Origin of the sequence: Halobacillus sp. GSS1 (assembly GCF_017307035.1) — a bacterium.
In the GTDB taxonomy this organism is placed as follows: domain Bacteria; phylum Bacillota; class Bacilli; order Bacillales; family Halobacillaceae; genus Halobacillus; species Halobacillus litoralis.
In genome coordinates this window covers 744,794-802,464 of the sequence record NZ_JAFLHE010000001.1, presented here as the reverse complement: position 1 = coordinate 802,464, position 57,671 = coordinate 744,794, and the positions used below count along the sequence as shown (strand labels likewise).

The following is a 57,671-nucleotide window of genomic DNA, read 5'->3' as shown; positions in this document are numbered from 1 at the left end:
CAGATGTTCATCGGTGTCATGACTGTGTTCTTAGCAGGAACAATCATTGCAGCGTCGGCCTTTAATTTTCCGATGCTATTGACAGGACGAATGATTCAGGCGGTCGGGACGGGGCTATTGATCCCTGTCATTATGAATGCCTTATTACTGCTTTATGAACCGGAAGTCCGTGGCCGGATCATGGGGACATTCGGTCTTGTCATTATGTTTGCCCCAGCCATCGGGCCTACGCTCTCAGGCGTTATTGTAGACTTTCTGGGATGGAGATGGTTGTTTATCACCGTCATTCCGTTTGCCTTATTTTCAATATTATTTGCTGTGAAGTATTTGGAGAATGTTGGGGAAGTGACGCGTCCGAAGGCGGATCTATTCTCGATTGTCCTGTCATCCATCGGGATCGGGGGCATCGTCTATGGGTTCAGCAGCGCAGGGGAAAGTGGAGAAGGATTCTCTTCTCTCAACATCCTCATCATTTTAGGCGTCGCTTTTCTCAGTTTGACTCTTTTTGTCCTCCGGCAATTGAAATTGGAAGAACCTTTGTTGGATGTTCGTGTCTTTACGTATAAAAGTTATGCAAGAGGGATTACGATCTTCGTGATCGTCATCATGGCGATGTTCGCTTCAGAAATCGTCATGCCGATGTATCTGCAGGGACCTTTAGGTTTTTCAGCGAAGACAGCTGGGTTGCTGCTGCTTCCCGGTGCATTATTGAACGGTTTGATGTCTCCGGTGATGGGGACGCTCTTTGATAAATTCGGTCCAAGGAAATTAATCATCCCGGGTACACTAGTGCTGGTAGGAGTCATGATCTTCTTCAGCAACATCGGGCCGTCCATTCCTGTATGGTCCTTTATTCTGGCGTATGTGTTATTGATGCTGGCCGTTTCAGCGGTTCTCATGCCTTCTCAGACGAATGCGTTGAATGAACTGCCGAAGCATTTATACCCGCACGGAACGGCGATCGCAAATACTTTGCAGCCGATTGGTGGAGCCCTTGGTGTTTCCATTTTCGTAAGCATCATGACTCAGGGAGAGAGAAGCTATTTGAATGATGTATCAGGAGAAGTAACAGGCGAAGTCATGGGACAGGCGATGACAGCAGGGGTCCATCAGGCGTATTGGTTCGCTTTAGGCCTTGCCGTCCTCACCTTTGTTGTGGCTTTGTTCATCAGAAAAGCGGTCGCACCGGATTATTCAGCAGAACAGCTATAAAAAAAGAAGCAGGACCGTTCCAAGAAGGAATGATCCTGCTTCTTTTTATGCCTGCATCCGTTTGATGAAGGATTCAAGTGGTTGACGGGACTGGATGTTCTGATTGCATTTCTGGCTGTTATGGCAGATATAGTTCCCGCGGCTGATCGTTTCCTCCTTATTTTCCCCTTTGAAGGTAGCTGTGAACATGCCCACTTTTTCATGCTCATGGCAAAGCGAACAAATGCTTTTCTGTCTTAATGGTTTGTAATGACCGTACAACCCTGTAAGTGCACCGTCCACTGTAGTAATGATGTATTTTCTGTTTGCTGATACATCGTTCCATCCAATATAAGAAAGCTCGGTCCATTCTTCATTCGGAATTGCCGGCACCCTCAGCTTTTTCACTTTCGGGAACAATTTTTGAATATCAGCTTCTGACAGTTTTTGAAAAGGGACCACGTACTGCTTCAGGCGGGAAAAGTAAAGGATCGCATCGGTTTCGTCTTTGACGTCACTGGCTTGTGCAATCATTTGTTCCTGTTCTGATGAAAGCTCTGTAAACAAATCCAGCACCTTTTCCTGCGTGATCGATTGTAAGGCCTGAGTGACTGAGGCATCGTTCGTTGTCATATGACTGTTCAACAGGTTATGAGCCTGATTTTTTATAAAATGATACTGATCGGAGCGGATAAATCGTTCCATAAAGAAACCCCCGTTCATTGATTTTCTTCTTATTATTTCAGAGCGCGTCTTTTCAATCAAACGTTAAGCCTCCCAGGTTCATAAGGGAGCAGTAAACCTGACACCTGGATTCTTTGATTAGATATCAGTACCAAAAACTGAAATGATGAAACATTTACACGTGGGGAATCGTAAAGTACCTGTAAGACATGGGAGGGGGAGGAAGATGACTTGGAAACGAACGATGGTAGAAACCAGCCGCGGTACTTTCGAAGTTTTGGAAAAAGGACGAGGGCGCCCGCTTGCGGTCACCCATTTGTATTCAGAGTTCAACGAAACGGGGGACTATTTTGCAGAAGCTTTTGTAGAGAGCCATCGCGTTTATTTAATAAACTTGAAAGAGTGTGGAAGGTCTGACAAGGCTTCGGCCCCTCACGAACTGACAATGCTTGAAAGTGTCCTCGATCTTGAAGCCATCCGGAGTAAGTTAGGATATGAATCGTGGGACTTTGCTGGTCATTCTACGGGAGGCATGCTTGCTTGCGTTTACGGGATCTATTTTTCAGAAAGCCTGAGCACGCTCGTCATTGCTAATGCAGCAGCCCGGGAGTATATGACGTTTTCAAAAGATTGTATTTATAATGAATCCCACCCGGAATTCAATAAAATGCAGACACTCATTGAAGAGTTGAAAAATAAGGGCCTTTCTTCTGAAGCAAGAAAAGAATTAACCGTTGAACGAACAAAACTTTCCTTATGGAATCCTCAAAATTATGAACGCTATTTTAATCAAGAGATTGAAAAGAAGATGTCAGCCGTCCGAATGAACTTCTTTGCCCGGGAGCTTCACACGTTTGATGTGACAAGGAAGCTGAAACTCATAGCTGCCAAGGTGATGGTTGTATCGGGTGCGCATGATGTCCAGTGTCCGCCTTCTTATTCGGAGGAAATCGCCGAAGCTATTCCAGGTGCTGTCCATCATAGGTTTCTTGAGAGTAATCACTATCCTCATCTCGAAGAGGGAGAGAAGTTCAGGCAAATGATCACCGACTACTTTGACTAGCACAAACGGAGAATGGTAAAGTTACTCATGATGACAGCGTTTTAACAAGGAAGGAGATTACGGATGCAGCAGGATAAACAACAAAGAAGAAGTGACTTTGCGAAGTTCAAAGAGCTATGGTTTCTATTGTTCATGCTTTTGTTTACACTCTTTCATAACACAATGGTCATCCTTATCGGTGAGGGGTGGAGCTTCATCGGCTACAGCCTCTTGTTCCTAGTGATGTATGGCTTGTTCCGCTGGCTGCGGAAAGTCGTCGTGTTCATGAGAAAACCATTGTCCTGGGGGTCGCTGATCGGCTTTTACATTGCTGGTGTCTTCGTGCTTGGCGCGTTATTGATCCCATAAAGGAAAAGGGAGAGGGGATCATGGGGATGAAAAATTTTTTCCATTTTGACGGGGCACACATACATAGACGATGATTCGATTTGAATAAATGAAGTGATAGCACAGAGGGTTCAAAGGAACGGGAGCCATTAAGGGGAAGATTTTTAAATGGAGTATGTCAAAGAGCTTAGAAAAGAAGTAGGAACAAGACCGTTAATTCTACCCGGAGCTGTCGTAATCATTGTGAATGATCAGCAGGAGATTCTTCTCCAACATCGCAAAGATGGCGGGTGGGGCCTTCCGGGAGGTTTAATGGAGCTCGGGGAGAGTTTGGAGGAAACGGCGCACCGTGAAGTGAAAGAAGAAACCGGACTCCATGTAGGGGAGCTTGAACTACTGGATATCTTTTCAGGTGAGGACTACTTTTTTAAGATTTCCAATGGGGATGAACTATACTCGGTGACGGCGGTCTACAGGACGGACGAGTACAAAGGAAAGGTAGAGGTGGATGAGGAAGAATCCCATCAAATCACTTTCTTTTCTAAGAATCAACTCCCCGCCGGTCTAACCAGGGAATACCGTGATTATTTGCAACCATATTTGAAAAAACATGAATGACGGGGGATTCGATGCTTGAAATATTGATGCTGATCATAACCGTTGTATTAGTAGCGGGTTATATCTATTTGATTTATAAAAAGAGGAAAAATTTGAAGAAGGAATATGGCTGGAAGAGCTACGTGACGCCGGGGGCTTTTGTTATCGCACCATTAGTGGCCTTGTTTTCCTATCTATTTGAGTTCGGGGGCATTGCCACTTGGTTCATCCTTGGTGTTTGCTTTATTACCGGAGCATTTTTTACAAAATATTTGCCGGAGCCGAAAGAAGGCTGACGGAAACAGGGCAGTAACCATTCAAGGGTTGCTGTCTTTTTATTTTGAAATGTATCCCTTGAATTTTCCTGTTCAACATAATTGTGACGGGAAAATGAAATAATAAGAGAAGAGTAGGAGGACGCTTATGAATGAGTGGTTGGAATTCGTCGGAACGGGTATCATCGTTTTTATTATATTGTACGTTTTAGCGAGAATTCTAAGCAAGAAGCTGATCTCACAAATGACGCTTTTTGACTTCATCGCAGGCATTACGCTGGGATCTATGACTGCTACAACCTTTCTTGCTGATAATGTGACGCTCTCAAGAGGAGCGCTTGGATTACTGACCTTCGCAGCCCTTGTTCTTGTCATCGACTATCTCACACTTAAAAGTTTGACGATACGAAAGCTTGTGAACAGTCAACCTACGCTGCTGATGGACAATGGGAAAATTCTTATAAAGAATATGAAACAAGTGCGATTCAATGTCGACGAACTCATTGCTGAATTAAGAAAAGCGGGAGTGTTCCAGTTCAGTGATGTTCAGACAGCGATCTTGGAAACGGACGGTTCTGTAAGTGTTCTAAGAAAATCAGAGGCAACCCCTGTCACCTCTAGAGATATGAAGTTAGAAACAGCCCCTGCAAAATATTCACACGTGGTCATGGTCCAGGGGGAAATTCTCCGTCAACAATTGAATGCCAGTGGTTATAGTGAAGCCTGGCTGCAAGATCAATTGCAGACGCATGGAATCTCCGATAAGAAGGAAGTCCTGGTTGCGCAGGTCAATCCTGACGGAACAATCTTTGTTGAAACAGTAGATTAGGTCTATGTTTTCTTGGAAGAGCTTCATTGCTGTTAGGGAATTGTACACGTTCTCGGCAGAAGCAATGCTTGGCCAGAAGTAGTGCCTTCCATCCTTGAAGGTCCAGATGGAGAATAAAAATAAGCGAGCAGACAATACGAGCGATTGTCTGCTTTTTCATGTTCAACCTTCGTCAAAACCAGGATGGCAAATCTTTTGCAATAATTTGGAAAAATGTGTTTATTTTTGTGGGAGAAAGGATATAGGGAGTTAGGTGGAAAATAGTGGGATGTGGAAGTCAGCTTTTGTCATTACATAGATCAGCCTCTTTTTTTACCGAATAAAATTCGGGAGTGTTTGGATGTTAAAAAAGTGTAACCTGCTTTTGTTGAGTTTTCTGGTGCTGTTCCTGTTTCCTCTTCAGGTATTCGCTGCGGACATGTCAGCAGAAGACGTGTTGAAGAAATCGAATGAAGCGATGAAAAATCTGGACAGCTACTCTATGAAACAAGTCTCAAAGGCGAAAATGCCGGTGATGAATGAAGGAGAAGGAATGGAAACCACAACGATGTCCGATGTGACTATGGATCCTTTCGCCATCTATATGAAGACGGAATTGGCAGGAGAGACGACGGAGTCTTATTTTACAGAAGAAGGCTACTACAGTGAACTGCCAGGACAAGGGTGGGTCCAGCTCTCTGATGATTCCAGTCAGGAAATGATGCAGTCGATGCTTGCCGAAGGGCAGATGGCACAGGCGCTTCCGTTAGCAGAGGATATGAGTGTGGAAGAAAGTGACGGTTCCTATGTCCTCCATTATGAGGGTGACGGGGAGAAACTTTTGAAAATGTCGATGAAAATGCTTCAGCAGGGTATGGGTTCCAGTGAAGGTGAGCAGGGGTTAAAAGAACTGGGTGAAGAAATCCTTGATAAAATGACCATCAATGATGTGACCTATAAAATGACGATTGACAAAGAAAATCACTATTTAACCTCCAGCTACGTTCATTTGGAAATGGAAATCGAAACAGAAGAGGGCCAGCCGATGCCGATCACTCAGGAAACTGAAATGACACTGGAAAACTTTAATGGTGTCGGAGAAATCCAAATTCCACAAGAGGTGCTGGATGAGGCTAAACCGATTGAAGATGCCATCGGAGGCGAACTGCCTGATACCGCAAGCCCGGATTTGATGTATGCTCTACTTGGCGCGACCGTAGTTCTGCTCGCAGGTAGTGTTTTATTCGTGAGAAAGAGATCCTTGCAGTAAAAAAATAAGAGTCGGGCTCAGGCCTGGCTCTTTCAATCTTTCCATAGATGAGGAGGCCATCATGCTGAACAAAGTCCTTTACATGCTCGTCGTGATCGGTTTATCGTGCACCGCTTATTTCACCTTTCAATGGTGGGACTCTACGAAGGCTGTTGAAAAGGTGACCGAAGAGGAAATCAACGAATGGCAGTCCCAGGGACAGGCAGAGAAACCTGAACCTGTGGTTGTTAAAAAACAAGAGAAAACGAAAACCACCCGATATTCAAATGAACTACATACGTTTGACGATGGTGAAAAAGTGGGGCGACTGGTCATTCCTCATTTAAATAAAGGCTATGCCACCTATTGGGGCACGGATGAACAGTCGCTTCATCAAGGGGTGGGGATGTTCATAAGCAAGTGGACAACGACACCTGATGAGAAGCGCCATACCGTCCTGAGTGGGCACCGCGAGACCGTTTTCACAGAGCTTGGGGAAATTGAAAAAGGCGCCCCGCTTTTTTATGAATATGAAGGGAAAAGGTACAAGTATGAGGTGGAGAAAACATGGGTGACGGATGAAGACGACCGCTCTGTCATCGTTGATCATGAAGAACCAACGCTTACATTAACGACATGTTATCCTTTTGATTTCATAGGGAGTGCCCCGGAAAGGTTTATTGTACAGTCAAGGTTAGTCGAAGTGCAGGAAATTGACGAATCCGGCAGTAACTGAAGCCCATCATTGCTTGGCGCTATTTTATGGATCGCACCTTTTCCTGTGGGTCCAACGCGGGTTCTTTATAAACCTTAGTGATGATTAGTGAAGAAAGAGGGTTTGTGAATGTCTGCATTATTTCTTTTCATAGGTATCCTGGGGTTAATTGTTTACATTTATATCACAAGAAAAAGCTTTTTTTCTGATGGGCGGAATGTGAAGTTATGGATCATGCTTTTTGTATTCCTGCCTTTGTTAGTCATGGGGTTATGCCTCTCTTTATCTTTTTAAGGTTGTATCATGTCCCGGCCATCTTAATGGACGAATACGGATTTGTTTGTGAGAGGTGGACAAGCCAAACTCTTTTATCTACATAAGGGAAAGGCTTTTCGCACAAGCTAAAGGAAAACGGGGAGTAGGTGAGGTCATGACTTTATACCGGCTCGGTTATGTAGCAATGAGTGTTCATTTGCAAAACGCTTCGCCATCTCAAACGATGACCTATAAACGATTTTCAGAGATTCGTGATGTGGAAGCGGCCAGACGGAAGCTGGAACGGATTGCGAAATCCAACCTTCACAACTGTTTGCGTTTACTGAAACATAATAAAGCTCATGATATCCACTTTTTCAGATTGAGTTCACGGCTTGTGCCTCTTGCTACACACGAAGAGTTGCAGGGGTGGGATTATTTGAATCCGATTAAGGAGGATTTGAGGGAATTGGGATCTTATGCGGTGGAAAATGAGATGAGGCTGGATTTTCATCCCGATCACTTCGTCGTCATCAATTCACCGGATCAGGGAATTTTCAAAACTTCGATGGGCGTGCTGAAGTATCATTACCTGCTGCTTCATCATATGGGTCTCGACCCTACCCACCGTTGTGTTTTCCATCTCGGAGGCAGATACAAGGATAAGGAAAAATCGCTGGAGCGGTTCATTGAAAATTGGGCACTGGTCCCCTCCGGCATTCAAAAGACCGTCATGATTGAAAATGATGATACCTCTTACACGTTAGCGGATGGTCTTTATGTCTGTGAAAAATTGAACATCCCACTCGTCTTTGATCTCCACCATCATTATGCCAACCATGAAGGGGAGAAATGGGAGGATCATTGGTCGCGTGTCGTGGATACTTGGCGTCATTCACCCCTTCCTGTGAAAATGCATATTTCCAGTCCCAAGAGCGAAAAGGATTTCAAAAGTCATGCGGATTTCGTGGATGTGGAAATGTTCCTCGAGTTTGTAAAGAAAACGAATGGCTCCACAGACCAAATCGACTGCATGATTGAAGCAAAGCAGAAAGATGAAGCGTTGTTCCGGCTTGTGGAAGAGCTTAGACAGCATCCGGACGTTGAGATGCAGGATGATAGTTCGTTTATTTGGAAAGGGTAAATGGGCCAGACTCACATATGAGAATCCTGGTGTTTCGCACGTTCAAGGCCTCGTTTAATCAATTTTTTCAGACGACGTTTGATTCTTAGAAAAGGGATGAGCCGGTCTTCTTTCATCAGTTCATAAGTCAGGTGAGCGAATTCCTGCCTTTCTTCCGGTGTCAGAACGATGACTTCTGCAGGTTCTCTCTTAGGAAAAGGAATTAAATCTCCCACACGCATCGCCTCCTTCTTAAAGATTTATGCAGAAGGATACATAACATGCTCTAAATTAATGGTCTGCCTTCATGTAGGAAGGGAAGAAATGAAGATCATCCAAAAAGTCCGGTCTCAGTTGATGGAACGTTGAATAGAGAATAGCCCCTCTTCTACAAGCGCTAAGTAGGACGTGGGGCTTTTTTTATGGAAGTTAAAGAGCTGATTTATTGTGAACATACGTTTAAAGAGAGCTCGTTTCCAACCATGGTGTCGATGATGCAGCGTGATATAATAAGGGAAGAAATGGTTCATACACCAATGTTATCAACTAGAATCTTAGGGAGGTTGCGATGACAGATTTTAAGTTAACCATAGAGATCCGAAAGCCTTCTTATGCGCAGAATAAAACGGTAAGGGATTCCATTCCTCGTTCCTTGTGGAAGGCGGTGAGGCACAATGTTTTGAAGAAAAGTGGTTTTCAGTGCCGAATCTGTGGCTTTCATGATGAAGAGAAATTGCATGCGCATGAAGTCTGGCAATATGACGAGGAGAAGTACCTTTTAATCTTAAACGATATCCAGCCTTTGTGCCGGTCATGCCATGACTTGAAGCATATTCACCATGTCGGGCATCGAACGAAAGCCGGGAAGACGAGTGATTTTGTCATGAGGAATTTAAAGCGCCATTTTATCAAGGTCAATGATTGTAAGGAAAAAGACTTTATAAGACATTACCGAAATCAATTATCCAGGAGTACGATCGAACCTGTTAAAAGGTCTATGGAGGATTTAATAGAATGGCGGGAGTGGAGAGAGAAGGAAGTGTTCCTTATGGCACAGGATTGGAAATTCGTGATCGGTGACAATATTCCATTAGCGAGTGAGATTGAGTCGAATCTCGATGAAAACGGGTTGCTTTATGAGCGGAATCATAATGGCTCGTCTTCTTTGCTCTAATTTCTTAGTAAAATGTAAAAGTGGAACGATTCCCTTATAATTTTTCACCCGTTGATTTTATGTTAATGTTTTAAGGGATGTGCATAAGATGAGAGTCAAGGGGGAAGTCATATGAACAACCGTGCTTTAGGAGTTTTATTGGTAGGGCTATCTTTATTAACCGGAGTCATTGCGTACTCCATTGGTGAGCTGATCACAGCCATTAAAATGTCAGCTGCCCATGTATCGGCATCGATATCCGGAGCGGATGGACCAGGGATCGGTTGGGGAGGAAACCCGATTTTAACGACCGTTCCTATGCTGGCTATAGCCATTTGTATACTATTAGGTTTTGTTGTTCTTCTTAAACGCAATTAAATGTGAATTAAAAAGTCAGCGGAGAAAGCTGGCTTTTTATTATTTATCTTTGAAGAGCTTCCCAGGTCAGGAGGACTTTACATAAGGAAAAACGTGCGTGAACGTTTCACGCACGTTTTCTCTATCCAGCAAAGCCCTTCAACTTAGCCCTCCCAAGCCGGAAGCATCTGACTGAGCGGTTTGTCCTTCCGGTAACCAAGCACATATTCCGCCTGCATAATCGTATGGATTTCCCGCGTCCCTTCATAAATGACGGGAGCTTTGGAATTCCTTAAATAACGCTCGACGGGATATTCGTTAGAGTAACCGTATGCCCCGTGGATCTGCACGGCATCATCCGCTGCCTGATTGGCGAAATCACACGCCTGCCATTTGGCAAGAGACGTTTCTCTGGTGTTCCTCACGCCTTTGTTCTTCAATGCACCTGCACGATAGACGAGCAGGCGGCTCATGTGTAAACCGGCCTCCATCTTCGCGATCATCTGCTGGACGAGCTGGTGCTTTCCGATTTCTTTTCCAAACGTTTCCCTCTCATGGCAGTATTCTACACTCGCCTCAAGGCAAGCCATGATCTGCCCGCAGGCGCCAGCAGCAACCGTGAACCGGCCGCTGTCCAGGGCGGACATGGCGATTTTAAAGCCGTCCCCTTCGTTTCCCAGCAGGTTTTCTTTCGGTACTTTCATCTGATCAAAGAACAATTCGCCTGTATTGCCTGCCCGGATCCCGAGCTTTCCTTTCGTCGCTTTCGATGAGAATCCTTCATAGGTCCTTTCCACAATAAAACAGGAAATCCCGTGGTGTTTCTTATTTTTATCCGTATAAGCAAACACTAAAAAGTGATCGGCGACATCACAGAGGGAAATCCATGTTTTCTGCCCGTTCAGTACATAATGATCACCATCGAGGGTCGCGGTCGTCTGTAAGGCGGCAACGTCCGAACCTGCCGCCGGTTCCGTCAAACCGAAAGCGCCGATTTTTTCACCTTTCGCCTGTGGAACTAAGTACTTCTGTTTCTGGGATTCTGTCGCCCACTGCAGGAGTGTCATGCTGTTCAAGCCGGTATGAACAGACACGGCTGTGCGGAAGGCCGTGTCTCCACGCTCAAGTTCTTCACACACAATCGCGAGAGAATTGTAATCCATCCCGCTTCCGCCATAGGTCTCTGGAATGCACACACCCATCAGACCGAGCCCCGCCAGTTTTTTCAACGTCTGCTGATCGAAGTGTCCTTTCGCATCCCACTCTCCGATGTTGGGCATGATTTCATGGTCGACGAAACTTCGGACTGCTTTTCTTAACATCACTTGCTCATCACTGAAATCGAAGTTCATTTCGTTCACTCCTTAAACCTTGTGATCCTTTTTCCACTTGCGGATCGTATTTTTGTCGTACCCAAGTCCTGTAAGAATTTCTTCTGTATGTTCACCAGCATCCGGCGGGTGCTGCCTATAATTCACCGGCGTGCGGGATAGTTTCAGTGGACTGCCGATCATCTCCACATTACCTGCTGTCGGATGCTCAAGGTTGAGGAACATGTCACGGGCTTTCAACTGCTCATCGTTACGGACGTCTTCAAGCGTTTGAATCGGGCCGAAAGGGATGTGTTTCTCCTGACACCGGCCCTGCCAGTAAGACGTTTTTTCTTGTGAAAAAAGTTCCTGCAAAATCTTCGAGAGTGCTTCTCTGTTTTCCACCCTTTTTGCATTGGTAGAAAATAAAGGATCAGAAGCAAGCGAAGGTTGTCCGACGACGGCGCATAGGTGGGCGAATTGACGATCATTTCCTACAGCGATCACCATTTCACCATCAAGGGAACGGAATGTCTGGTAGGGCACGATGTTGGCATGGTGGTTTCCGAGCCGTTGAGGGATTTTTCCGGTCATTAAAAAATTGCTCCCGATGTTGATGAGGGAACTGACGGCAGAATCATATAGAGATAGATCGATTTTTTGACCATTTCCGGATCGTTCTCGTTCTAAGAGAGCCGTTTGAATACCGATGCACGCATAAAGACCGGTAAGGATGTCTGTGATGGCTACGCCTAATTTCTGTGGACCAGATTGGTCGTCCCCAGTGATGCTCATCAGTCCGCTCATCGCCTGGATGATGAAGTCATAGCCGGGCAGGTGCTGATAAGGGCCTGTCTCTCCAAAACCTGTAATCGAGCAGAAGACGATGCGCGGGTTGATTTCTTTTACATGGTCATACCCAAATCCAAGCCGCTCCATCGTTCCCGTTTTGAAATTATTGATGACAACGTCACTTTCCCTGACGAGCTTTTCCAACACTTCTTTTCCTTCAGGAGACTTTAAATCCAGCGTCAAACTCTTTTTATTCCGGTTGGCACATAAATAATAGGCACTCACCCCTTCTTTGAAGGGAGGTCCCCACGTACGGGTTTCGTCACTGCCCCCGGGGGCTTCGACTTTAATGATTTCAGCGCCGAGATCTCCGAGGATCATCGAACAATAAGGACCAGCGAGAACCCGGGTCAAATCGAGGACGCGGATGCCTTCCAATGCGGCGGTCACCACTCATCACACCCTTTCACGATAGAAAAAGCCAGAAGAACCCATACGACGTATGAATCCAACTGGCTTGGGAAACACGGATCAATTCAGATAGGGGAGTTGTCCTTGACGGGCTATATCACACTATATGCAGCGATTTGGAAAAGATGACCTGAAAACTTTGTTTCATAGAATCATGGATGGATTAATAGGATAGAGCGATGGGACAACCACATTGTTTGAAGGGGGTCTTTCCATGATCCAAAGCTCGAAGCAGGTGCAAAGCCTGCCACCCTATTTGTTTTCCATTTTTCATAAAAAGAAAGTCGCGTTGACCGCTCAAGGGGTTGATGTCATCGATCTCGGAATCGGGGCCCCGGATTTACCGACACCGCCATTCATCATCGACCGTTTGACGGAAGAGGTACGCAAACCGAAGAACCACAAATATTCCCCGTACGGCGGCTGCCGGGAGTTCAGAGAGGCCGTCGCGGATTTCTATAGATCTCACTATGACGTGGATTTGGATCCAGAGACGGAAGTGCTGACCCTGATTGGATCGAAAGAGGGGATCGCTCATTTGATCAGTGCTGTCCTCGACCCGGGGGACGGGGTGCTTGTGCCGGATCCGGGCTATCCTGTCTATCAATCAGCGATTCATCTTGCTCATGGAGTGACGGTCCGATTTCCATTGGATGAGGAAAACAGTTATGCACCGATGTTCGATCAAATCTCTCCAAGGGATGTTTCCAGATCGAAAATGATGCTTCTCAACTATCCGAACAACCCGACAGGCGGAACGGTCGACATTAAGACATTTGAGGAAGCGGTGCGCTTTGCGAAAGAACATCACCTTTCACTCATCCAGGATGCCGCCTACGATCTCGTAACGTTCGGAGATTACAAGGCTCCCAGTCTATTACAGGTCGCTGGCGCGAAGGAAATCGCCGTCGAATTCGGATCGCTTTCAAAAACATTCAATATGTCCGGCTGGCGACTTGGCTATGTCGTCGGCAATCAGGAGCTGGTCCGTGCGCTCAGTGTGTACAAGAGCAACATGGACACGAGTCAGTTTTTACCCGTTCAATTGGCTGGTGCTACAGCGCTGCGGAGTGATTTTTCAACAGTAAAAGCGAACAACCGGACCTACGAGCAGCGGCTCGACCTTATGATGAACGCCTTTAACGGTATGAATATACACGCTGAAAAACCGAAGGGGACCTTCTTTCTATGGGCACGTGTGCCAGAAGGATATACTTCGCAGGAATTCTCTGAAAAAATGCTTGACGAAGCAGGCATCATCCTTACACCGGGGACAGCTTTCGGTCAGAAAGGAGAAGGTTATTTCCGCATGAGCCTCTCTGTTCCGATCGAGCGGCTGCATGAAGCTTCGATACGAATGAGAAAAGCGATGAAGGGAGGCTGAAGTCCATGGACGAACGTCAAATGACGAGCGCGGAAGCCATCGTCTCCTGTCTGAAGAGACAAGGCATTTCCAAAGTGTTCTGTGTACCAGGGGAGAGCTACCTTCCTGTGATGGATGCCATTTTAAAAGAGCCGGACGTGGACCTCATCTCGGCCAGACACGAAGGCGGGGCCGCTTTCATGGCGGAAGGATACGCCAAAGCGAGTGGAACTCCGGGCGTGGTGATGGCGACAAGAGGCGTCGGTGCAAGTAACCTTGCGATCGGTGTTCATACGGCCTATCAGGACTCCACACCGATGGTCGTTCTCCTCGGACAGGTGCACACGAACTTCAGTGGACGTGAAGGCTTCCAGGAAGTCGATCTCGAAGCTTTTTTCAGACCGATTGCTAAATGGGTGGCTGAAATCCGCGAACCGCCCCGGACGGCGGAATTTGTCCAACGGGCGCTCAGGATCGCTATGACCGGGAGGCCGGGACCCGTCGTCCTTGCTTTACCTGAAGATGTCTTAAAAAAAGAAGCGCTCATGTCATTCGGACCTGTTGTGAAAAGGCCGGCACCGAAGCCATCGGATCATGAAGTCATCGAGGTGGTCGACCGTCTCCGTTTAGCGGAACGTCCGCTGATTTTAGCGGGTGGGGGAGTGAAGCTTGCGGGTGGAGAAATGGCGTTGAAGCGGCTGGCTTATAAATGGGGTGCTCCGATTGTGAGTGCATTCCGACGTCATGATGTCTTTCCGAACGATGACATCCACTATTGCGGACATCTCGGGCTCGGCACCCATCCGAACATTCTGGAGACGATTTCTCAAGCGGATACAGTGCTCGCGATTGGGACAAGACTCTCGGAAGTCACGACACAGGACTATACGCTGTTAAAAAAGCAGACCTTGATCCACTGTGATATCGATGACGAGGTCCTCGGGAAAGTCTACCCTCCGGAAGTGGGTATTGTTGCGGATGCCAATGAAATGCTCGAGTCTTTAGTTGCTGCCGCGTACGGAAGAGATTTGAGGGCTTGGACAAGCGCGAGACGGAAAGCCTACGAGGCGACGCTCGTGACAGAAGGTCGTAAAACATTGAACGGGGAAGTCATTTCCCTTTTGCAGGAGAACCTGCCGGAAGACAGTATCCTGACGAACGATGCGGGAAACTTCGCCGGTTGGCTGCATACGTATTTTCAATTTAAGAAACATCGATATATAGGACCAACATCAGGTGCGATGGGGTACGGGATGCCGGCAGCCCTGGGAGCGAAGCTTGCTGATCCTGACAAAACGGTCGTCTCACTTTCGGGGGACGGGGGATTCATGATGACGATGCAGGAGATGGAAACAGCAGTCAGATATGACATTCCGATTATCAGCATCGTTTTCAATAACCGGATGTACGGAACGATCCGTATGCATCAGGAAATCCATTACCCGGGCGAAGTCATCGGTACGGATTTAGGGGAGGTCGCCTTTTCAAAAGTGGCGGAAAATCTGGGGGCGGCAGGTTTTTATGTGAAGACACAGGAAGAGTTCAGACGCGCGCTTGATCAGGCGCTGGTTCTGGACAAGCCTGTCGTGATTGAAGTAGAAACAGATCCTGAGCAGATTTCATTATCTAAAACGATCAACCAATTAAGAAAAAAAGGGGGAGAATCAAAGTGACATTGATTCATGAGCAGCAGTTAAAAAATTTCATAAATGGTAAATGGTTGGAGCCGTCTTCCGGCAAGGCGGCAGCCGTCGTCAATCCGGCGACATCCGAAACGTTGGTGCACGTCCCGCTATCGGCCGCTGCTGATGTAGAAGAAGCGACAAGTGCCGCGAAAAAAGCGCAGAAAACGTGGGCACTCGTGCCGGCACCACAGCGAGCAGAAGTGTTGTACCGTGTCGGTTTAATTATGAAAGAACGCAAAGAGCGTCTCTCCCAGCTGTTGACGATGGAAAACGGAAAAGTCATTGAAGAAGCACGGGGAGAAGTCCAGGAAGGCATCGACATGGCCTTCTACATGGCAGGAGAAGGCCGACGATTGTTCGGGCAGACGACACCTTCAGAGTTGAAGGATAAATTTGCGATGAGCGTCCGTGCGCCCGTCGGCGTCGTCGGCATCATCACCCCGTGGAACTTTCCGATTGCGATTGCGACATGGAAGTCCTTTCCGGCGATCGTTGCCGGAAACGCGGTCGTCTGGAAGCCGGCAACAGAAACACCGATCATGGCCTATGAACTGGCGAAAATTTTCGAAGAAGCCGGTCTGCCGAAAGGGGTCATCAATGTCGTGTTCGGCTCGGGTTCCACAGTAGGGGAAGCGATGATCGAGCAGGACGACATCCGTGTCATTTCTTTTACAGGATCGAATGAAGTCGGTCGCGGCATCGCAGGGAAATGCGGCCAGCGTCTTAAGAAAGTTTCCCTGGAAATGGGCGGGAAAAACGGTGTGATCGTCATGGATGATGCCGACTTGTCCTTAGCGGTCGAAGGAATTCTTTGGAGCGCCTACGGGACAAGCGGTCAGCGCTGCACCGCCTGCAGCCGCGTGATGGTTCATGAAAAGGTGAAAGATGAACTGGAAGAGCGCCTGCAGAAGGAAATCGCCAAACTTTCGATCGGAAATGGACTGGATGAATCGATCAAAGTCGGTCCGATCATCAACCGTGCTGGTCTCGAAAAAATAAAAAGCTACATCAGCGTCGGGAAAGAAGAAGGAGCGAAACTTCTGACCGGTGGCTATATTATGGAAAACGGCGACCATAAGAAAGGGAACTACTTCGCGCCTACTTTGTTTACAGATGTGACACCGGACATGAGGATTGCCCAGGAAGAAATTTTCGGACCAGTCGTTTCCTTGATTCCTGTGAAAAGTTTTGAGGAAGCTGTTGAAATCAACAACAGCGTGGAATTCGGCTTATCGAGCTCGATTTTCACACAAAATGTGAACCAGGTATTCGCCGCTCAGCGGGATTTAGATACAGGCATCGTTTATGTGAATGCAGGGACGACTGGAGCTGAAATCCACCTGCCTTTCGGGGGGACGAAGGGGACCGGAAATGGCCACAGGGATTCTGGAGTGGCTGCCCTCGACGTGTTCACCGAATGGAAAGCGGTGTATGTCGATTTCAGCGGGAAACTGCAGCGTGCCCAAATCGATGTCGAGTAATTTTACAGAGAAAAAGGAGTGCGGACTATGAAAGTAGCTGTTCTAGGGTCTGGATTGATGGGAAAAGAAGCGGCGCGCGATCTCGTCCATAGTTCGGGAGTAGAGAAAGTCGGACTCGCCGACATCGACCTCGACCGTGCGCAACGGGTCTCTGATTCATTGAACTCTTCGAAAATCCAAGGTTTCAAAGTGGACGCCGGAAACCAGACCGAACTTGCAGAGTTCATCAGCCATTATGATGTCGTCATCAATGCCCTTTTCTACTCCTTCAATGAAATCGTAGCCAAAACAGCGATTGAAGTCGGGGTCCATTCCGTCGACTTAGGGGGACACATCGGTCATATCACCGATAAAGTGCTCGAGCTCGATGAACAGGCGAAAGCAGCGGGAGTAACGGTCATTCCGGATCTCGGCGTCGCTCCAGGCATGATCAACATATTGTCAGGATACGGCGCAGGAAAGCTCGATAAGCTGGAAGCGATCCGCCTGTTCGTTGGTGGCATTCCAGTGAGACCGGATCCACCGCTTGAGTACAACCATGTGTTCTCCATGGAAGGTTTACTGGATCATTATTCCGATCCTTCGACAATCATCAGGGATGGGAAACTGCGGGAAGTGGAGTCGTTGACGGAAGTTGAAAACATCTATTTTGAACGATTCGGTCCACTGGAAGCTTTCCATACCTCCGGCGGGACGTCGACGCTGCTGAAATCATACCCGCACATCGACAGTCTCGAATACAAGACGATCCGCTATCCCGGCCATGCCGAGAAAATGAAGCTGCTCGTCGATCTCAACCTGACAGGAGCGGATCAGGTCGTCAATATCCGGGGGATGGAAATCAAGACGAGGGAAGTGCTGCTGAAGAGCATCGATCCCCTTCTTGAGCTGAAGGATAAAGACGATGCTGTCCTTCTCCGTGTCATCGTAGGCGGAGAGAAAGACGGTGTACGGAAGTCGTGTGAATATGAAATGGTCACCTATAAAGACAGAGCGACGAATGTAACCGCGATGGCCCGCGCAACAGCGAACACCATCTCTGTCGTTGCTCAAATGATCGGGGGAGGAACGATCACGAAACGAGGCGTATGCCCACCGGAAACCATCGTTCCAGGTGATGTTTATATCGATGAAATGATGCGGCGCGGAGTTGTGATCAGAGAACAAGCGTAGTTTTTTGAGAAAGGCCAGGCATTTGTCTGGTCTTTTTTTGGTTTCCGAATAAGTTTACGTGCGGTTTGATGCTCCGACTTTCACCTGCCTGAAATTTTTACATGGAGTTTAGGAACTGAAGAATGAAAACGGTTATCCTAGGTGTAAGCTGGACGGTTTGTTAAAGCTTTGTGAATAAAGCAACAATCGACAGATAATGAGTTTAAAAGGACGTATGATTAGGTATGTATAATGAAAAACGGGGAGTGCGTATAGGTGCATATAAATGGTATTGAGAACTTGAAGTTTCATAGTCAGTTGAGTTTGAAGCAAGTAGAGGATCGTGTCATCATAACGGCAGACTTTCCGAAAGAGTTACGTGTAGAACTAGGAATGAGAGAACCTTTTTTATACGTCACTCTTTATGTCAGGGGCGGGGAGCGCATTAAAATTATCGATGAAGATAATGCTACGTTACACATTCCAGCGAAGAAGGATTTTGAACGGAATACCTACAATAAGATCATCACTTTTGCCAAGGAGCACGCGAAGCAATTCCGTTCTTAATGGGTGGAGAAACTCAGCCTGACTGCTATGTACAAAACGCTGCTTTATCAAGAGCAAGAGCATAAAAAATAAATCACTTCTTTCTAATTATTATGGAAAAATAAACCAGTAATGTTCTCTTCTGAAAAGAGGAAGACTTTACTGGTTTTTAATTTATCTTGAAACTGAGTCTTCCACTAAAGGGCAGGTTAGTTGAAGACTCAGTTTCGAGATAATGGTTGTTAATCATAGAAAATGAAGGGGATGCTGGGTTGGTTATAGAAGATAATTAACTAAGGGAAGAGAGTGGCAAAAATAAAACAAATGCTTGAAGCAACATTGGTCTAATTATCGAGTATCATCAATAGCGAACTATAGGCGGAGTAGCAGTGCAATGATGAAGAATATAATCATGTTAAAAATATTACTATGGAGGTGTTCTCGTGAAAAAATTTTTAGAAGGAACAGGAATTACAGCGTTCTTTTATATTCTCGTTCTCATATTTGGATACTTTATTGACACGAGATTTCTTGGAGAAAAAATGGAAGTATCGGGTGTTTTTATCGGTTCGCTTACCATGACGATACCCTATATAATGTTAGGCTTGTTTTATGGTGAAGTGTTTAAACAAAAGATAAAGATTAACAAAGCTTTTGCCATTGGAGTTTTAATAGTTTTAACAGAGCGATTATCTATTTACCTAATTGGATTTACTTATATATTGCGTGATATTGGTCCATATGCCCCTACTTGGGCGATTGGGTTACCATATTTTACAACACCTTATATCATTTTAGGTGGGTTAGTAAGCTTAATTTTATACGTTTCAGTATTGATGATTCGTACAAGCATAGTAAGAAAAGAAGAATTAGCTTAGTATATAGAAACTGTTCGTTTTCGGACGGATGGTAATAGTTGAATGTAAACTTTATGATACCTTGAAATCAAGTCTTCATGTAAAGGGGGCTTATCTGTAACATCTTCACATAGAGTTAGGAGTCTTTAATTCCTTAGGAATCAAGAAAAAGGCGCTGATCAGTTAACTGATCAGCGTCTTTTTCTTATAAACACCTTGAGTATTTAAAATGGGTAAGGTTTTGAGTAATGAAAAGTTAATGGTTCATTTTACTATATTGAAAAATTACATTCAACAAAAAAACTGACATTCCCAACATTAATAATAATATTAACTTTAAAGCATATTTTGAACAACCGATTTCCCATTATATCTAAGTTAGGTTTAATGTTACAATTAGGTTACAAAAGGGAGGGGGTAATTTACATAAGTGGATATATTTATCTAATTGAAATGATAGTTACTGTTTAGGGAATTCTTTGTTTTACGAATGATTATGTTTATAATTTAGGAAGGTGCGTGCAAAATGAATAAATTAAAACTATCAAGTTTATTTTTAGTGTTTTTGCTAGTTTCAGGGTTAGCTACATATAAAGTTAGTGCCGATACATATAATTGGTCATGGCCAAGTGGTAAGACATTTTTTGTTGATAATGTTACAAGTGAATCAATGTTTGATACTCCAATTGGAAGAGCCACGAGTAGATGGAGGGCCGTTAGTGGAGCCTCAATATATCCATATTTCGATTCTACTTGGTCTTCATCAAACCAAGTTCACGTAAGTTACGCTCCTAGTGCTCAAAATAGCTTTTATGGCTACATCTTACCATATGATTCATCTGGAAACTTATTAGCAGATTATGACTATGGAACAGTCGCTAGCGGTAAGATAAGACTATATTCATCAAAAGTTGATGGTTTGTCTACTAGTGGAAAGACATCCGTCCTTTTACATGAGATGGGCCATATCTTAGGATTGGATCATCCTTCCGGTCAATATTCCATTATGGATAAGTCGGATGTTTTTGATTTGCAATATCCTACATCCTACGATAAATCAGAATTAGCAAGCAAATATTAATAATAGGAGAGTGAATTAGGTGAAACTTAAAATTATAGTTACAATATGCTCAGCCGTGATACTTGGAGCTTTAATTGGTGTAAGTGTGCCAAGTAATAGTGAAACCACAGAGGGTGTCGGGTTGTCCGTTTCTGCTGAGAAAGACTTTAAATCATTAAAGAAGAATGCTGATTTAATTATTCATGGCACACTTGATGGTGATTATGATATTAAAACACAAGTAGCAGATGCTGAGAATGATGTTTATCAAATTGATAGAGTGTACACAGCTATCGTAAACAATAGTTTTAAGGATTCTAAAGGGAATAAATATAAAAATGGAGACGAAATAAAGGTAGTTTATCCTGTAGGGTTTAAACAGAAAGAAAATGGGCAGTTTAAAGATCATTTTCTTTCTCTTTCGGATGAGATAATCCCTATAGAATCGGGAGAGTATATGTTGTTTTTGGATGAGCTGAATGGAGACTTTTATTTCTCGAACATAAATCATGTGTACAAAAAAGGTAAGGACAAGAGATTTAATAATATTTCAACTGAGAGTATTCCTGAAATTACTGAAGGGAATATAGTTAACAACTAACTATGTTTAAATTTTAAGCCTGAAAAGTCAGCATTATATGCTGGCTTTTTATTCTATATTGGGAGTGGTGGAGTGTGCTAGAGGTTATGTATTGATGGTAATCTTAATAGTTTATTTTTAGTTTATATGCATTATATATCATGTTTTATCTCGATTTCGAGTCTTCAAGTAAAAGGGGCTATTGATCAATAAGCATAATGGGAACTCTTATGTCCTTTAGAATAGTTATTTTGACTGGGCTTCTAAAGGTTTGCAGCTGGAGGCCTAGCTTTAGCTATTATGGATAATGAATTAAATAGGGGTAATCTTTTTTCTTATATTATTGCTCCTATTGGGTTGCTTCTTACGGGTATCTAAAATTGTGAAAAATAAACACTTGTCTAAGAAATAGTAGGTAATTCATAACACTATTTATTCTTTATTATAACCTTATTAAATAGGGTTTTTTTGCAGGAAATAATTCACTTAAAGAAATACCTTACATGACTTATTAGGGAGATTCTTTATCCTTGTAAGACGAAGAATGCATTTTCGGAAAAAAGGGTTTAATTGTTTAAAGATTAATTCTATAATACACATTTAGTATATAAAGAGGTAATTTGAAATAGAGGTGACTATATGAAGAAAAGATTGAAAGGAATTTTGATTTTCGTGCCAGTGATTTATTTCTTAGTTTTACTATCTTCATTTTTTTTCCACAATAGTATTGACATGGATTACCTCAGTAAAGTTGGTCTTGCAGTTGGTTTTATTGTGTTAATTGGTGCTTTACCTCTAAAAAAGGTGGCTCATTATAGTGGTAGGGGTGTTATGGGATCTCATCCCGAACTTCCATCTGATGATTATATCCAAAACAAAATGCAAGATAAATTCTCTAAAACTAAACAGACTGAGAATAAATTGGATGCATACCAGGATATTTTTACGCTATCTGGAGTGATTATTATTCTAATTGCAATACTGATGATATAAACCACCTATTAGGTGGTTTTTTTATTAGTAATATTAGAAATGGATATATTTTATCATATATAAAAGCAATATATTCGAATATATGAATAAATGTATACCTATATAAAAATTTTTCCATGGTAGGAAAGTTATAAATTATCCAGAAAAGGTTTAAACGAAATTTGATGCAATGTTAACGTAATTATTGTAACGATTTCGCAATGAATTCGTAATAATTGTTCAGGGGGAAATACTATGAAAAATTTATTTGCATTTCTTCTAGTTGTAGGAATGTTCCTAGGCTTCGGTTCAGTATCTTATGCTGACGCAAAGGTAGCAGGATGGAATTATGACTCAAGTAATGATGAGTGGGACTTAAACTACACAGAAGATAGCTACGTAGGTTATGCTTCATCTATTGAAAATGTTTATTCGGGATATGGTTCTACAATTAATCATCGAGCTTGGATCTATAACGATCATAACCAACAAGAAATGAGATTAGTAACTGGTTACGACTCAAATGACTTCCGGTATACTGGATTTAGCGAATTTAATACCGGATATATAGGTGTAAAGTCGGTCTCTTATACAGAAACGGAAGATCCTAACAACTGGGCTGTATCTCTTACATTTCATACTAGCCAACAAGGCGAATGGTCAGGTGCAATTGTTCACTTTGAAAGAAAAACAAGTAGTGACATCTGGTGGGAAGACTTTCCTTACCAAGGTAGTTCCAGCAATCCTTACTATCACAGTGTCGCTGGTGTTGAATACTACGGAACTCCGTATGGTTTTCTGAATGATGGCATAGCCGCAGATGGCGCATCTTTATATTAATTAAAAAGGAGAGAGAATTATGAAAAAAATACTAACTATTATAGCGATTACTTTGGCTTCTCTTGGTTTAGTAGGTGGCACGGCATGGGCAATGTCTACTGATAAAGATCAACCAGAGACTGAAGAAAAGACTGCTAATGAAGGTAAGCAAGATACACCTCCAGCTGGCGGACCTGCTTATTTGTACGAAGACAAAAGTAAAGCGACAAAAGAAGCTAAAACTCATATGCCTAAAGATGTTCCAGTAACAATATACGATAAAGATAAAAATGTACTTTGGAAAGGTACTCAAGGTGAACTAATGAGGAATAAAAAAGAAATTAGTGAAAAAATAAAAGAAAAAAATAATGGTAAGTCGCCATTTTAATAAAGAAAAAACGGGGTTATCATAAAGCCCCGTTTTTCTTATTTGGTAATTATTTTTTATTTGCATTACACAGTCATGAAGAATTTAGGTGAAAATATTATAAAAGAGGACTTCTGGGAGATAGGTAAGCGTCGATGTGTTCAGAATGTTGAAGATTTTATAAAAGTAAGTGAACAAATTTTCAGGCATTCATGAAACTTTAACTCTGACTTATTTTGGAACTAAGAGATTTGACCAGCTTAATTAATTATCTCGACTTCAAGTCTTCAAGAAACGGGGGCGATTGTTCAATAAGAGCAATCGCTTTTTTTAGTTTAGAGATCACTCACATTGTGAAACTAAAACCTTTTCAATTCGTAAAAAAGATATGAGATTTACTGACTAAAGGAAAATATTTGGACGTTAAATATTGTTACGAGGCTTTACGGGGGGAATGAACATGGATATAGACATAGACTCATTGATTAGTTTTATTATTTTATGGGGGACTCCTAGTGTTATGGTTGCAGTAACATATTTTAAGATGGATAAAGCTGAAAGACGTGAGGCGATAGAAGATTTTACATCTTTGCACTCTCTTTTCACCATCGACTTTCTCGTAATGGGTGGTTTTCTATCTTCTTTAGGAAACCTTACATCTATAAATACCCTGAAGTATATTGGGGTCATCCTACTTGCAGTTGCTGGTGTCACCATTGGGATAACTATGTGGAATAAGAGTAAACTTAGAAGTTTAATTACAGCATTATTGGTTGCAATAGCTATATTCGCTTGGATTTGATCTCGAATTCAAGTGTTCAACTAACGGGGCAATTCATTAATATCCTCAACTTGAGTTCCTATGAACTAAATAAGCTACAAAGGACTATTGAATAGTGAAAGCTGTTTTTGCTATTAAGTGATCACTTTACTTGAAAAAGGAGTTCTTATGAAGACCTGTTTAAAGTACACCTTTATAATAATTTACATGTTTTTATTCAGTTATCTAGGAAGTGTTTTTGAAGTCCCTAAGAATATATATTACATATTAATCGGGTTTCCATTATTCTTGGGAGGAGTTTTGTTAATTGATTACTTGTTTGAGAGGAACTATCAAGGAAGAAATTCATGAAGATATCTTGAAATTTTTTCTAATCAAAATAACTTAAGAAATATCTCGGAATCAAGTTTTCAAGTAAAGGGGGCGATTATCCAATAAAGGCGATCCTTTTTCGCTAAGAGAACATCATTATTGAAATACAGGAGTTACCTAGAGTAGTAATTTTGTTTAGAATTTGAAGGCGGTGTATATTTATGAGTAATAGTCCCATTGTGAAACAGTATTCTAATGAGTATCAAACAGAAGTCGTAGATTTAATTCTTTCTATTCAGCAAAAAGAATATAACATACCTATAACTAAGGAAGATCAACCGGACTTGTATACCATAGAAGATTTTTACCAGAAAGGGAAGGGCAACTTTTGGATTGCTGTTTATAACCATAAAGTCGTTGGTACAATCAGTCTTTTAGATATTGGAAATAACCAAGTTGCATTAAGGAAAATGTTTGTAGATCAAGAATTCAGAGGTGCAAAGTTTAAAACGGCAGGTCTTTTATTAGACAATGCAATACAATGGGTTAAAGAAAATTCAATAAAAGCAGTGTATCTCGGAACCACACCGCAATTTGTAGCAGCACATAGATTTTACGAAAAGAATGGTTTTACAAGTATAGATCTTAAAGAATTACCTGAGAACTTCCCATTATTACAAGTCGATAAAAAGTTCTACCAGTATTCGCCTTCATAGATTGTATAAGGTTTAGTTTTTACTTACAGGTGCTAAATGAGAGGACTCCTCAAGATATATCTCGAAATCAAGTCTTCAACTAAAGGGGGCGATAGTTACACAGTGGCTATCCCTTATTGAGCTAACGGAGTGGTTTAGTTTAAGAAAATAGCTAAGTAAACGGAGGATTTCTATTGAGAACTGATGCAATAATATTTGTTTTATGTACCATTGTATTTATTCCAATTGCAATATTTCTGTCCAGATATCTTGCAAATAAAGGGGCTAAAAAAGGGGCATTAATTATTCCGAGTATTGTTATGGGGATAGGGTTCGGACTTGTTATAAGCATTATGGCAAACGGAACATTTTTAGAGTCTCTAGTTGTTATTGGAGTAATGATATTAATTTCTTTAGGATACACTTTAGGGTTTGAAAGAAAGAGAAAAACATATCAGTCATTATGGAAGAAAAGCAGAAAATAAATAGCTTCTTTCTTAAACTATCGGGTGCGTTAGCTAGTGTCTGTTCAAAATATCTCGAAGCCAAGTCTTATAATAACGGGGGCGATTATTCAATAAGAGTAATCGTCCTTTTTATTATTTCCTAAAACTAATTCCCGTTTAGAATCGTTAAATAGAGCAGGAGGGTTGAAGATGGAAGAGTCGATTGAGAAGTTTATGGAAATTCAAGATAAAGAGCGAGCCATTCAAGAAATCATGGATACTTATGGCCAGTCTGTTCTCCAACTGGTCTACTCATATGTGAAGAACCAAGCGATCGCAGAGGACCTAACACAGGAAATTTTCATGAAGTGCTATAGGAACTTACATAAGTATAATGGCAAGTCAAAAATTAGGACGTGGATATGGACCATTGCGATAAATCATAGTAAGGATTATCTGAGGAGCTGGTATAACCGTAAAGTGGTGGTTTCTGAAGAAAAGGTAATGCACGCTGAACAAAAACACTTAAGCACAGAGGATGAAGTTATTCAAGATTACGTGGACAAAGAACTGGTGACTTCCATTATGGAGTTACCTGCGAAATATCGTGAGGTGATCTACCTTTACTATTACGAAGAAGTGACGACAAAAGAAATGGCTAAGGTTTTGAAAAAGAATGAAAATACAATAAAAACCCGGTTGAAGAGGGCGAAAGTAATTTTAAAAGAAAAATTAGGAGGGAGTCTGTAATGGAAGAGAGATTGAAGAAATTAAAAAATTCTCTGGACAAGCTTGAATTTCACAATCTTCAATTTAGCGGAAAGCTCAGGGAAGGAATTCAGAAAAAACTCGAGTATGAGAATGAGGGAGAAGAAAGTGTCTTACTTTCTATTTTTCAGCTATTGGTCCAGGAGAAAACTGGCTTTACACTATCTAAGCATTTGAGAGCCAGAGGGATTGTGAGGTTTGAAGATCATGAAGGACATTTGTACACAATCCTTCATAGGTTGGAACAGAAAGGATATACCCATTCAGGATGGAAAGAGGATGGGGGAAAGTATTATGTTTTGACGAATAAAGGTAAAAAGCTCTTAAATAAATATGAACGTGCCCCTGATAATCTGGCTGTTTTACGCTCTTTAACTGAGGTGCTGGAATGATGAAAATGGATAAAAATCATTATATTGAGCATGTAAAGAAGTTTATAAAGAATAAAGAAGCGAAGCGAGTGGTTTCTAAAGAACTGACCTACCATATCGAACAGGAGAAACAAAGGCTGACTAGAGATGGATTGCACTCTGAGGAAGGGGCGGAAGAAGAAGCAGTCAAACGGATGGGGAACCCCATTGAAGTAGGAAAAAACTTTAATCAGTTGTACCGCGACAAAACAGACTGGTGGATGGTGTTTCTATTATTGATGAGTGTGGGGATTAGTTTTCTCCCGGTCCTTGTTTTCAATCAGGACTTTGGTTATCTCCTCGAAAGTAAATTTGTGTACACTTTTATGGGAATTGGAATAGCTGCAGTTCTCTTCTTCTTAGATTATCGAAAGCTACAGAAGTGGGGGTGGGTCTTTTATGGGGCAGGGCTTTTGGGACTGTATTTTCTTATCAATGGCCCCGTTACGTACGTGATTGGACAACCAGTCTTGGAAGTTGGACCGTTTTCTATCAGTGGGATTTACTTCATCCCCCTTTTCATTCTTGGATTTGCTTCTTTCTTTTCTAGTCCTAAAGCAAAGCTATGGAAGGCTTTGATAGTGTTGTCAATTCCGCTTTACCTTTACCTAAATACTTACGATTTTATTTCGACGGGGATTCTTATCGTCCTGTTTTTTTCCATGGCATGGTTTATTAACTTAAATCGAAAAGCACTGGCAGGAATGATCTGTGGAGGTAGTAGTGCTATTGCTTTATATTTATGGTTAGCACCAATTAAAGAATATCAGCTCGTTAGGCTTTTTTCTTTCCTACACCCTGAAGATTATCCTGATTCACAAGGGTATGTCTATCTCCGGGTTCAAGAAATGCTATCTAATACGGAATGGTTTGGTCGAGGCGGAAACCTTGAAAATCTTCCATCAGGTCATACAGACTTCGTATTGGTAAGTTTAACGTACAACTATGGTTGGATAATATCCTTTATCACCATTCTTGTACTCTTATTATTGATGGTGCGGCTGGTTGTAGTGAATCTAAAGATAAGCGATAAGTTTGGAAAAATGCTCATTACTGGGGGACTAGCTTTTTATTCGGTTCCTTTTCTCTACCATCTTCTAATGTCCTTTGGATTGCTGCCATTTATGGCGTTTTCTCTCCCATTCTTAAGTTATGGTTTTCATCCTATGGTTTTACATGCAGTGGTGTTTGGACTGATCTTAAGTGTGTACAGAAAAAAGGCTATCGTTGGAGCGATGTTATCTCACCATTCATAATACTGGGGAGTGTGCCGTAGCTATCCTGGCTATTTGCATAATCCATGCAATCATATTACTCGTTCCTGATCTACATCCCTAAAAAGGAAAATAGAGGTAGAGAGGAACCTTCACTGACAATAATTTGAAATCAAGTCTTCAAGAAACGGGGGCAATTCTTTAACAGAAGAATTGCCTCTTTCTTAATGATTTGGGCAGATTTCTTTAAGACTCAATTTCGAGTTAATATGGTGTTTTGAAACGTTTAATAGTACTAATTCGTACCTGCTATTAACAACTTAATACAGTAATATGAAACTTACGAGGTGGGTGTATATGGAAGTAACAAGTCCAGCTGGTTTTAGGAATAGGTTTTTTGCATATGTGTTAGATTTTATTATTATATTTTTGGTAACAGGAATAATCTCTTACTTTCTATATGGTGTGTTTTATGATGGTGAAAACTCCTATCCTACTGATTTTTCAGGATTATTCTATACTGTGTTATTACCAGTTTTATGGTCTGGGTACACATTAGGGAGAAAAATGGCAGGCAACCGAATCGTAAGAATTGATGGGGGAAAAGTTGGGATTGGTACAATGATATTAAGGGTTATAGTAGCGGGAGTTGCCTATGCTCTTACATTAGGAATTGGATTTATTGTAAGTGCTATTATGATAGGAGTAAGAGAAGATAAACGTGCTATTCATGACTTTATTGCACAAACGTATGTGACTACACACCCACATACTAAACAAAATAATTAAAGATTGAACTTAAGGGCGCAAAAGAAAGAGAAAGCGAAAGATATTTCGAATTCGAGTCTTACATAAACGGGGGGGCGTTTGTTATATTCAAAAATCTAGAATTAATTCGGAAAGCCTATGGGAAAGTTGGTGTATTTAATTGACTAGTTGTGATTGCTGCAATACTAAGTTTACATGGTGGAAATTACTTAAGAAGAACAGTTTTTATGGTTCTCTTAAATGTCGGATTTGTGGTTGTAAACATAGGATAGATTTCGCTTCAAGGTTCTCAGTCACACTAGTAAGTGTTGTTCCATTTATGTTGTTTGGTTTGATTTTATCACCTTTTGAAAGTATTTTTTTAACTATATTAGTCGCACTTCTTATATTTATTCTTGGCATGTTACTAACTCCTTTTGTGGTGAATTACAAATTAACGAGAAGGTAGGGAGCTTTCAAGAAATGCTATATACCATTAATTCAAACAAATCTCGAATTCGAGTCTTAAACTAACGGGGGCTTCAGCTGCACATTTGATATTGGCTAATATATTATCTGAGAGTTAACAAAGAGAATTACCTATACCGAAGATCTGTCTGTTTTTTTTGAAAAAATAAATAATGTTCAGGAGGACCTATGGGGTATATAGAAGATTTACGCAAAGAAGTAGGAAACCATCCTTTAATTCTAGTTGGAGTTGCAGTAGCGGTCATTAACGATAAAGGTGAATTTTTACTGCAGAGACGAAGTGACGGACTTTGGGGTGTTCCAGGTGGGTTCATGGAATTGGGTGAATCTACCGAAGAAGCAGGAAGAAGAGAGGTATTAGAGGAAACGGGCATTGAAGTAGGTAATCTTGATTTAGTCGGAGTATTTTCAGGAGAAGAGTATTTTGTTAGATTAGCAAACGGTGATGAATTCTATCCTGTTACAATTGCTTACACATCAAGAGAAGTAAAAGGTGGAGTCCTTAAAGCAGACGGTCATGAAACTATGGATGCAAAGTTTTTTAAACATAATGAGTTACCAGTAAAGTTAAATCCTTTAATTAAAAACTTAATAAGACAATTCTCCAACTATTAGTTGAAAATTGTGATTACTTCGAGTTCGAGTCTTCAAGTAAAGGGGGGCAATTGCTTAATAAATATGTAAGGGGATTTGAATGAATTTATTTTTGAAAATAAACTTATTTAGCATATTATATGCTTTTGTATTGTTCTTAGCTTTGGAACTAGGGATCAATGTATATAGAATAAGTGATTTACTTAGTTTGAATCTAGATGCTGTAATGAAAATCGTAACAGTCCTTTATATTATTGGTTTTATTACCTTCAGTTTCTTATTTTTCAAGATAGCTAAAAAATGGATGGAAAAAAGAAAGTCCTCTATTTGGTCCATCATTCTTTGGTTTCCATATTTTATTCTTTTTACTTTTATATTTGCTAGATTATTTCCCGTTGTTAACCCGGGACACGACCCTGGACCAGGAGCTGGGTTTGTAATTATATTTGCTGTATTCTTTTATCCTTTTTATTTACTAATAATTAACGTATTAGGAACAGGAGTAGGGATTAAAGATGGTTAAAAATATCTTGAGTCTGAGTCTTTTGGAATAGGGGGCTTTAGTTGAATAAGCTAAACACAAAAAGTAACTTCCAATTTTATGGAAGTTACTTTTTGTAGTAATATCTATACTAAACTTTAACAGAGCCTTCTTTAAAACAATTCCTGTGCCAATAATTTATAAACATTCAGACGTTTCTCTTGTGAATGAGGGATGCTGCAAATCATTGCTTCATCAAAACCATAATGATCCTGCTCTTCTTGTAGTAATGTTGCGATGTCTTTTACAGCTCCCACTAAATGAACTTTACGATTTTCCTTAATAGTCATACGATCTATCTCTGTCAATGGATAATCACGGGCTTCTTCAGGTGTCAAAATTTGTGTTAACTTACCTTTCGTAAACATTAAACGCCAAATGTCTTGTGGTCTAGCCTCAAACTCAGCTTCCTCTTTTGTTTCTGCTGTTGTCACCATATAGGATACATTGATTTCCGGTTTCTCCATAAAAGGTGAAGGTTGAAATTTCTTTCTGTATACATCTAAGATTTCCTTACTCATCTCACCATTAAAAAATTGTGCAAAAGAATAACCAACACCCCTGCGCGCAGCCTGTACCGCACTGTTACCACTAGAACCTAACAGCCAAGCTTCTGGTAAAGAGATTTTGTAAGGTGTTGCAAATGTTTTGTTATATAAGTCATCAGTGGAAGCTTCGTCGTTAATCAACTGCAATGTATTATCAATTTTCTCATACATATTGTTCATCATCGGTTGGCGTCCTTCAGATAAAGCATAAATGGAGTAGCTATCCCCTCCAGGAGCTCGACCAACACCAAAATCAATACGACCTGGCGAAAGTGCACTTAGTGTTTTAAACACTTCCGCCAGTTTCAATGGGGAATAATGCATCATCATCACTCCCCCGGTTCCAATACGAATATTCTTCGTTCTAGCAGTCAAATAGGCAGACGTCACCTCGGGAGCAGAACTTGCAATAAAATTAGATGAGTGATGTTCTGCCATCCACATTCGATGATAGCCTAATTCATCTCCTAAAATCGCTAGTTCTTCCGCCTTCTTTAATGCGTCTGCTGCAGTATTCCCTTTCGTAATCGGCGCTTGGTCCAAAATACTTAATCTCATTTAGATAACTTCCTTCCAATAGATTTATTCTTCTTGTAAATCCTTTTTCATTTATATGCTAAATTTGTCTGGTTCTACATGCTGGTCATTCGGGTAATCAAACACACTCTTGGACTCACTTATTTGATGATGGGTAACGCTTACTCTTGGTTGCGAGCATTCTATTTATCTTTAGAAAACCCGGCTATCAGGATGATATTCCCGATTATCAGGAGGGCAATGAGCACAAAATTTAAGCTATAACTTTGGGTTTGCTCTAATATTGCACTTGCAGCTGCTGGTCCTAATGCCATGCCTACATTATTCATTAAGTTATAAACACCTAATCCAACACCAGTTTCGTTACTTATTAATGTTTGAGGTACTAGTGTATTTAATCCCACCTGTATTGCCGAAAATGCAATAAATATAAGGAGTATCATGAAAGTAATTAGGATAATATTTAGATCAGGAAATACACCAAGTATTAAGAAGCTTAAGAGCATAATCGTCGATGAAGTATAAATAACTTTTTTAGACCCTTGTTGAGGTAAGATCTTTCCTGCAGTTAGGCTAGAAATGATGCTAAATATAGACGCTATGAAAAAAATGAGTCCTATTAAAGAAGTGGTTATATCATACTCTATACCGAGCAACAACGGTATTAGAAACATGTTAGTCATGACGGCACCATTCGTAATAAACCCAACTGTAATAGCTTTCATGAATTTTGTGTTTTTAAATAAGTTCTGATGAATAAATGGCTTTTTTGCTCTTGAAATCCAAAGTCCAAATAATAAGAAAAAAATAGCAAAGAGAATAAAGAACATCACAGTAATGTTTGCGCCTAATAATAAAGAAGCAATGACACCAAACAATAAAAATGCACCTGTAAAGTCAAATGAAAATTTCTCATTAATCTTATCTTCTAGTGGCATAACCTTCAGTATCGGGCCTAAAGCGATGATGCTTATAAGCATAGAAACAAATAGATATGGCCAACCAAATAAATCAGTGATTGCTCCACCAATTAATGGCCCCATACCGATAGCTAATGCAACGCCAACACTGATAAGTGCAAAAGCAGTTGAACGTTTTTCAGGTCTAATCATTTTCCTAACTGAAACCATCGATAATGTAATAAATGAAGCACCTCCAAACGCTTGTAAAAGACGAGCGAGAATGATGATGAAATATGATTCTTGTTTAACAAAGCCCAATACAGACCCAATAAGAAATAAGATGATTCCGATAGTTAAAAGATTCTTTAAATGAAAATGATCAGCCAATTTTCCATATGTGATAGAGCCGATAGCTATCCCCATTGAGTAACCTACTGCAATCCAACTAACTTGCGACGTACTAACTGATAAGTCATATAAAATGTTCTCAAAAGCAACATTAAACAATACAGCATTCATTACACCAATTAATGCTAAAAATGCTAAAGTAAACATTAACAACGTAGATTGTTTTGATTCAACATAACTCACAAAAACAACTCCTAAATAATATTGATTGTTCTAAAACATTCAAACAAAAGTCCGAATAGTAATGAAAAAGCTTAATAACTACAATCAAAGCTAAAAGGAGACATCATTATTTAGTTTGAAAGTTTTAAAACATTAAAACTAAAGGATGGAAATAAAGGTTTTTTAGCCTTTATAATGTGGCCAAAAAACCCGGTATGAATTCTTCAAAGGTCTCCTCTTTAATTATAACTACTTTGGATTGACCTTGTCTTTGTAATTCAATTAAATTAGCCTCCTGTAATATCTTAAGGTGATAAGACTGATTAGATTTGTTTAAACTAAGTGCTTCTTGCACCCCCCCACAAGTATAATGATTTTTACTGTGATAAATAAAACGAAGGATATCAATTCGCTTAACATCAGCTAAAGCTTTAAGTACCTTGACACGATTTTCATCTGCTTTTGATTGTTTGAAAGTCATAAAACTATCTTATTCTTGATTCTTTATATTGTCAAGAAACTCAATCCTCCAATTTACTTTAAGTACTCTATACTAAATCTTGATATTAGAATATCTTGAAACCTAGTCAAAAGAGGGAGATTATTTTGTAAGAATGGTCCCAAATTAGGGCTAAATATAAAGGGGAGGGTTATGAAAAGGTGGTTGCCAAAGAACTCTTCACTAAGTTCCCAGGTGAATGAGAGATTTCCCAGATAGAAAGGAATGAAGGTGCACATGCTCTTTGGAAAGGATTTATTGACGAAATAAGGGAAGGCGATTACATAGAGCATTACAAGGACGGAGTGTATGTCCAGACATTTACTACATAGAATCGATTGGATTATACGAATATCTCGATTTCAAGTCTTCAAGAATAGGGGGCTTTAGTTTAATAAATTAAATAAAAAAATCGGTTCCTAACAGTTTTAAAGGAACCGATTTTTTTATACCTAACTTTTTTTATCGTTGTAAATCCACATCTTCCTAACGGTCTCGACTTTTGAACAGGTGTATGAACGCTATTTATACATCAATAGAGAGAGGCCACTAAGAGTAAAAAATTATGGGCATACAATTTAAATGAGGACAGTATTGTCAAAGAGAAGTAGAACACCAAGTAAATGAATTTTCAAATAGATACGATTGATAAGTGTACTTTTTGATTAATAATTGAAAATTATGAAATTTAATACTTCCACATGTTAAAATAAGGAAGAAGATATAAAAATGCTAAAGGAAGGTAAAAATGTCACATACTATTAAGTGTACTCAACTACATAAGGAGTTTAAAGGAGACGGCGTAAATACTACGGCTCTTAATAAAGTCAACTTGGAGTTTTCAAAAGGAGAGTTTGTCTCTATAGTCGGTTCTTCTGGATCTGGGAAATCTACTTTTTTAAGCCTGATTGGAACATTGGATAACCCAAGTGGAGGGGCAGTACATTATGGGGAGGCAGACTTGAGAAAACTTAACCTTAAGGAATTGGCAGATTTCAGGTTTGAGCACATTGGATTTGTCTTTCAACAATATCATCTTTTGCCTACTCTAACAGCTCTGGAAAATGTTATGGCGCCTCTATTATCTAGGAAAGTTTCTTATGACAAAAGAAAGAGAGCAGAACAATTGCTTGAAGAAGTAGGTCTAGCTACAAAGCTTCACTCTCTCCCTTCTCAACTTTCAGGGGGACAGCAACAACGGGTTGCTGTAGCCAGAGCTTTAATCCATGAACCACATTGGCTGCTAGCGGACGAACCTACTGGAAATCTGGACACCGAAACAGGCGAGATGATTTTTGATCTGCTTCATAAACTTAATAAGGAGAAAGGATGCGGGGTCATCTTCGTGACGCATGAACCCGAGCTAGCTGTTCGAGCTGGACGTATGATTGAAATGAAGGATGGCCACATCATTCGTGATACGGAGGGAGGGCAATGATACGATTCATTTGGAATTCGTGGTGGCGGAATAAGGAACGGTTTATTTTGCTATTGATTGGTGCGTTGATTGTAAGTATCGGGTTAAGTTATCTAGTTGGTACGACTCAAGCTAGTCAAGGTACAATCGTTGATGAACTGCAAAAACGTTGGAAGTCTTCTTATGATATTGTCGTACGTGCTCCTGGAAGTAGAAGCGTAACAGAAGATAAACAGTTACTAGAGCCTAACTATCTTAGTGGACTTAATGGAGGAATATCTCTTGAACAATATGAAACCATCCGTTCCATGGAAAAGATAGAAACAGCAGCCCCGATCTCCATGATGGGTTACGTAGATTATGGTACAACGCTGGCGGAAGTGAATTATGATGAACCTGGTATATATCGTCTACATATGAGCAATTCGACGACTAATGGTGTCAGCACCTATGAGGACGACAATACACTTTATTTCACTGTTGGAGATTGGCAGGCACCACAAGGTACCCAGCGTGAATATGGCGTAACCGGATTTAATGGAAAGCTGATCAATAGCAATAATATCCTTATTGCAGGAATAGACCCACAAGCAGAAGCCAGATTAACAGGGTTGAATGATGCCATTTCGGATGAAACCGAACAATCCGGAAGCTTTTTAGATAACGAAGCGTCGGTTTCCATCAAAGAGGTCGGGACTGGTATCCAAAATATTAATATTCCTGTTCTTTTGAGTAACCAGTCATTTGTGGAAGGAACATCCACCTATACCATAGAAAAGCTTGAGCAATCTTTTAAGCAGGATGAACAAGAAGAAGTTATGAACGAAGTCAAGGAGAGGGGAGGAGTCCAATACCTTGATGACCTTGAAGCAAAGCAAGTCGATCACTTTAATTTCACCTCAGAAGAATCCCACCAAAAAACGATTGAGTTAATCAAAGGAACCAATGAGGACGCCGGGGCATCTCTGGACTCCTTCAACTGGATGGCCTTTCATCCCTCACCCGTAAACTATCAAGAAGTCAACAGTCCATTCGGAGAGCGTTGGCCTTTCGCCTATCAAGTAGAACCCCATTCCGTACCAGAGGATAGCCCTTTAGCGCAAAAACATGCGTACCGACCTATAACGATGTTTTCCGAAACTAGTGAAGGCTGGCCGCGTTTAGAACTAGATTTTCACGGGGTGTTTGACCCCTCTCAATTGGACCTGTCTAAGGATCCACTGAATGAGCTCCCGATGGAAACGTATTTTCCTTCAAGTGCAAAATGGGTAATGGATAATGAAGAAAACCCTATTAATCCTCCAAAAGAAATGAAGCCACTGAATAATCCTTATGGTTTCCTGACGAAGCCTCCGCTGTTGTTAACCACTATTGAAGCTGCTTCTCAGGTTCTCGGAGAGGAACCGATATCAGCTATCCGGGTAAAAGTGCGCGGAGTCGATGAAATGTCTGAATCTAGTGGACAGGTTCTTGAACAAATAGCAAAAGACATTGAAGAAGAAACCGGTTTGATCACCGATATTACTTTGGGGTCATCCCCACAGCCTGCGATCACCCATATCCCAGCGTCTGGTGAGCAAGAGAGCCTTGGATGGGTCGAACAACCTTGGATTAAGCTCAGTTCTTCGATTTCCATTTTTAAGGAGTCGAAAATGGGATTGTCCGGAGTTATAGCTAGCGTAATTGTCGTAGCTATAGTTTATGTGTTCGCTTCTAACATCATGATGATGTATGCACGTAAAAAAGAGTTTGCCGTATTACTTGCGGTAGGCTGGCGACCGAAGCAATTGAGCTTACTGATATTTATAGAAGCGCTTATCCTCGGAATCTTTGTATCCTTAGTCAGTTGGCTGATACTTGGGATCATTTATGTCACAAATGATATAGAGACATCTATATGGAGGCTACTGTTCATCGCCATATTCGGACTGTCAGTCTACCTATTAGGTTCGTTGGTTCCGAGTATTTTAGTGCAAAGGATTTCGCCATACGAAACGATGAAGACAGGGGAAGTGACGACAAAGAAAAGACATAGCTTCCAAGCCTTCACTAGCTTTGGGATGGCAGCCAATCAATTCATGACCCAATGGAAGAGAGCTTTGTTATCCGTTGTCTCGATTGCTCTTCCGACGGCTATGTTAATGTATTTTTTGTTTGTCACCGTTCAATTACGTGGAACCATGTACACCACCTGGCTTGGTGAGTTTGTCGCCATGGAAGTCGGTGTCATGCATTATATAGCCATGGGTGTTGCATTACTGATCGCTATTCTGACCACAGCAGAAATCATGTGGCAGAATGTATCGGAACGGCAAGCAGAATTCTCTGTCTTGAAAGCATTAGGATGGAGGAATCATACGGTAAGGATGCTTGTCCTTTGGGAAGGGGCTATTTTTGGATTGATTGCTGGACTGCTTGGCCTTTCACTATCCCTTGTAGCCATAACCATCAGTTATAATAAATTTCCATTTGATTCTCTATTATTTTTCTCGTCTACCCTTTTGATTCCAATTGTTACGGGGATTGTGGGAGCTATGTTACCTGCCATGAAGGCTGTACAATTGACCCCTAGTGAAGGTTTTCGGGGAGGAGTATCCAACACGGCCAAAACAGAAAAGGCGTTCCGATATGTATTTAGTACGGGAGGTGCTGCTTTGGCTGCCGGGGTGGTTGCCATTATGCTGTTTGCCATCCCCGCAAATTCGAATTCGAATGAACAAGTTGATTCCAGTAGTACATCTACGAATGACATCGAAGGAACGGAAGGGGAGCTTGAGGTTTCTTCCCCCACTGAGGAGGAAATCAAAGTTGAGGATGATGGAACCGATCAAACTGGTGATTCCATCATGCAGGAGAAAAAGAATGCATATAAGACATTAATACTTGGAGATGAAGTATTTGACGCAGAGGATAAAGAAGTCACTGTAGAACGAGTAGATCCCCCTTCAAGTCTCAAAACAAATGAGAAATTAATCACCATTCGAACTTCCTATCACAGGAAAGCTGGAGAGGGGAGTGTTGTGTATAAACCGCAAACATTCCAATTGATGAGTAGTGATGGGGAGTCATACAAACCTATAGAATTCGAAGAAGTGACGACGGATTCCACATGGAATGGGTTTGAAATTAAGGGTCAGAGCAAGGTAGTTACTGAATCGACTTTTGAAGTATCTGAGAGTAGTGAGAAGCTAGCCTTCAAAATGAATGGAAGTTGGACACCTGGGGAAATCATTATTGAATTTGAAAGCTAGACATATGAAAAACAAGGACCATTAAAGTTGATTTGTATAGATTTAAAGAAGTAAAAGTTTCAAGTGTAGATTCTTTAAGAACACTATTATCTCGAAACCGAGTCTTAAACAAACGGGGGCGATTGTTTAATATAGATGATCGTCCTAAAAGCATTTCTTTTATAGGGGTTTGCAGTGCATTAGGGGAAAATAAGATGTTCATTAAATATATTCTAGTCATGTCATCTTTGTGTGAAATAGTAATTTATGATACGAGTTCGATTCTGTAAACCAGAGACAACCCTCTTAATATCAAGGGTTGTCTCTGGTTTTATTTTATCTCCTTGTGATGGAAGGCGGAATTAACAATACAAAGCATAAAAAAGGTGAAAAGGTTTTCTCGAAAACTGAGTCTTCAAGTGCAGGGAAGTTTTAATGAAGAAGGGTTTTCTAAATATGGTGAAGAAAAGAATAGTATATTGATATGGTTAAAGTAGGTGAGCAAATGATTAATTATTTAGGTACGCCAATACTAGAAACGGACCGATTAGTTCTAAGAAAGATTGAACTTTCAGATGCTCAAAGTGTATTTGACCATTGGCTTTGTGATGATCGCGTAATGGATAATCTTATAAAAGGGGCACACAAGTCTGTATCGGAAACTATCGAAAGGGTAACAGAAATCGTAAGTAATTATGATTCACAAGAGTTCTGTTATTGGGGTATAGAACTAAAAACAAGTGGTGAATTAATTGGAGCTATTGATCTCTTCAATTTTGATAGCATGACAGAGAATTGTGAAGTAGGTTATACAATCGGTTATAAATGGTGGAACCAGGGGTATGGAACTGAGGCCTTGAGAGTTGTATTAGATTTTGGCTTTAGACAAATGAACATTCACAAAATATCAGCAGCACATAATATTGACAATCCATCCTCTGGGAAGATTATGCTTAAAAATGGTATGGAACAAGAAGGTACCATTAAGCATATGATTCGTAATGCCAAAAATCATTATAAAGATTGTGCTATATATGGTCTTCTTCAGGAAGATTATTTTAAAAGTGTGAAATGATTAAATAATATCCCCCATCATAATTCAACTAAAGGGGCTTATCAGAAGCAAGGATAAGGCTTCTAATGGTTAAGACTTTGGATTGAGTCTCTGGATATAGTTGAAATAATGGAATGATATAAGTAGTAACAAAAATATAGGGGGACCTACAGATGGTTAGAAAAGATGCTTTCGACATCATTTATGGAGAACGAAATGACTTAACCCCTTTAGTGGTAATGATGTGTGGTGTGGCTGGTTCTGGAAAAACCACATTTTCACAACAATTAGAAAAAGAAGGCTTTGTACGTCTTTCTATTGATGAAGAAATATGGGCTGCAAAAGGTCGTTATGGGATTGATTTTCCCATTGAAAAATTTGAGGAATACAAGAAAGATGCAGAAAGTAAATTACGCAATCTTTTAATAAAGTTAATTCATGATAAACAACAGGTGGTCATATATTTCAGTTTTTGGGATCGTATAAGAAGGGACCAATATAAAAAAATAATTGAGGATTCTGGAGGTAAATGGAAACTTATTTATTTAAAAGTTCATCCAGATGATTTACGTGAACGCCTTAAGTTACGTAACAAACGTTTTGATGCAAATTCCTTTCCTATTTCCGAAGAATTGTTAACTTCTTACCTTAAGGGCTTCGAAATCCCAAATGGTGAAGGAGAAATTGTTATTGAAAATGAGACCTATTGAATAACACAAGGGTTTTAAATTCCAGAAGATCTTGAAGCTGAACCTTCAGGGATAGGGGGCAATTGCTCAATAACTATATGAAGTTATGTTCATATTGATTCACAATGGCGCATTCCCTAATGCGTCTTTTTTTATCGAAGGACTTTGGTGAAAAAAGATTTTCCCCGTATATCATAGAACTTATTACGATAAAGTCCTTTCCCTTTTTTTGAAAAACATGGGACCTTTCTTATTGAATAGATCTTGAATCTTTTTTGAATGGTGAGAGACGTTTTATTCTATTAAAAAAGCAAGGGCTCCTTTTTGTATTTCACTTTGACAAGCCTAAACCCTTCACTTATAATGATAATCGTTATCAATGAAAACGATTATCAATAATTTTATAGAGTGGAAGGGTTGGGAATATGAAGCGCTGTCTATCAAGTTTCATCCTCGTATTATTACTATTTATACTTACACCTAACGTGACTGGTGCAACGACGAGTCAGCCAGTTCAAGGTTTGCTTGTTTCAGTAGAAGAAGCGATTACTTATGCAAAGGCAGGTCAAACGACCGAAGCAGAACAAGAATTATCTGAATTTCATGAGAAGTGGGAAGAGGTTGAAGAGCAAATCGAAGAGTCTTCTCCAGAAGATTATGAAAAAATAGAGTCTGCGATGGTCAAAGCGGAAGCTCTGGCGCAAAGTGAGAATGCTGAAAAATTAAGCGAGGCATTAGAAGCTTTGGAAGGAACGCTAAGGTCTTATGGAACAGAGGGAAGTGAGTCTTCCCGAAATTCCCCAGGGGCTAAAGCACTTCTAGGATACGCACATGAGTTGGAAGAAGCGAAAGAGTCCGTCGAGTCAGGCGATTGGAATATGGCGAAGCAAGAGTATGAAGAATTCCATGAAGGCTGGGAAGGCGTAGAGGATTCCGTTCGTGAAACGGACGCGGAAGCGTATGAAGCGATTGAAACAAACATGAGCTTGGCACAGGCTTCCCTGGAGGCTGGGTCTGATAATGAGAAAGCGGAAAAGAACCTGGAGAAACTGATCGAATCGATTGATGGCTATGCCAAAGTGGACGAGGAACCTGCTTCTACCACAAAAGCCTCAGGAGCTAAAGCGCTTCTAGGATACGCACATGAGTTGGAAGAAGCGAAAGAGTCCGTCGAGTCAGGCGAATGGAAAGTGGCGAAGCAAGAGTATGAGGAATTCCATGAAGGCTGGGAAGGCGTAGAGGATTCCGTTCGTGAAACGGACGCGGAAGCGTATGAAGCGATCGAAACAAATATGGGATTGGCACAGGCTTCCCTGAATGCTGGATCCGATGCTGAAAAAGCCGAAAAAAATCTGGAGAAATTGATTGGGTCCATTCGGGCGTATGCAGAAGGTGAAAAGTCGGAAGCTGCTGGAGTTCCAGAACAAAAAGGAATCTCTACTTTAGTTTCTATCCTAGGTGAAGTTCAGACAGCGATAGATTCTGGTGAAGCGGGATCAGCTGCTTTAGAGATGGAAGAATTCATATCTGTATGGCCGAGTATCGAAGGTGAAGTGAATACAAGATCTGTAGCGGTATATGAATCGATAGAAAACCAGATGACGGAAGCGCTTGGTCTACTATCCTCCACCCCTCCGAAAACAGAACAAGCACAGGAAGTTGTGGCTGATATGAAAAACCAACTGACTTCTGTTGCTGAAGAGTCGAGCTATACGATGTGGGATGCAGCAATCATCCTGCTGCGGGAAGGTTTGGAAATCATTCTCGTTTTGTCTGCACTGCTGGCCTTCTTGAAATCAAGTGGAAATGAGAACAAAAGAAAGTGGATTTGGGGCGGCGCTGGAGCAGGTGTCGTAGCTAGTATCGGTCTGGCATTTATCCTCACCTCAATTGTTTCCGCAACGGTATCTGCAGAGAACCGGGAGTTCATGGAAGGTATTACGGGACTGATAGCCGTTGTCCTCATGTTCACAGTAGGAGCTTGGCTGCATAAGAAATCCAATATTGAAAGTTGGAATTCGTTCATCCGTGAATATGTAGGGTCGGCGATTGCCAAAGGAAGTTTATGGTCTTTGGCTGGTGTTGCATTCATAACCGTGGTTCGTGAAGGGGCGGAGACGATCATTTTCTATATGGGGATCATTTCTGATATTTCCATGGTCAGCTTCTTCACAGGACTTGGAGTCGCGATCCTTATTCTTGTGGTCTTAGGGGTAGCCATTATGTACTTTAGTGTGAAAGTACCCGTGCGCGCGCTGTTTCTTGGCATTACCGTGCTCATCTACTACTTGGCGTTCAAATTTACAGGTGAAAGTTTGCATGCCTTACAAGTCGTAGACAAACTTCCAGCGCACACTATTTCTGGTTTCCTAGAGGCTAACTTCTTAGGAATGTATCCGACTTGGGAAACAACGATTGCTCAAGCTGTTCTGCTTGCTATGATTGTCTTGCAGACGGTTCGTACAAAGAAAAATATTGAGTCTGCTTCCGAGCGAACGACTGCAAAAAAAGTGGCTCAATAATCACAAAGACTATACGATCAGAGGGTGCCCGCAGAATATGCTAGGGCACCTTTTTCTGTTTGAATTTGAATCTATGAGAGTCATTCATATTTTATACATATTCGAGTCATAAACAAACGTGGGCGTTTGTGTAATAAGCAAAAACCTCCAAAAATGACTTCTGTAAAATTGGAAGTCCTTTTTATGGAAAGTATTAACACTAAACTTTAGCAGAGCCAAAAAAACGACTTTCTCGTTAAGAGACGATTTCCAAATAAACTCTTACTGCACGAAATGACATTAGTAGTACTGTTTTTATTACCTGGGATTTCTGTTGGGGGGGATACCGGGTTATATCGTGTATGTCCTCTTTCATTCGAGTCTTACATAATCGGGGGGCTTTTCTATATTAATTAATGTCCTCGGAGGTGACTATGTATGGAGAGTCAAAGGTTATCAAAATTAGATAGATGGCGAGAAAAATATGGAGCATTAGTAATTGCTTTAGCTTGTCTTTATAGTGCAATTAGCAGTTGGGGGCAAAATTGGATTCTTACGGGTGTTTTAGTTTTCGGCACATTTGTCTGTGGAACGTTTGGTTTCTTTAATATAAAGAGAGCTTTTATGGAAAAAGGTTCAAGGTAATAATTTGTCGCTAATGTGATCAATATCATTCCAATGTAACCCTTATTGTTAAAGAAAGATGGGTTGATATTACTTTGAAATCGAGTCTTACGTAAACCGGGGCAATTCTTTAACAGAAGAATTGCCTCCTTCTTAATGATTAGGGCAGGTTAGTTGAAGACTCAGTTTCGGGATATATTAGAATTTTTTGAAACTATATCACGACTAACTCGTAATAGTAACATAGTTTATTTTAGGAGTGATTGATTAGTATGAGTAACCAAATAAATGATAAGATACTCGGAAAGATGAATGATGAAAACTACCGAAGTATTTTTAATGAAATCGTAGAAATCATGCACAATGATCACGCGGGATGGAAAGATAAGGCTGGTTGGGATCAACCTGATATTTACAAAGAGAAACTAGTTGATATAGATGACAATCAATTTATCGACATCGTTCAAGATTATTTGTTGGATTTTAAGGATTTACATACTGGATTTAAACAAATAAACAAGGAGGAAATGAATATAGGGTTTACGGTAAGGAGGTTTGAAGATCACCTTTATATCTCTTCTTCTAACAGTGAGGAACGCTTAAATACTGGTGATAAAATCGTTGCTCTAGATGATAATGGAATTTCTGAAATAGCTCAAATGTATGAAAAAGAGCTTCAAACCAATGTATATGAAAGGCAAAAGTGGGAATCTATATTGCTTTTATTTAAAAAAGCAGAAATCGAAACGAAACAAGGAGAGAAACAAACCTTAGAATTAAATAAATATACACCAATTCCTTATGATCCAGAGTATTCAATTCAAGAGTTAAAGAGTGACATTTTATATATTAAGTTGACTGATTTTCTGGATCATAATTCGGTTAGTCAATTGATTCGTGATAACGAGTACAGACTATCGACATATCCCTACTTGATTGTAGACGTTCGGGAAAATAAAGGAGGCAGTGATCTAGCTTATTTTGATTTATTGCCTTATGTCTTTGAGGGAGAAAAAATTGATATAAGTACTTTTTCAAACGAAAAAGCTCTGACTAACTGTACAGAGAGAAATGTGGGTTTACGCATTCAAATGCTTCAGGACGCTTTAGCTTTAATAGAAAATAATGAAACTCGACGTCAGATTCACATAATGATCGAGGAGTTAGAAAATCATCGAGGAGAAGGTTTTGTTGAGCTTAATTTATCAGAATTAGAAGAGGATCTCATTTTTGAAACTAAACCTGGACCAAAGAAAGTTATCGTCCTATCTGACGTGTACTGTGGAAGTTCAGGAGATTCCTTTGTTGAAACCTGCAAGTATTCTTCGAAAGTAACAGTAATAGGACGACCTACTTTAGGAATGAATGATTACGCAAATGTCGCTCTTAAGGAATGGGGCAATAAATTTCAACTTATGTATCCTACCTCAAAGTCCTCACGTGTTGATGAAGGAAATGGAATGGGTGGAAAAGGTATACAGCCTGACGTATATGTTCCATGGACACCTTTACATTTGGAACAAGATATAGATTTAGAAATTGCCATTCAAGAGTGTTTCAAAGATAGTTAATTACACTATCTCGAAATCAAGTCTTCCAGAAACGGGGGCGATTATTCATTAAGAATAGTCGCCATTGCTTTATTTGATTATAGAAGGCATTATTCAATTAAAAGGAGTTTAGCCCCACTACTTTCTTTTTTGGACAGTTTTATTGCACCTTTATAGGGTGTTATGCAAACTAAGACTGAAAAAGAGAGCAATAGAATATTTAACATCATCACCTCTTATACTTTCTTTTCACGTGAAAAAATACGTATTGACAATTTAGTTTCTAGTAAATAAATAATTTTCCCCAACATAAAGATAATTTTGGTTGATCCTCTGATAGCGATCTCCTTGCACAAAGCTTTTCCACCAACCGTTAATCCGGCCACAATACTCGTAAATATAATGGCTGTAATTGAATAATAAATGGAGTCATCGTTTTGACCAGCCATTAAGGACAATTGTAATACGACTGCTGCGGATGCTGATCCACTGACAATTCCGCATATATCTCCAACCACATCATTGAAAAAACTTGAAAAGACTTCCGCGTTTTTACAAATTTGAACTGATTCCTTTGCTCCGTTAATTCTTTTTGATGCCATTGCATGGAATGGATATTCCTTTGCGGCAGCCGCAGACAATCCAATGGTATCAGAAATTACTCCAATTAAGATAAAGAAGAAGACAGTAATTATTCCTAGCACTATAGAAGCGTTAGATAATACAAAAGTAGAAATAGATGAAAATATAGAAGCAAGAAGTATAGTGAAAACAGTAAATTTTCGTACTCCACCCTAATGACCTAGCAAAAAAAACTTTCATAAAATCACCACCTTGCACTTTCATTAACTTTATAACATCTTTATGCAACTAATCTTCCACTATCTTTTAAGCGGAAGATTAGTAATAGTAAATATCTTTTTAAGCTTGGCTTACATTTTGTGTTTTTCTTATATTGTTAGTCCTTTTTTTTAGGAAAGGCTTTAGATAAAAATCTACCCCAAAACGGCCAGCATTCGTTCCACTAGCGATAATGATAAATTCCATTATGATGAGATTAGGGTTAACACTAATCGTACCGGCGAATAAGAAGCTGAAATTTAGAAATGCACCCATCAAGCTAGAAAATCTTGTGAATAATCCAATGATCAATCCAATTCCAACGAGAACTTCTCCCACAGGTACTAGGAAGTTGAAAAGTTCAACATTTGGTATGGCGAAACTTTCTAGAAAGTTTGCGTACCACTGTTGTACTGAAGGGTGTTCTCCACTTGATTTACTAACAGCTCCTTTTAAGAAACCAGTAGCATCAAAAGGTTCTGGTCCGAACATTTTCCCCCATCCTGCAGATAAAAATTTCCATCCGACATACACACGTATTACAGTTAATAAAGTAGCTGCTATTTTACTCGATCGAACCCATGTAGACATATCATCATCCTTTTCTTTTAGATTGGTTATTAATGCTTATTTTCACCACACAACAAAAAGTTTACCTAAGGAAACTTTTTGTTGTGTGGTCAATTCTATGTTGAAACGGAAGACATGTCAAATTAAATTATTTTGATCTAAGAAACCTAAGGTATATCTCGAACTCAAGGCTTCAAGGAATGGGGCTTATCTATAAAAGATAGGTCCTTTATTTTTATGCAGATAATAATTGAGAAAAATTTATTTTTTTGGAATAATCAGTGTTGTGAAACAACTATAATTTGGGAGTGTTTGTGTTGGCTGTAGTAGGTATCTTAGGAATGACTCATGATGAAGCAATGCAGAAGAAGTATAATTACCCCTTATCCCTGGTCGAGGAGTTAATTGGAGAATTTAATCCTGATGTGATTTGCGGGGAAGTACATCCGGAAAGTTGGAAACTTTATTTAAATGAAGGCGAACCTTTTGGAATCTTAGGGGAAACGCAAAATGAATATCCTAATTTGATTTACCCATTATGTGAAGAGCGGGGCATTGAATTCGTTCCAATAAATTGGTTTGAAGAGGATGTCTTTGAAGAAGAACCCTTTGATAAGTTCGATTACGAAACTAGGAAAAGGTTAGAGAATGAATTACGCCAATGGAATGATAAGCAACTTTCTACTTGGGATAACGGTAAGATCCCTTTGAACTCACCTGAATACGACACTATTACTAAAGAGATGTACACGTGGCTTCAGACTATTAATCCTGATGTTCAGAATATCGTGTGGAACGCGAGGCACTATATTATGCTTGCTAGGGTGAAGAATACAATTAAAGAGTACCAAGATAAGAGAATTCTTTGTATTCATGGTGCTGATCATAATTATTGGTATAATCAATCATTAAAGAAAATTGATGATATTGAGTTAGTTTACCCCTTGAGGTGATTTAAGAATAAGGACTTTTTATGATATATCATCGAGTTATCTTGAAGCTGAGTCTTCAAGAATAGGGGGCAATTCTTTAATAGAAGAATTGCCCCTTCTTAATGTTTTGGGCAAGTTAGTTGAAGACTCAGTTTCGAGATATTATGCGGGAAGTTCCAAACAATAGTAATCCTTCAGCATGTCAATCTGCTATTTGATATGGAGTAAGAAAGGTCGAGATAAAAATGAGCTGTAACCTTGTACGAGTGATAATTGTGAGAACATAAGAATGATTTAATTTTCTCGAACACCTTCTTTAATAAGAGGTGTTTTAGACTGAGGCTGATACTCACGAAGAGCGCTCAATTGTTGAAGCTGAGATTAATGATGTTATTCAGGTGGCAAAAGAGATAAATCGATATTACAAGAAAATCTTGCTTTTGAAATCATAGTTCAATTATAAGGTAAGATAAGCTGCTGATTTGAAGGGAAAAGTTGAATTTCTGAGTGTCTAAAGATTAAAAATGGTTGGGGGGGGGTTGATTCCAGAACATTTTTGAACATGAGTGGTATTTAACGAAGGTTTTCTGCGCAGCATTTAAAGGGCGGAGTGTTGAATAAGTGTCAAAATTAATGTTAAAGTTACATGTCTATGTGATTTCAACCTAAAATTTCTTTTTGGCTTATTCTTGCTTAAATGTTGATAATAGCATATTTTTAATTTTATATAATTCCATTTTAAATAATCAATTGGAATTTACCGTGTGAATAATTTATTGGGGTGCATTCCCTGATAAGGTAAGCTTAACCATTGTCATGAGAAAGGAAAGAGAAAAAAGATGACAGAGAAGAATAATAAGTTATTTTATTGTAACGTAGAGTTATCACTGGATATTATAGGCGGCAAATGGAAGCCACTTATCATTCACCATATAGGCGGTGCCGGTGTGATCAGATACGGGGAATTGAAAAGGAAGGTTCCTAATATCAATGAGAGGGTATTATCCCGGCAGCTGAGAGAACTGGAGGATGCCAACATCATTCGGAGAAAAGTATATGATGAAGTGCCGCCGAGAGTGGAGTACTCCCTGGAGGAGATGGGAGAGACATTGGTCCCCATTCTGAATGAATTAGGGTTATGGGGGATCGAGTACAATCAGAAATTCGATCATGGAGAAATCCATTTTGAAGACGAATATGATCAATGAGTAGAAAGAACCGTAATTGCATTGTGCATACGGTTCTTTTTTTGTTTATAGAGGGTCCATTTGTGTGGAAAAAACGGCTGGTTGATGTACTTGAATGTCTGTACGGATATTAATGTCAGTACTTGTTACCTACTTCCGAGGGTTATATACTGACCACGTAATAGAAATTACAGCCACTCAAGTAGAGGACGTGAACGATTGGCGGGGACTCGGGTGAAGAGCGGCTCTGCTTGAGGTGGTTTTATAAATAGTTCCTGACAAGTACTGATATGAATGAAAAGGAGAGTAGGACAATGGAACTGATGAAAGCTTTGACAAATAGATACTCAACGAAGAAATTCGATAAGACGAAGAGCATTCCCGATGAAGATATAGAGAAAATCAAATCCTTGCTGCAATTGGCACCATCATCGACGAATGTCCAACCGTGGCATTTCATCGTCGCTTCAACAGAAGAAGGGAAGAAGCGCGTAGCGAGTGCTGCACAAGGCGATTTCAGCTTCAATGAACCGAAGATTCTGGATGCCTCAGCGGTCGTGGTCTTCGCTACCAAGACGGAGATTACAGATGAATTCCTGCTTCATATAGCGGACAAGGAAGACCAGGACGGACGTTTTGCGGAAGAGAAGTTCAAAGAGGGGACGCATGCGGCGAGGAAAATGTTCGTGGACCTGCACAAATATGACTTCAAGGACCTACAGCATTGGTCTGAAAAGCAGGTATATCTGAACCTCGGAAGCTTCTTGCTCGGGGTATCGGATATGGGCATCGATGCAGTCCCGATGGAAGGACTGGACATGAAGGCTCTGGATAAGGAGTTCGGACTCCGCGAGAAAGGGTTCACTTCATGTGTGGTTGTAGGGTTGGGGTATCGTGCTTCATCCGACTTCAATGCAACCTTGCCGAAATCACGCCTTGACCAATCCGAGATCATCGAGCAAGTGTAATAAAATCACTGAATAATAGGAGGAAATGAAAATGAGTCATAATATCATCTGGACAATCGAAGGTAAAATCAAAGACGGACGCAGAGACGAATACGAAGCACTGATGGAAGAAATGGTAGCGGAAGTACAGAAAGAAGAAGGAACGACCAACTATGAGTGGACGATCGCCCCGGATGGCGAAACGGTACACGTCTATGAGCGCTATAAGGATGCAGAGGCGGCAGTTGTCCACCTCGGTTCGTGGGCGAAGTTCCAAGAAAGATATATGGATGTCACGGACATCACGAAGTTCACGATCTTCAGCGAGCTGACACCAGAATTGGAAGAAGCGGTTGCAGCGATGAACCCGGTCTACATGAAACCGATCGGTGGATTTGCTAGATAAACTAGAAGGTAGATTACCAGTGGCAAGAACAGGGCAATCGTCTAATGGATGATTGCCCTGTAATCGTATGAAAGAATACATGTGGTGCCGAATGGGAATGGAAAAATAGGACGTGAACAAGATAACCTGTACCCGGGCGAAAGATACTCCGGGCATTCTGGAGGGATAGCAATGAAAATTTTAATTACAGGTGCGACAGATGGTATCGGATTAGCGACGGCGAGGATGTTAGTGGACCAAGGTCATGAGGTACTGCTGCACGGCCGCAACGACAAGAAACTGTCGGATGTGGTAGCGGAGCTTGGGGAAGAAAATACGGAGCAGTACGTGGCGGATTTGTCGCAGATGGAGGAAGTGGATAAGTTCGCTCAAGCGGTAGCGGCTGAGCACGACCGGTTGGATGTCCTGATCAATAACGCCGGTGTTTACAGTGCGCCGTCAACGGTAACCGAGGACGGTTTGGACATCCGGTTTGCGGTGAATACGGTTGCGCCTTACATGTTGACGAAAGCCTTGCTCCCATTGATGGACGAATCGAGCCGCGTCGTCAATCTATCTTCAGCAGCCCAGCAACCCGTGGATGCGGAAGCCCTCTCGGGTGGGAAGCAGCTCGGAGATGGCGAGGCATATGCGCAAAGCAAGCTGGCGCTCACGATGTGGACATACGAGCTTTCCCATCATGTCGCGCCGGTTGTCGTTGCCGTGAATCCGATGTCGTTGTTGGGTAGTAAAATGGTGAAAAACGCGTTCGGTCTGGACGGGAAAGATATCAATATCGGAGCGGAGATCCTGTGTCGTGCTGCGCTGTCGGATACGTTCCAGGATGCATCAGGGAAGTATTTCGATAATGATATCGGGGAGTTCGGCGATCCGCATCCGGATGCTCAGGACCGCGAGAAGTGTGAGGCTCTCATCCAGAAATTGGACGCCATCATTCAATAGTAAAAAAGGTCAGGCGCTTGTGGGAACTTCACAAGCGTCTGACCTCTTTCATGTCCATGGATCTTGCATCTATAAGCCTGACATACACTCCGGTTCGTGGTGATAACCTGGAGGGAATCGATGAACTGGTTCAGCTCACCGATTCCTCAAGGGGAAAAATGTTCTTAAACTCCGAAGACCTCGTGTAAATGAGCTCGTAGCTCGGTCAAGTATTTATCAATATCCGGGTTTGCGACTACATCATGGGCACCGAAGCTCTTCAATGGCTCCATCCCCACATATTTCTGCGTGTTGTGTAAGTGATCGATAGCTTGTTCTAAATCTTTCCTTTTGAAAAAGTGGTCTGGATCGTTGAAAGCTTCTTCCGGGGCATTCCATGTCGTAGAGAACATGTATTTCTTTCCTGTCATAAGCCCGCCAGAACCGTACCTGTCTCCTCCGCCGAAGAACACACCGGGCTCGTAGATTGAGTCGATGTAAGTCTTTGTAGCGCCGGGTAGGCTGAACCAGTACATAGGTGTTTGGAAGATGATCGCATCCGCCCATTTGAACTTTTCCTGTTCTTCCTTCACATCATAGCCGTCTTTCACTATCGATGTATCTACGTTGTAGTCTGTAGAAAGTGTAGAGACGATTTCGTCGAATAACGTTTTATTTAAACGACCTTCTGCAATCGGATATGGTTCATGTCCGTTGATTACCAAAATATTTTGCATGATAAACCTCCAGTAATAAAACAGTTTTATAGTTCGAAAACAATGAAACTGTTTTTTACTCTACCACCTCCTCCTTTTTTTGCAAAAGAAAGAGCTCAAAGTAATCTTTGAGCTCTGACCGTTTATGATGATTCGCATTTCCTGCGTTTATAGATCTTCATCTCTCACTTGTGCGATGGTATCCAGCAATCCAGGGAACTTTCTTTCAATCTCCTCTGTTCGAATGGAATACAGATGCTCCTTTCCAACGATTCTTGCCTGGATCAAGCCAGCTTCGCGCATTACTCTGATATGATGAGAGACCGTCGATTTGGGTAATCGTAGTTGCAGTGTATAATGCGTACAATTATTCTCATGTGTATCAAATAAACAACGAATGATTTTCACGCGATTAGGTTCACTTAACGCGTGCAGTACTTTAGTGAATGAAATACTTTCGATTGGTGGGTGATTGGGTGTTTTCATATTTATATTCTACTGATTTGAAGCTTGATGAGCAACATTACAGGATGGTTGAAAAGACATTATAGAAAAAATCCGGGATGCACCATTACTGACACATCCCGGATTGGAGTCATAAAGCATGCGTTCGCCCCCATAGGAATTGGTACGGAGAATGAGATGGCCTCATCTGGTACCCTCTTGGTGGTCTACGCTTATTGATAATCTTCTACAACAATCTTACCAATGGAGGAACCGGACTCCAGTAATTGGTGAGCTTGTTTTATATTGTGTGCGCTGATTGGTGATAGAAGTTTGTTCAAGGTTGTCGTTATAGCATCTCGGTCTATTAAATCTGCTATTTCATTCAATAGATGATGCTGTTCGATCATATCGTCTGTTTGGAATATTGCCCTAGTAAACATGAGTTCCCACACAAACGTCACACTTTTCTGTTGTAATAAGGTTAAATCAATCGGTTCATTCGTCTCCACGATGGAACAGATCTTACCTTGAGGAGCAACGGCATCCGCCATGTTATCCCAATGCTTCTCTGTTGCATTAAGACAGAAAATATAATCCACGTTCGTCATTCCTAACTCTTTTAACTGAGGGGTGAATTCTTTATAGTGGTTGATGGTATGGTCTGCTCCGAGGCCTTTCACCCATTCCACCGTCTCTGGTCTGGAAGCTGTACCTATGACAGTCAGTCCAGCTTTTTTAGCGAGCTGAGTCGCGATAGAACCTACTCCGCCTGCAGCCCCGATGATTAGAATGGACTTATTCTGGTTATCGGTAGGTTCTGAGCTGATATTCAAGCGGTCAAACAGGCCCTCATAGGCTGTTATAGATGTGAGAGGAAGAGCGGCTGATTCAGCGAAAGATAACGTCTTCGGCTTCTTCCCGACGATCCGCTCATCAATGAGGTGGAACTGGCTGTTCCCTCCTTGACGAGTGATATCTCCCGCATAATATACTTCATCGCCTGGCTGGAACAGCGTACAATCAGGACCTACTTCTTCAACAACTCCGGAAACATCCCATCCGAGTATTTTCGGTTCTTTTTCCTTCTCACCATTTGCACGAACTTTATAATCGACCGGATTGACACCTACCGCTTCCACACGTACAAGCAGGTCTTGACCAGCCGGTTTCGGTTTGTCTATTTCTAGATCCAACAAACTATCTTGATGGTCGATCGGTAAATGCTCGTAAAGTCCAACTGCTTTCATTTTAGTCATAATGTAAACACATCCTTTGATAGATTTAAATTCTCTTCTGGAATCATGCAGGGATTCGATTTTTCATATGCAAATTGAGCATAGTATATAATTCTAACAAATGTAAGTACGCACATTTTTGTTTCGTAGTATCAATTTTTATACTTAAGACTTACCTCACCACAGTGATAACGGAAATGATGTTTCTGCGGTATATTATGTTAGGATATCAATAGATACAACGAACGATTATGAAACTAAGTATAAAAAATATACTGAGAGGTGAAAGAGATGAGTGCCAATGGTAAAGAAACAGCGACATCCAAACCATTCTTGAATTGTTATTCGTGTCCTGTAGAAGGGACCGTCGATGTGATTGGGGGAAAGTGGAAGAGCGTCATCATCTATCATCTGCTGGATGGGAAAAAGAGATTCAATGAATTGAAAAAGCTGAACGGCGGGATCACCCAAAGAATGTTGACGCTGCAGCTGAGAGAATTGGAGAGGGATGGCATCGTGCATAGGGAAGTGTATCCGGTCGTTCCACCCAAAGTGGAATATTCTCTGACCGACTTTGGAAAGTCGCTGGAGCCGATCATCCAGCTGATGTTCGATTGGGGAGAACACCATGTAGAAACGGTGTTAAACCTGAGGAAAAAAGAGGAGTAAAGCAAATCATTTCCCTTATAAAAAGAAAGTCAGATTAAATGTAAGCGAGTGGTAGAAATCAAAAAGGAGGGGATTGAATGAAATATAATATTACTGCAGCAACTGGGCATCTTGGCGAGAAAATCACCGAGGAACTACTGAAATTAGTTTCGAAAGAAGAGGCTGCAATCACTGTGCGTAACCATGAGAAAGCCAAGCAATTGTTCGGAGACTCTGTAAATATAAAAAAAGCTGATTATCATTCGGAAGAGGAAATGACGGAGGCTTTTATGGGTACGGATGTTCTGATTTACATCCCGAGTTTTTCTTTTCCGAGCCATGTGAGAATCAATGAATTCGAAAAAGCCGTAAATGCTGCTGAAAAAGCGAATGTAAAACAATTCCTGTTTGTGGGGTTTGTCGCCGATCATGAAAATAGCCCCTTCCAGATGAGTCCGTTCTTCGGTTATGTACCACGGAGGTTGGCTTCCAGTCAGTTGAGTTACACTATGGTCCGAAATGGGATGTATGCCGATCCTTTACCATCTTATCTGCCGGAGTTGATGGAACATGGACAGTTACCATATCCGGCCGGTGATGGGAAAATCAACTTTGTTTCAAGACGGGATATTGCGAGAGCAGTTGTCCAAATTGCAACTCGTCCAGAACTGTATGAGAAGAAATACACTCTGACAGGACAAAGAGCCTATTCTATGGAGGAGCTCGCATCCATCTTCAGCGAAATAAGTGGTGAGACCATTCGTTACTCTCCGATGAGTTTTCAAGAGTTCGCTGTCACGTATGATGAACCTGAAGGATTCGGACCTGTTCTTACTTCCTTATATACTGCCGCTAGTCGCCATTTGATGGATGAGACGACCGATGATATTGAGACTGTTACAGGGGATCCGTCGGAGGACTTAACAGCGTTTATTAAACAGAATTTTCATCAAGAGAATTAACAATTTGTATAGAGGAATCTAATCCATAAACATATTTATATTTGAATCCAATAGTCGGAATAGATAGAAGGAAAAACGATACTTTCATGCGAAAGTATCGTTTTTTTGTGTGTAATGCACATTTGTGCAGTTTCTACACAAATTTCATACTATTCTTTGTATTTCATTGACTGCGCTTACATGGCTCTTTTATGATGGCATTAACTTAAGTAGCACATATGATTAATTATTTGCACAATTGTGCAATGAAAGGTGGAAGATTACATGGATTGGGATGAACAGCGACGATTGATAAAGGTAGCAAAGTTATATTATGAAGACAATTTGACTCAAAGTGAAATCGCTAAAAAAACGGGGATCTATCGGACAACCATTACCCGTTTACTTCAAAAGGCAAGAGACGAAGGGATTGTCCAAATCACGATTAAGGGTGATTACAGGGAGCAAGTGAATCTAGAACATCGACTACAAGATAAATTCGGCCTGAAAGAGGTAGTAGTTGTCCCTGCTGAGGCTAATGAACCGAAAGAAGAACGCCAGCAAAAATTAGGAGGTGCCGCCGTCCACTTAATTGACAGCATTATGAAGGACGGTGATGTTGTTGGGTTTGCTTGGGGCAGTACCCTTGGAAAAATGGTGGATGCACTTGGTGGATCGAAGGATAGAGATATGGATTTCGTGCCGTTAGTAGGCGGGCCGGGAAAGATGCCTGTAGAGCATCACGTGAATACAATCGTCTATTCTTTCGCCAAAGCTTACAAGGGCCGTGCCAATTTTATCGATTCGGCAGCTATTGTTCCTTCGCCTCAAAGTAAAAAAGAGATTATAGAGTCGAAATATTTTCAAGATATCATCAACCTCTGGGAGAAGTTGACGATTGCCGTTGTAGGAATCGGTACACCCGTCAGTTCTTCCAACCTAGTGTTTTCTGGATTCCTTGGTGAAAGCGATCTCAACTTTTTGAATGACCAAGGCGGCATAGGGGATATCTGTTCGAGGTTTTATGACATTCATGGGAAGCAGATTACCGGAGAAGTAGACGAGCGTACGATTGCTATTACGTTAGATAAGTTAAAGACACTTCCTTATTCGATTGGTGTAGCAGAGTCCGTTGAAAAAACGGAATCGATAATTGGGGCATTAAAAGGAGAATATATTTCTCACCTGGTGACCAATGATATTACAGCACGATCCATCTTGGAATTTGATGAAGGAGGTGAGTGGGGCAATTGATACTTTTTGTATTGGGATTAGTAGCAATCATGTTCATCCTTCAGAGTTTACTCGGCTTTGGACAACTGAAGAATTTTAATGAGAATTATAATGAAATGCGATCTCAAAGCAAGGTTTCCATCGGTCGTAGTAAAGGATTGGTAAGAACGGGAGTCGTCTTGTTAATGAGAATCGATAAGAACCAAACCATTATAGAAACAAGGAAGATGCAAGGAACTACAGTCTTTGCTCGTTTCAAGAACTTCAATATGATTGATGGGAAACAATTATTGAAGATAGACGAAGAAACCTTGAGTAAGGTGGATCGATTTACAAGAAAAGCGATAAAGGATGCTCAGCATACGTATAGGATTATTCAAGCTGGTGGAGAGCCACCAAAACCGACTAGTCCTATTGAAAAATTATTAAATTTATTTAAGAAGAAAGGTGAGGTGAGTCGTTCATGATGGATTTCCTGATTAAAGCAGCAGAAGGTTTTATCGGCTTATTCGAAAGAGGCGGAGAAACATTCATGGGGTTTGTCACTGACATCATCCCCCTACTCATCATGCTATTAGTAGCGATGAACGCGGTAGTGGCTATGGTAGGTCAAGAAAGAATTGAAAGGTTGGCTATGAAGTCTGCTGGAAACATTTTTACAAGGTATTTAGTACTTCCTGTGTTAGGGACATTCTTCTTGTTGAATCCTATGACATTATCACTTGGGAGGTTTCTACCTGAGAAATTCAAGCCTGGATATTACGCATCAGCCAGCTACTCTTGTCACTCGATGAATGGTCTGTTTCCTCATGTTAATCCAGCTGAACTATTTGTCTTTTTAGGCGTAGCGGCTGGTATCGAGCAACTGGGTTTCTCCACAGCAGATCTTGCTTTACGTTATTTTTTAGTAGGGATTCTAATGAATATGATTCGGGGATGGGTGACCGATATTTGCGTCAACTATGTGGAGAAACAGCAGAAGACCAAATTAAAAACTACACTCTCTGAATCTATGAAAGGGGAAAGTGTCCATGCCTAAAACTCTTTATAAAAGTGTAAGGGTCAGTAAGGGATCCGGGGGATTCGGAGGTCCCTTGGATGTTACACCAACGGAAGATAAGGATAAGATCGTCAATATTACAGGTGGGCCCATAAGCTCCACAGCTGAACGTATAGCTGAATTGACAGGGGCTGAATTAGTGAATGGTTTTAAAACTTCTGTACCGGAAGAGGAAATAGCTTGTGTCGTTATAGACTGTGGCGGAACCTTGAGAGCGGGGTTATATCCTAAGAAGCGGATTCCGACCATTAATGTCATGCCAACTGGACAAAGTGGCCCGATGGCTAAATATATTCAAGAAGATATCTACGTATCTGGCGTGACACCAAATCATATTGACCTTACCGAACATTCCAGTGACGACAATAATGCGAGGGCAAATAGTGAGGCAACATCAAATGCACAGGGAGAAGAAGCGGAAGAAACGACTACTTCTGGGAAGTATGATTCCAGCAAAAAGGTAAGTGAACAGTCACCCAATAGTATCATGACGAAAGTCGGTGTCATGATGGGGAATGTAATTGGCGTCTTATATCAGGCAGGGCGAGACGCGATCGACACTGTCCTGAAGACTATCCTTCCATTTATGGCTTTTGTCTCCATGCTTATCGGTCTTATTTTAGAAACGGGTATAGGGGATGTATTTGCAAATCTGTTGTCTCCGTTATCCGGAAGCATATGGGGATTGATAGCCCTGTCGGCTATTGTTTCTTTCCCATTACTTTCACCGTTCTTGGGGCCTGGTGCTGTCATAGCACAAGTTATCGGAACGTTGATCGGTGTGGAGATTGGACGAGGGAATATTCCTCCCCAATTTGCTCTTCCAGCTGTATTCGCCATTAATTCACAAGCTGCTGCAGATTTTGTTCCTGTCGGCTTAGGATTGGCGGAAGCAGAACCGGAAACAGTAGAAGTCGGAGTGCCAGCGGTGTTATATGGACGCTTTTTAACAGGTGCACCCACGGTGTTTGTAGCATGGTTAGCAAGCTTTGGCATGTATGAATAAATAACAAGGAGAGAGCTTATGAAGCAGATTTATTATACAGAAGTTACGGAACTAGGAGAAATGGTGATGGAGTTCTTGGAGGAAAAAATGATCATCCTCTTTAAGCAAGGAGCACCAGCTGAGTTAGAAGAGTTTTGCGTATCTCATGAAATAAATCAGTTGAAAGAAGACATTCAACCGAATGATACGTTAAAAGTTAATGACCAAGCCTT

Annotated in this window: 63 protein-coding genes (2 of these 63 running past the window's edge); 51 read left to right on the top strand and 12 right to left on the bottom strand. The window is 41.1% G+C overall.

What is annotated here, in order from left to right:
• Positions 1 to 1,212, top strand: partial view of an MDR family MFS transporter gene (locus J0K78_RS04185; RefSeq protein ID WP_206945532.1) — the 3' portion only. It extends 222 nt beyond the left edge of the window; 1,212 of the gene's 1,434 nt are visible here — the last part of the coding sequence; its start codon lies beyond the left edge, outside the window; its stop codon occupies positions 1,210 to 1,212.
• 45 nt (positions 1,213 to 1,257) lie between these two features.
• On the opposite strand, the gene J0K78_RS04180 is transcribed toward J0K78_RS04185, so the two are convergent.
• A complete protein-coding gene (locus tag J0K78_RS04180; protein ID WP_206945531.1) occupies positions 1,258 to 1,896 on the bottom strand; it encodes a FusB/FusC family EF-G-binding protein in 639 nt (212 codons plus the stop codon).
• A gap of 205 nt (positions 1,897 to 2,101) precedes the next feature.
• On the opposite strand from J0K78_RS04180, the gene J0K78_RS04175 reads away from it, so the two are divergent.
• From J0K78_RS04175 to uvsE, 8 genes are all read left to right on the top strand, one after another.
• Positions 2,102 to 2,938 (top strand): alpha/beta fold hydrolase, encoded by an 837-nt coding sequence (locus tag J0K78_RS04175; RefSeq protein ID WP_206945530.1) that lies wholly within the window; start codon positions 2,102 to 2,104, stop codon positions 2,936 to 2,938.
• A gap of 63 nt (positions 2,939 to 3,001) precedes the next feature.
• Positions 3,002 to 3,286, top strand: coding sequence for a hypothetical protein (locus J0K78_RS04170; RefSeq protein ID WP_206945529.1), 285 nt, complete (start codon positions 3,002 to 3,004; stop codon positions 3,284 to 3,286).
• Between the two features lie 147 nt (positions 3,287 to 3,433).
• Entirely contained in the window at positions 3,434 to 3,883 is a 450-nt protein-coding gene (locus J0K78_RS04165) for an NUDIX hydrolase (protein WP_206945528.1), read from the top strand.
• 11 nt (positions 3,884 to 3,894) lie between these two features.
• The gene (locus J0K78_RS04160; RefSeq protein WP_206945527.1) at positions 3,895 to 4,158 is read left to right on the top strand and encodes a hypothetical protein; all 264 of its coding nucleotides are present in this window, start codon (positions 3,895 to 3,897) and stop codon (positions 4,156 to 4,158) included.
• A gap of 127 nt (positions 4,159 to 4,285) precedes the next feature.
• A complete protein-coding gene (locus J0K78_RS04155; RefSeq protein ID WP_206945526.1) occupies positions 4,286 to 4,966 on the top strand; it encodes a DUF421 domain-containing protein in 681 nt (226 codons plus the stop codon).
• 340 nt (positions 4,967 to 5,306) lie between these two features.
• Positions 5,307 to 6,215 (top strand): DUF6612 family protein, encoded by a 909-nt coding sequence (locus tag J0K78_RS04150; protein ID WP_206945525.1) that lies wholly within the window; start codon positions 5,307 to 5,309, stop codon positions 6,213 to 6,215.
• 61 nt (positions 6,216 to 6,276) lie between these two features.
• Positions 6,277 to 6,930, top strand: a complete 654-nt coding sequence (locus tag J0K78_RS04145) for a class D sortase (RefSeq protein ID WP_242517690.1) — start codon at positions 6,277 to 6,279, stop codon at positions 6,928 to 6,930.
• 409 nt (positions 6,931 to 7,339) lie between these two features.
• Positions 7,340 to 8,308 carry a UV DNA damage repair endonuclease UvsE gene (uvsE, locus tag J0K78_RS04140; RefSeq protein ID WP_206945524.1) on the top strand — a complete coding sequence of 323 codons (969 nt, stop codon included), beginning with the start codon at positions 7,340 to 7,342 and terminating at the stop codon, positions 8,306 to 8,308.
• Positions 8,309 to 8,319: 11 nt separating this feature from the next.
• On the opposite strand, the gene J0K78_RS04135 is transcribed toward uvsE, so the two are convergent.
• Positions 8,320 to 8,523 (bottom strand): hypothetical protein, encoded by a 204-nt coding sequence (locus tag J0K78_RS04135; RefSeq protein WP_206945523.1) that lies wholly within the window; start codon positions 8,521 to 8,523, stop codon positions 8,320 to 8,322.
• 332 nt (positions 8,524 to 8,855) lie between these two features.
• On the opposite strand from J0K78_RS04135, the gene J0K78_RS04130 reads away from it, so the two are divergent.
• On the top strand, positions 8,856 to 9,461 hold the full coding sequence (locus J0K78_RS04130) for an HNH endonuclease (RefSeq protein WP_206945522.1): 606 nt from the start codon (positions 8,856 to 8,858) through the stop codon (positions 9,459 to 9,461).
• A 111-nt stretch (positions 9,462 to 9,572) separates the two neighbouring features.
• Positions 9,573 to 9,818, top strand: coding sequence for a hypothetical protein (locus J0K78_RS04125; protein WP_206945521.1), 246 nt, complete (start codon positions 9,573 to 9,575; stop codon positions 9,816 to 9,818).
• A gap of 143 nt (positions 9,819 to 9,961) precedes the next feature.
• Here the strand turns inward: J0K78_RS04125 and J0K78_RS04120 are convergent, their stop codons facing one another.
• Together J0K78_RS04120 and J0K78_RS04115 are read right to left on the bottom strand one after the other, a co-directional pair.
• Complete coding sequence (locus J0K78_RS04120; protein ID WP_206945520.1) at positions 9,962 to 11,149, bottom strand: acyl-CoA dehydrogenase family protein; 1,188 nt, start codon at positions 11,147 to 11,149, stop codon at positions 9,962 to 9,964.
• A 12-nt stretch (positions 11,150 to 11,161) separates the two neighbouring features.
• A complete protein-coding gene (locus J0K78_RS04115; RefSeq protein WP_206945519.1) occupies positions 11,162 to 12,349 on the bottom strand; it encodes a CaiB/BaiF CoA transferase family protein in 1,188 nt (395 codons plus the stop codon).
• Positions 12,350 to 12,584: 235 nt separating this feature from the next.
• Between J0K78_RS04115 and J0K78_RS04110 the strand changes: the two genes are divergently transcribed.
• From J0K78_RS04110 to J0K78_RS04010, 21 genes are all read left to right on the top strand, one after another.
• Positions 12,585 to 13,754 carry an aminotransferase class I/II-fold pyridoxal phosphate-dependent enzyme gene (locus tag J0K78_RS04110; protein WP_206945518.1) on the top strand — a complete coding sequence of 390 codons (1,170 nt, stop codon included), beginning with the start codon at positions 12,585 to 12,587 and terminating at the stop codon, positions 13,752 to 13,754.
• Positions 13,755 to 13,759: 5 nt separating this feature from the next.
• Complete coding sequence (locus tag J0K78_RS04105; protein ID WP_206945517.1) at positions 13,760 to 15,406, top strand: thiamine pyrophosphate-dependent enzyme; 1,647 nt, start codon at positions 13,760 to 13,762, stop codon at positions 15,404 to 15,406.
• Positions 15,403 to 16,899: an aldehyde dehydrogenase family protein gene (locus J0K78_RS04100; RefSeq protein ID WP_206945516.1), complete on the top strand. Its 1,497-nt coding sequence runs from the start codon at positions 15,403 to 15,405 to the stop codon at positions 16,897 to 16,899. The genes J0K78_RS04105 and J0K78_RS04100 overlap by 4 nt, the downstream gene beginning before the upstream one ends.
• Positions 16,900 to 16,917: 18 nt before the next feature.
• The gene (locus J0K78_RS04095) at positions 16,918 to 18,072 is read left to right on the top strand and encodes a saccharopine dehydrogenase family protein (protein ID WP_370551017.1); all 1,155 of its coding nucleotides are present in this window, start codon (positions 16,918 to 16,920) and stop codon (positions 18,070 to 18,072) included.
• Between the two features lie 255 nt (positions 18,073 to 18,327).
• A complete protein-coding gene (locus J0K78_RS04090; protein ID WP_370551015.1) occupies positions 18,328 to 18,618 on the top strand; it encodes a hypothetical protein in 291 nt (96 codons plus the stop codon).
• 422 nt (positions 18,619 to 19,040) lie between these two features.
• Positions 19,041 to 19,475 carry a hypothetical protein gene (locus J0K78_RS04085; RefSeq protein WP_206945514.1) on the top strand — a complete coding sequence of 145 codons (435 nt, stop codon included), beginning with the start codon at positions 19,041 to 19,043 and terminating at the stop codon, positions 19,473 to 19,475.
• Positions 19,476 to 19,980: 505 nt separating this feature from the next.
• Positions 19,981 to 20,535: a matrixin family metalloprotease gene (locus J0K78_RS04080; protein ID WP_206945513.1), complete on the top strand. Its 555-nt coding sequence runs from the start codon at positions 19,981 to 19,983 to the stop codon at positions 20,533 to 20,535.
• Between the two features lie 19 nt (positions 20,536 to 20,554).
• A complete protein-coding gene (locus J0K78_RS04075) occupies positions 20,555 to 21,115 on the top strand; it encodes a hypothetical protein (protein WP_206945512.1) in 561 nt (186 codons plus the stop codon).
• Between the two features lie 618 nt (positions 21,116 to 21,733).
• A complete protein-coding gene (locus tag J0K78_RS04070; protein WP_206945511.1) occupies positions 21,734 to 22,087 on the top strand; it encodes a hypothetical protein in 354 nt (117 codons plus the stop codon).
• 234 nt (positions 22,088 to 22,321) lie between these two features.
• Positions 22,322 to 22,906: a hypothetical protein gene (locus tag J0K78_RS04065; protein WP_206945510.1), complete on the top strand. Its 585-nt coding sequence runs from the start codon at positions 22,322 to 22,324 to the stop codon at positions 22,904 to 22,906.
• A gap of 19 nt (positions 22,907 to 22,925) precedes the next feature.
• Complete coding sequence (locus J0K78_RS04060) at positions 22,926 to 23,273, top strand: flagellar basal body-associated FliL family protein (RefSeq protein ID WP_206945509.1); 348 nt, start codon at positions 22,926 to 22,928, stop codon at positions 23,271 to 23,273.
• Positions 23,274 to 23,712: 439 nt separating this feature from the next.
• Positions 23,713 to 24,054, top strand: coding sequence for a hypothetical protein (locus J0K78_RS04055; RefSeq protein ID WP_206945508.1), 342 nt, complete (start codon positions 23,713 to 23,715; stop codon positions 24,052 to 24,054).
• 512 nt (positions 24,055 to 24,566) lie between these two features.
• Positions 24,567 to 25,061: a GNAT family N-acetyltransferase gene (locus J0K78_RS04050; protein ID WP_206945507.1), complete on the top strand. Its 495-nt coding sequence runs from the start codon at positions 24,567 to 24,569 to the stop codon at positions 25,059 to 25,061.
• Between the two features lie 173 nt (positions 25,062 to 25,234).
• Positions 25,235 to 25,525, top strand: a complete 291-nt coding sequence (locus J0K78_RS04045) for a hypothetical protein (RefSeq protein ID WP_206945506.1) — start codon at positions 25,235 to 25,237, stop codon at positions 25,523 to 25,525.
• A 171-nt stretch (positions 25,526 to 25,696) separates the two neighbouring features.
• A complete protein-coding gene (locus J0K78_RS04040; protein ID WP_206945505.1) occupies positions 25,697 to 26,236 on the top strand; it encodes a sigma-70 family RNA polymerase sigma factor in 540 nt (179 codons plus the stop codon).
• Complete coding sequence (locus tag J0K78_RS04035; RefSeq protein ID WP_206945504.1) at positions 26,236 to 26,646, top strand: PadR family transcriptional regulator; 411 nt, start codon at positions 26,236 to 26,238, stop codon at positions 26,644 to 26,646. Before J0K78_RS04040 ends, J0K78_RS04035 begins: the two co-directional genes overlap by 1 nt.
• On the top strand, positions 26,646 to 27,920 hold the full coding sequence (locus tag J0K78_RS04030) for an FtsW/RodA/SpoVE family cell cycle protein (RefSeq protein ID WP_206945503.1): 1,275 nt from the start codon (positions 26,646 to 26,648) through the stop codon (positions 27,918 to 27,920). The genes J0K78_RS04035 and J0K78_RS04030 overlap by 1 nt, the downstream gene beginning before the upstream one ends.
• A gap of 315 nt (positions 27,921 to 28,235) precedes the next feature.
• Positions 28,236 to 28,667 (top strand): RDD family protein, encoded by a 432-nt coding sequence (locus tag J0K78_RS04025; protein ID WP_206945502.1) that lies wholly within the window; start codon positions 28,236 to 28,238, stop codon positions 28,665 to 28,667.
• A gap of 139 nt (positions 28,668 to 28,806) precedes the next feature.
• Positions 28,807 to 29,094, top strand: coding sequence for a TIGR04104 family putative zinc finger protein (locus J0K78_RS20240; RefSeq protein ID WP_206945501.1), 288 nt, complete (start codon positions 28,807 to 28,809; stop codon positions 29,092 to 29,094).
• 188 nt (positions 29,095 to 29,282) lie between these two features.
• The gene (locus J0K78_RS04015) at positions 29,283 to 29,729 is read left to right on the top strand and encodes an NUDIX hydrolase (RefSeq protein WP_206945500.1); all 447 of its coding nucleotides are present in this window, start codon (positions 29,283 to 29,285) and stop codon (positions 29,727 to 29,729) included.
• A gap of 79 nt (positions 29,730 to 29,808) precedes the next feature.
• Positions 29,809 to 30,231 (top strand): hypothetical protein, encoded by a 423-nt coding sequence (locus J0K78_RS04010; protein WP_206945499.1) that lies wholly within the window; start codon positions 29,809 to 29,811, stop codon positions 30,229 to 30,231.
• A 131-nt stretch (positions 30,232 to 30,362) separates the two neighbouring features.
• Here J0K78_RS04010 and J0K78_RS04005 read toward each other — a convergent pair whose 3' ends face one another.
• The 3 genes from J0K78_RS04005 to J0K78_RS03995 all read right to left on the bottom strand — a co-directional run bounded on the left by J0K78_RS04005 (position 30,363) and on the right by J0K78_RS03995 (position 33,287).
• Positions 30,363 to 31,355: an LLM class flavin-dependent oxidoreductase gene (locus tag J0K78_RS04005; RefSeq protein WP_206945498.1), complete on the bottom strand. Its 993-nt coding sequence runs from the start codon at positions 31,353 to 31,355 to the stop codon at positions 30,363 to 30,365.
• Positions 31,356 to 31,516: 161 nt separating this feature from the next.
• Positions 31,517 to 32,827 carry an MFS transporter gene (locus J0K78_RS04000; protein ID WP_370551008.1) on the bottom strand — a complete coding sequence of 437 codons (1,311 nt, stop codon included), beginning with the start codon at positions 32,825 to 32,827 and terminating at the stop codon, positions 31,517 to 31,519.
• Between the two features lie 169 nt (positions 32,828 to 32,996).
• The gene (locus J0K78_RS03995; RefSeq protein ID WP_206945497.1) at positions 32,997 to 33,287 is read right to left on the bottom strand and encodes an ArsR/SmtB family transcription factor; all 291 of its coding nucleotides are present in this window, start codon (positions 33,285 to 33,287) and stop codon (positions 32,997 to 32,999) included.
• Between the two features lie 766 nt (positions 33,288 to 34,053).
• Here J0K78_RS03995 and J0K78_RS03990 point away from each other — a divergent pair.
• The 7 genes from J0K78_RS03990 to J0K78_RS03960 all read left to right on the top strand — a co-directional run bounded on the left by J0K78_RS03990 (position 34,054) and on the right by J0K78_RS03960 (position 44,391).
• The gene (locus J0K78_RS03990) at positions 34,054 to 34,743 is read left to right on the top strand and encodes an ABC transporter ATP-binding protein (protein WP_206945496.1); all 690 of its coding nucleotides are present in this window, start codon (positions 34,054 to 34,056) and stop codon (positions 34,741 to 34,743) included.
• Complete coding sequence (locus J0K78_RS03985) at positions 34,740 to 37,973, top strand: ABC transporter permease (RefSeq protein ID WP_206945495.1); 3,234 nt, start codon at positions 34,740 to 34,742, stop codon at positions 37,971 to 37,973. Before J0K78_RS03990 ends, J0K78_RS03985 begins: the two co-directional genes overlap by 4 nt.
• Positions 37,974 to 38,457: 484 nt before the next feature.
• A complete protein-coding gene (locus tag J0K78_RS03980; RefSeq protein ID WP_206945494.1) occupies positions 38,458 to 39,027 on the top strand; it encodes a GNAT family N-acetyltransferase in 570 nt (189 codons plus the stop codon).
• Between the two features lie 152 nt (positions 39,028 to 39,179).
• Positions 39,180 to 39,716, top strand: coding sequence for a P-loop nucleotide/nucleoside kinase family protein (locus J0K78_RS03975; protein WP_206945493.1), 537 nt, complete (start codon positions 39,180 to 39,182; stop codon positions 39,714 to 39,716).
• 404 nt (positions 39,717 to 40,120) lie between these two features.
• Positions 40,121 to 42,217, top strand: a complete 2,097-nt coding sequence (locus J0K78_RS03970; RefSeq protein WP_206945492.1) for an FTR1 family protein — start codon at positions 40,121 to 40,123, stop codon at positions 42,215 to 42,217.
• Positions 42,218 to 42,634: 417 nt separating this feature from the next.
• Positions 42,635 to 42,841: a hypothetical protein gene (locus J0K78_RS03965; RefSeq protein ID WP_206945491.1), complete on the top strand. Its 207-nt coding sequence runs from the start codon at positions 42,635 to 42,637 to the stop codon at positions 42,839 to 42,841.
• A gap of 251 nt (positions 42,842 to 43,092) precedes the next feature.
• The gene (locus J0K78_RS03960) at positions 43,093 to 44,391 is read left to right on the top strand and encodes a S41 family peptidase (RefSeq protein ID WP_242517688.1); all 1,299 of its coding nucleotides are present in this window, start codon (positions 43,093 to 43,095) and stop codon (positions 44,389 to 44,391) included.
• A 215-nt stretch (positions 44,392 to 44,606) separates the two neighbouring features.
• On the opposite strand, the gene J0K78_RS03955 is transcribed toward J0K78_RS03960, so the two are convergent.
• Both J0K78_RS03955 and J0K78_RS03950 read right to left on the bottom strand, forming a co-directional pair.
• Positions 44,607 to 44,972: a hypothetical protein gene (locus J0K78_RS03955; protein WP_242517687.1), complete on the bottom strand. Its 366-nt coding sequence runs from the start codon at positions 44,970 to 44,972 to the stop codon at positions 44,607 to 44,609.
• Positions 44,973 to 45,291: 319 nt separating this feature from the next.
• A complete protein-coding gene (locus J0K78_RS03950) occupies positions 45,292 to 45,801 on the bottom strand; it encodes a DoxX family protein (RefSeq protein ID WP_206945490.1) in 510 nt (169 codons plus the stop codon).
• 293 nt (positions 45,802 to 46,094) lie between these two features.
• On the opposite strand from J0K78_RS03950, the gene J0K78_RS03945 reads away from it, so the two are divergent.
• The 5 genes from J0K78_RS03945 (at position 46,095) to J0K78_RS03925 (ending at position 50,194) form a co-directional block, all read left to right on the top strand.
• Positions 46,095 to 46,733, top strand: a complete 639-nt coding sequence (locus tag J0K78_RS03945; RefSeq protein ID WP_370551004.1) for a hypothetical protein — start codon at positions 46,095 to 46,097, stop codon at positions 46,731 to 46,733.
• Between the two features lie 818 nt (positions 46,734 to 47,551).
• Positions 47,552 to 47,920, top strand: a complete 369-nt coding sequence (locus J0K78_RS03940; RefSeq protein WP_206945488.1) for a winged helix-turn-helix transcriptional regulator — start codon at positions 47,552 to 47,554, stop codon at positions 47,918 to 47,920.
• A 293-nt stretch (positions 47,921 to 48,213) separates the two neighbouring features.
• Entirely contained in the window at positions 48,214 to 48,867 is a 654-nt protein-coding gene (nfsB, locus tag J0K78_RS03935) for an oxygen-insensitive NAD(P)H nitroreductase (protein WP_206945487.1), read from the top strand.
• A 31-nt stretch (positions 48,868 to 48,898) separates the two neighbouring features.
• Positions 48,899 to 49,252 (top strand): putative quinol monooxygenase, encoded by a 354-nt coding sequence (locus J0K78_RS03930; protein WP_206945486.1) that lies wholly within the window; start codon positions 48,899 to 48,901, stop codon positions 49,250 to 49,252.
• 171 nt (positions 49,253 to 49,423) lie between these two features.
• Positions 49,424 to 50,194, top strand: coding sequence for an SDR family NAD(P)-dependent oxidoreductase (locus J0K78_RS03925; protein WP_206945485.1), 771 nt, complete (start codon positions 49,424 to 49,426; stop codon positions 50,192 to 50,194).
• 164 nt (positions 50,195 to 50,358) lie between these two features.
• Here the strand turns inward: J0K78_RS03925 and J0K78_RS03920 are convergent, their stop codons facing one another.
• From J0K78_RS03920 to J0K78_RS03910, 3 genes are all read right to left on the bottom strand, one after another.
• Positions 50,359 to 50,910, bottom strand: a complete 552-nt coding sequence (locus J0K78_RS03920) for an NAD(P)H-dependent oxidoreductase (protein WP_206945484.1) — start codon at positions 50,908 to 50,910, stop codon at positions 50,359 to 50,361.
• Between the two features lie 147 nt (positions 50,911 to 51,057).
• Positions 51,058 to 51,375 carry an ArsR/SmtB family transcription factor gene (locus J0K78_RS03915; protein ID WP_206945483.1) on the bottom strand — a complete coding sequence of 106 codons (318 nt, stop codon included), beginning with the start codon at positions 51,373 to 51,375 and terminating at the stop codon, positions 51,058 to 51,060.
• Positions 51,376 to 51,566: 191 nt separating this feature from the next.
• Positions 51,567 to 52,592 (bottom strand): zinc-binding alcohol dehydrogenase family protein, encoded by a 1,026-nt coding sequence (locus tag J0K78_RS03910; protein ID WP_206945482.1) that lies wholly within the window; start codon positions 52,590 to 52,592, stop codon positions 51,567 to 51,569.
• Between the two features lie 270 nt (positions 52,593 to 52,862).
• Between J0K78_RS03910 and J0K78_RS03905 the strand changes: the two genes are divergently transcribed.
• The 7 genes from J0K78_RS03905 to J0K78_RS03875 all read left to right on the top strand — a co-directional run.
• Complete coding sequence (locus J0K78_RS03905) at positions 52,863 to 53,240, top strand: winged helix-turn-helix transcriptional regulator (protein WP_206945481.1); 378 nt, start codon at positions 52,863 to 52,865, stop codon at positions 53,238 to 53,240.
• 77 nt (positions 53,241 to 53,317) lie between these two features.
• The gene (locus J0K78_RS03900) at positions 53,318 to 54,181 is read left to right on the top strand and encodes an SDR family oxidoreductase (RefSeq protein ID WP_206945480.1); all 864 of its coding nucleotides are present in this window, start codon (positions 53,318 to 53,320) and stop codon (positions 54,179 to 54,181) included.
• Positions 54,182 to 54,445: 264 nt separating this feature from the next.
• A complete protein-coding gene (locus tag J0K78_RS03895) occupies positions 54,446 to 55,414 on the top strand; it encodes a sugar-binding transcriptional regulator (RefSeq protein ID WP_206945479.1) in 969 nt (322 codons plus the stop codon).
• On the top strand, positions 55,402 to 55,860 hold the full coding sequence (locus tag J0K78_RS03890; RefSeq protein ID WP_206945478.1) for a transcriptional regulator GutM: 459 nt from the start codon (positions 55,402 to 55,404) through the stop codon (positions 55,858 to 55,860). The genes J0K78_RS03895 and J0K78_RS03890 overlap by 13 nt, the downstream gene beginning before the upstream one ends.
• On the top strand, positions 55,860 to 56,432 hold the full coding sequence (gene srlA / locus J0K78_RS03885; RefSeq protein WP_305037801.1) for a PTS glucitol/sorbitol transporter subunit IIC: 573 nt from the start codon (positions 55,860 to 55,862) through the stop codon (positions 56,430 to 56,432). The genes J0K78_RS03890 and srlA overlap by 1 nt, the downstream gene beginning before the upstream one ends.
• Positions 56,425 to 57,459, top strand: a complete 1,035-nt coding sequence (gene srlE / locus J0K78_RS03880; protein ID WP_206945476.1) for a PTS glucitol/sorbitol transporter subunit IIB — start codon at positions 56,425 to 56,427, stop codon at positions 57,457 to 57,459. Before srlA ends, srlE begins: the two co-directional genes overlap by 8 nt.
• Positions 57,460 to 57,477: 18 nt before the next feature.
• A protein-coding gene (locus tag J0K78_RS03875) for a PTS glucitol/sorbitol transporter subunit IIA (RefSeq protein ID WP_206945475.1) crosses the window boundary here: on the top strand, positions 57,478 to 57,671 show its 5' portion. It continues 169 nt past the right edge of the window; 194 of the gene's 363 nt are visible here — the first part of the coding sequence; the start codon lies at positions 57,478 to 57,480; its stop codon lies beyond the right edge, outside the window.

Coding starts and splice junctions, on each gene's coding strand:
- J0K78_RS04180 (WP_206945531.1), bottom strand. CDS start 1,896: ATGGAACGATTTATCCGCTCCGATCAGTATCATTTTATAAAAAATCAG.
- J0K78_RS04175 (WP_206945530.1), top strand. CDS start 2,102: ATGACTTGGAAACGAACGATGGTAGAAACCAGCCGCGGTACTTTCGAA.
- J0K78_RS04170 (WP_206945529.1), top strand. CDS start 3,002: ATGCAGCAGGATAAACAACAAAGAAGAAGTGACTTTGCGAAGTTCAAA.
- J0K78_RS04165 (WP_206945528.1), top strand. CDS start 3,434: ATGGAGTATGTCAAAGAGCTTAGAAAAGAAGTAGGAACAAGACCGTTA.
- J0K78_RS04160 (WP_206945527.1), top strand. CDS start 3,895: ATGCTTGAAATATTGATGCTGATCATAACCGTTGTATTAGTAGCGGGT.
- J0K78_RS04155 (WP_206945526.1), top strand. CDS start 4,286: ATGAATGAGTGGTTGGAATTCGTCGGAACGGGTATCATCGTTTTTATT.
- J0K78_RS04150 (WP_206945525.1), top strand. CDS start 5,307: ATGTTAAAAAAGTGTAACCTGCTTTTGTTGAGTTTTCTGGTGCTGTTC.
- J0K78_RS04145 (WP_242517690.1), top strand. CDS start 6,277: ATGCTGAACAAAGTCCTTTACATGCTCGTCGTGATCGGTTTATCGTGC.
- uvsE (WP_206945524.1), top strand. CDS start 7,340: ATGACTTTATACCGGCTCGGTTATGTAGCAATGAGTGTTCATTTGCAA.
- J0K78_RS04130 (WP_206945522.1), top strand. CDS start 8,856: ATGACAGATTTTAAGTTAACCATAGAGATCCGAAAGCCTTCTTATGCG.
- J0K78_RS04125 (WP_206945521.1), top strand. CDS start 9,573: ATGAACAACCGTGCTTTAGGAGTTTTATTGGTAGGGCTATCTTTATTA.
- J0K78_RS04120 (WP_206945520.1), bottom strand. CDS start 11,149: ATGAACTTCGATTTCAGTGATGAGCAAGTGATGTTAAGAAAAGCAGTC.
- J0K78_RS04110 (WP_206945518.1), top strand. CDS start 12,585: ATGATCCAAAGCTCGAAGCAGGTGCAAAGCCTGCCACCCTATTTGTTT.
- J0K78_RS04105 (WP_206945517.1), top strand. CDS start 13,760: ATGGACGAACGTCAAATGACGAGCGCGGAAGCCATCGTCTCCTGTCTG.
- J0K78_RS04080 (WP_206945513.1), top strand. CDS start 19,981: ATGAATAAATTAAAACTATCAAGTTTATTTTTAGTGTTTTTGCTAGTT.
- J0K78_RS04070 (WP_206945511.1), top strand. CDS start 21,734: ATGAAGAAAAGATTGAAAGGAATTTTGATTTTCGTGCCAGTGATTTAT.
- J0K78_RS04065 (WP_206945510.1), top strand. CDS start 22,322: ATGAAAAATTTATTTGCATTTCTTCTAGTTGTAGGAATGTTCCTAGGC.
- J0K78_RS04060 (WP_206945509.1), top strand. CDS start 22,926: ATGAAAAAAATACTAACTATTATAGCGATTACTTTGGCTTCTCTTGGT.
- J0K78_RS04055 (WP_206945508.1), top strand. CDS start 23,713: ATGGATATAGACATAGACTCATTGATTAGTTTTATTATTTTATGGGGG.
- J0K78_RS04050 (WP_206945507.1), top strand. CDS start 24,567: ATGAGTAATAGTCCCATTGTGAAACAGTATTCTAATGAGTATCAAACA.
- J0K78_RS04040 (WP_206945505.1), top strand. CDS start 25,697: ATGGAAGAGTCGATTGAGAAGTTTATGGAAATTCAAGATAAAGAGCGA.
- J0K78_RS04035 (WP_206945504.1), top strand. CDS start 26,236: ATGGAAGAGAGATTGAAGAAATTAAAAAATTCTCTGGACAAGCTTGAA.
- J0K78_RS04030 (WP_206945503.1), top strand. CDS start 26,646: ATGAAAATGGATAAAAATCATTATATTGAGCATGTAAAGAAGTTTATA.
- J0K78_RS04025 (WP_206945502.1), top strand. CDS start 28,236: ATGGAAGTAACAAGTCCAGCTGGTTTTAGGAATAGGTTTTTTGCATAT.
- J0K78_RS04015 (WP_206945500.1), top strand. CDS start 29,283: ATGGGGTATATAGAAGATTTACGCAAAGAAGTAGGAAACCATCCTTTA.
- J0K78_RS04010 (WP_206945499.1), top strand. CDS start 29,809: ATGAATTTATTTTTGAAAATAAACTTATTTAGCATATTATATGCTTTT.
- J0K78_RS04005 (WP_206945498.1), bottom strand. CDS start 31,355: ATGAGATTAAGTATTTTGGACCAAGCGCCGATTACGAAAGGGAATACT.
- J0K78_RS03995 (WP_206945497.1), bottom strand. CDS start 33,287: ATGACTTTCAAACAATCAAAAGCAGATGAAAATCGTGTCAAGGTACTT.
- J0K78_RS03990 (WP_206945496.1), top strand. CDS start 34,054: ATGTCACATACTATTAAGTGTACTCAACTACATAAGGAGTTTAAAGGA.
- J0K78_RS03985 (WP_206945495.1), top strand. CDS start 34,740: ATGATACGATTCATTTGGAATTCGTGGTGGCGGAATAAGGAACGGTTT.
- J0K78_RS03980 (WP_206945494.1), top strand. CDS start 38,458: ATGATTAATTATTTAGGTACGCCAATACTAGAAACGGACCGATTAGTT.
- J0K78_RS03975 (WP_206945493.1), top strand. CDS start 39,180: ATGGTTAGAAAAGATGCTTTCGACATCATTTATGGAGAACGAAATGAC.
- J0K78_RS03970 (WP_206945492.1), top strand. CDS start 40,121: ATGAAGCGCTGTCTATCAAGTTTCATCCTCGTATTATTACTATTTATA.
- J0K78_RS03965 (WP_206945491.1), top strand. CDS start 42,635: ATGGAGAGTCAAAGGTTATCAAAATTAGATAGATGGCGAGAAAAATAT.
- J0K78_RS03960 (WP_242517688.1), top strand. CDS start 43,093: ATGAGTAACCAAATAAATGATAAGATACTCGGAAAGATGAATGATGAA.
- J0K78_RS03955 (WP_242517687.1), bottom strand. CDS start 44,972: ATGGCATCAAAAAGAATTAACGGAGCAAAGGAATCAGTTCAAATTTGT.
- J0K78_RS03950 (WP_206945490.1), bottom strand. CDS start 45,801: ATGTCTACATGGGTTCGATCGAGTAAAATAGCAGCTACTTTATTAACT.
- J0K78_RS03940 (WP_206945488.1), top strand. CDS start 47,552: ATGACAGAGAAGAATAATAAGTTATTTTATTGTAACGTAGAGTTATCA.
- nfsB (WP_206945487.1), top strand. CDS start 48,214: ATGGAACTGATGAAAGCTTTGACAAATAGATACTCAACGAAGAAATTC.
- J0K78_RS03930 (WP_206945486.1), top strand. CDS start 48,899: ATGAGTCATAATATCATCTGGACAATCGAAGGTAAAATCAAAGACGGA.
- J0K78_RS03925 (WP_206945485.1), top strand. CDS start 49,424: ATGAAAATTTTAATTACAGGTGCGACAGATGGTATCGGATTAGCGACG.
- J0K78_RS03920 (WP_206945484.1), bottom strand. CDS start 50,910: ATGCAAAATATTTTGGTAATCAACGGACATGAACCATATCCGATTGCA.
- J0K78_RS03915 (WP_206945483.1), bottom strand. CDS start 51,375: ATGAAAACACCCAATCACCCACCAATCGAAAGTATTTCATTCACTAAA.
- J0K78_RS03910 (WP_206945482.1), bottom strand. CDS start 52,592: ATGACTAAAATGAAAGCAGTTGGACTTTACGAGCATTTACCGATCGAC.
- J0K78_RS03905 (WP_206945481.1), top strand. CDS start 52,863: ATGAGTGCCAATGGTAAAGAAACAGCGACATCCAAACCATTCTTGAAT.
- J0K78_RS03900 (WP_206945480.1), top strand. CDS start 53,318: ATGAAATATAATATTACTGCAGCAACTGGGCATCTTGGCGAGAAAATC.
- J0K78_RS03895 (WP_206945479.1), top strand. CDS start 54,446: ATGGATTGGGATGAACAGCGACGATTGATAAAGGTAGCAAAGTTATAT.
- srlA (WP_305037801.1), top strand. CDS start 55,860: ATGGATTTCCTGATTAAAGCAGCAGAAGGTTTTATCGGCTTATTCGAA.
- srlE (WP_206945476.1), top strand. CDS start 56,425: ATGCCTAAAACTCTTTATAAAAGTGTAAGGGTCAGTAAGGGATCCGGG.